Genomic DNA, 56,682 nt, shown 5'->3' on the forward strand with positions numbered 1-56,682 from the left:
TGGGCAGATCTGTTGGCCATCACCGGGCAGTTTTACTGGCCACCAGCGGGCACATTAACTGGCCGCCCGTGGGCAGAAATTAATGGCCATTGACAGCAGTCAGGAAATTCGGGCATTTGATTCTCCTTCATCTTGGCGCGCAACGCGGCCCGCTGGTCCTCAATGATCCTGAGCCATGCAATGTGTTCATCCGGCGTGCCGATCATCATCTTTTCGATGGCAGCTACTTCTTCTTCTGTGAAGCTCACTTCTAGCCCGTCGCGGGTGTGAGGCCATGACTGTAGTTCGCGGAATGCGTCGCTGCGGCTGACGCCAAGGCGTGCGGCTACGTCAGACAGCGTGAAGCTCTTGCTCATTATGTCCCCCATGGGAAATTGTGTTGGTGCAGCGGGTAGAGACCAATCGAATCCCGTTGCTGTGATTATGGCAGGGCGGTTAGGCTGCGACCGCTTGCTGTGACTTCACAATAAATGCACTAGAGATGTTCTTCCCGGCAAGCATAAGAAGCTTGTAGATCTTGGGTTACTACCCAGCCGTATCGAAAATGTGTTGCTTGTGACTTTGACCCGACCGAGGCAAAGAAACGCCCACGCTGGTGGTCGCATCATGACTTACATGGCTACTGGCAATTCTTCAGAATGCCAGCGATAGCGTCGTGCTCGGCCTGCGTGACCCAGAGACTGTATTTCGTCTTGACTGCTGTTTGCCGCTTCACATATTCGCACCGGAACGCTTTGTTCGGAGGAAGCCACGTGGCGGCATCCTTGTCGCCTTTGGCGCTGTTGGTTGGTCCGTCGGCAGCCATGAGGTTCAGCGGGTCGTTTGCGAGCTCCGTGCGCTGATCTGCACTCAGCTGCTGGGCACCTTTCTGCCACGCATCACTAAGCGGAACGATGTGGTCGATCTGGATGTCCGAGCTGGTGTCCTGGCCGCGGACAAAGTTGATGATTGTCCCCGTGTACTTGTCCGCCAGTGCGCCTGTCGCGACGACGCAGTTGTTGGTGCCGGGCTTGAACGTCTCCCCGGTGAGATCGCGAGCGAGAATGTCATTGCGGGTGTCGCAGCCGTTGTGGTCCGTATCGGCCCAGGCGGGTCCGAACTCATCGCGGGTATAGCCAGTCTTCGGCGCTCGGCCCTTGACCGGGATACTCTCAAGCTGGACGAGAGCCTGGGCCGCTTCACGGGCAGAGCTACCGCCCGACGACTGACTCGGAGAGGTACTTGGAGCGGTTCCGATGCCCTCAATGGCATGGGCGGCAGCGCCACAGCCGGCAAGCGGGCCAACCAGCAAGAGGGCGGCAGCGGCTGTCAGGGCTGGGGCAATCGAGCGGATGATTTGAACGGCCCTTCCGTGTCGATGCGAGTTGCTCCACAATAACTTCGGCTAGAGCGTTCAATCGTTAAGAGGACATGTCGTGCCCGCCACACCGGAGAAAGTGTAAGAACCGAACCTAAGAAGCGCGTGGCAGGCCGAATCAGTTCACTGTGGCCAGGCGGACCTTGGAACGGGTCCCTATGAGCCGCTGCTTGGTCAGTGGTTGCTCAGGCGATTGCTTGGACTCCGCACCATCGGGAAGGATCTCACTCAATCTCGCAATTTCCCGGATGTGTTCTGACGTAAAGATGATCTTTCCCTTGCCCCAGCAGACGTGAGGGAACCGTCCGCTGGTCGCGCCGTCACGCAGCCAAGACTCGGTGCAGCGCATCAGCGCCGCTGCCTCGGCTGGCTCAAAAAATTCGATATCCACGGCGTCTCCCAGGAATAGGTGCACGTTTCTCAGTTCATGCACCCGGTAGGACTCGCCAACATGACCGAATTCCGTAGTCGGCGGCGCCGATTCCCTGGAGTTACAGCCGCTGGAACGCTGCCACGGACCGCTCGGTGGCGTCAGCACCCGCCTGCAGCGCCTCAGGCATTAAGTGCCCGTAAACCTGCTCGGTAGTCTTCGTGGAGGCATGCCCCAGCCGGCGCGAGATGGTGAACAGTGGCACGCCGTCCTGGATCAGCCAGGACGCGTGCGTGTGGCGAAGGTCGTGGATCCGTGGGTTCTTGGTCAGGCCGTTTGCCTGGGCGGCGCGAACGGCAGGCACCCAATAGTCGGCCCAGTACAGCTTGTGTACGATCCGGCCCCCCCGTGGGCGTCGTAAACACCAGGTCCTTTGCTGGTCTGCTTGCCACCAGCGGGATCAGCAGCTCCACAAGCGCCGGGTTCAGCCCGATGGTCCGCTTGCCAGCACCGGTCTTGGTCGCGCCCACGTAGAACTGGTTCTGCCCATCCCGCTTCCAAGCCTTGTTGATACGAGCAGTAGGCGGCTTGGAGAGGAGGTCCACGTCCGCCACGGTCAACGCAGTGGCTTCTCCAAAGCGGGTCCCGGTCATAACCAGGAAGTCCGTAAACGCCCTGTAGCGCTCCCCCATCCCCTCCATGATCAGCCTGTACTCGGCATGCGTCAGGAACATGGCCTCGTCTTCAGCCTTCTCAATATTCGGCAGCTGCACCCCACGACAGGGATTGCGGCTAATGTAGCCGAGCATCTCAGCAGTGTTCATCGAAGCCGAAATCAGGCCATGGATGTTATGGATCGTCTTGGGCGCCTTGCCTTTAGCCATCATCGACTTCACCCAGTGCGCGATGACGCGATAGTCGAGCTTGTCCACGGGAACGTGACCGATGACTGGCCTGATGTGGAGTTCCAGCATTGTCTGGTACGTCTTGACCGTTCCGCTAGATGGGCGAACCAGCAGATCGATGTGTTCCTGGATGACTTCGGCCACAGTAGGCGGTCGTTTCTCATTGGTCAGGATGGCGTGCTGAGCAATCTCGAAGGACTGCCCGTTGGCGTCCAACAGCCGCTTTAGAGTTTCCGCCTCGGTAAGAGTGGCTACTGTGAGGCCTTGGGCGCTCTTGGTCTTCTTATCCCGCCAGCGAACCATGTAGGACTTGGAACCGTCCTTTTTGGTGCGGGTACTGATGCTGGCCACACACAAAACGGTACGCTCGTGTACACACTTTGGCGGATTTTGTACACGCACCATCCCTAAACAGGCCCCTGACCTGCGGAAACACTGTGCCCGAGGTGGGACTCGAACCCACACACCTTTCGATACCGCATTTTGAGTGCGGCGCGTCTGCCAATTCCGCCACTCGGGCGCGGAATACGGGAAGCAAGACGGTACGCCCACAGCTGACTGTGAGCAACGCGATCGCTTCACGTACGCGGAATTACTCTACATGCAGATAGGCTGAATTCCAGAATCGCGCCGCCGTCGCCGCAAACGAACCCCTGCAAGCCAAGTACAGCCGCGGTGGCACCTAAGATAGTGATGTCCCGCCGTACCTTTTCAAGGAGATCCCGTGACTGAACAGACGGAGTCCAAGCCCACGTCCCAGCCGGCGCGCCGCGTCATTGTGGCTGAAGATGAAACCCTCATCCGCCTCGACATCATCGAGATCCTGCGCGGTGAAGGCTACGACGTCGTGGGCGAGGCGGACAACGGCGAGAAGGCCGTCCAGCTTGCCGAAGAACTGAAGCCGGACCTGGTCCTCATGGACGTCAAGATGCCCGTCATGGACGGCATTTCGGCCGCCGAAAAGATCGTCAAGGCCCGCATCGCCCCCGTGGTGCTGCTGACCGCCTTCAGCCAGAAGGAACTGGTGGAGCGCGCCCGCGACGCCGGCGCCATGGCCTACGTGGTCAAGCCGTTCACGCCTGCCGATCTCATCCCCGCGCTGGAAATCGCACTTTCACGCCACGAGGAAATCAAGGCCCTTGAGGGCGAAGTTTCGGACCTGCAGGAGCAGTTCGCCACCCGCAAGCTCGTTGAGCGCGCCAAGAGCCTGCTGACCACCAAGATGGGCCTGACGGAGCCGGAAGCGTTCCGCTGGATCCAGAAGACGTCCATGGACCGCCGCCTCAGCATGCGCGAGGTCGCCGAAACCATCATCAACCAGGTCAACTAGCACGCCGGGCCGGGCCGGATCGATTACGACGACGGCCCGGCACCAAAGCAGGAACCGTCACAAAAGACAACGGTCACCGCAGCAAAAAGGACCCCCGCCAAAAGGCAGGGGTCCTTTTCGTTGCCCGAAGACTAGGCCTGGACCTGGTTCTTCTTCTTCTTTTCCGGCCAGGGGCCGAGCTTTTCCTTGTTGCTGGTAACTTCTCCACCGCGGGTCGAGTCGGCGAGGTCGCCCACCTTGTGCACCTTCAGCGAGTTTGTGGAACCGGCCTTTCCGGGAGGGGAACCGGCGGCGATGACCACCAGGTCACCGTCCTCCACCAGGCCCATTTCCTCCAGGCTGCGGTCCACCTGCGCGGTCATGGCGTCGGTGTGGTCCACCATCTGCACCAGCACCGGCTGGATGCCCCAGGTGAGGGCCATCTGGTTCCAGACCTGCTCCACCGGGGTGAATGCGAAGACCGGCTTGATGGGCCGCAGGCGGGACAGACGGCGGGCCGAGTCGCCGGACTGCGTGAACGCACAGATGTACTTGGCGTCCAGCTGGTCGGCGATTTCGACGGCGGCACGCGTGATGGCGCCACCACGGGTCCTGGGCTTGGTCCCCAGCGGGGGGACGCGCTCCAGGCCGTGGACCTCGGTGGACTCGATGATCCGGGCCATGGTCTTCACGGTCTCGATCGGGTACTTGCCCACACTCGTCTCACCGGACAGCATAACGGCGTCGGCACCGTCCAGGACGGCGTTGGCGCAGTCGGACGCCTCTGCACGGGTCGGGCGCGGGTTGTCGATCATGGACTCCAGCACCTGGGTGGCCACGATGACCGGCTTCGCCCAGCGGCGCGCCAGCTCGATGGCGCGCTTCTGCACGATCGGCACTTCCTCCAGCGGAAGCTCCACTCCCAGGTCGCCACGCGCCACCATGATGGCATCGAAGGCGTCGATGATCTCGGGCAGCTGCTCAACGGCCTGCGGCTTCTCGATCTTGGCGATGACCGGCACGCGGCGGCCTTCTTCGTCCATGATCTCGTGCACGCGGGTGATGTCGGACGCGTCGCGAACGAAGGACAGCGCCACCAGATCCACACCGCGGCGCATAGCCCAGCGAAGGTCGTCCTCATCCTTTTCGCTCAGGGCGGGAACATTCACGGCCACGCCGGGAAGGTTGATGCCCTTGTTGTTGGACACCATGCCGCCGACGGTCACCTCGGCGACGACCTTCACGTCGTCTACCTCAATGGCGCGCAAGGCCACCTTGCCGTCGTCGATCAGGAGGGCATCGCCCACCTTGACGTCCTCGGTGAGGCTCTTCAGGGTGGTGGAGCAGATCTCCTGCGTACCGGGGACGTCCTCGGTGGTGATGGTGAAGATGTCACCGACGGCCAGGGCGTGCGGACCATCAACGAAACGGCCCAGCCGGATCTTGGGACCCTGCAGGTCGGCCATGATCGCCACGGCCTTGCCCAGGTCGGAGGCCGCCTTGCGGACGTTCTCGTAGGTGTTGTCATGCACGGTGTAGTCGCCGTGGCTCATGTTCATGCGGGCGACGTCAACGCCGGCTTCCAGCACCGCGAGGGTGTTTTCGTAGCTGGCAATTGCCGGGCCGAACGTAGCCACAATTTTTGCGCGTCTCATATACCTACCCTATTGGTCTCTTGCATTGGTTAAGTTGTCGGCGAGGTGAACCCTCGGTGCATCCCCGGGTCAGCGGCTAGAGGACGGCGATGGCGCGGTCCGTCGGCGCGACGGGCGCGGGAAGGATGGTGCTTCCCATGAGGTACTTGTCCACGGCGGCAGCGGCTGCGCGGCCCTCGGCGATGGCCCACACGATCAGGGACTGTCCACGGCCGGCGTCACCGGCAACGAACACGCCTTCGGTGTTGGTCATGTAGTAACCGTCGCGTGCAACGTTGCCGCGGCCGTCGAACTCTGCGTGGACCTGCTCGGCGATCCCGGCGGGTTCGGCGCCCGTGAAACCAAGGGACAGGAACACCAGGTCCGCGGGGATAATCCGCTCGGTGCCGGCCTTGGGCAGGCGTTTGCCGTCCACGAATTCGGTCTCGGCCACCTTGACGCCGGTCAGCTTGCCGTTTTCGCCAACAAACTCGACGGTGGAGGCGAGGTAGGTGCGTTCGCCGCCTTCCTCGTGGGCGCTGGCCACCTCGAACAGGGTGGGGAACGTCGGCCACGGCTGGTGGCTGGCACGCTCCGACGGCGGCTGCTTGCCGATGGCGAGGGTGGTGACCGATGCAGCGCCGTGCCGGTGGGCGGTGCCCAGGCAGTCGGCACCGGTGTCGCCGCCGCCCAGGATCACCACGTGCTTGCCGTGGGCGTTGATCTGGTTCTCGATGGTCTCGCCGGCAACGGCGCGGTTGGCGGGCACCAGGTAGTCCATGGCGAAGTGGATGCCGTCGAGGTCCCGGCCCGGAATAGGCAGGTCCCGCGGTACGGTGGCACCGGTGGCGATCACGACGGCGTCGTACCGGCGGCGCAGCTGCTCCCAGGTCACGTCCGAGCCAACGGCGACGCCGGTCCGGAAGCGGGTGCCTTCCGCCTTCATCTGCTCGACGCGGCGGTCCACCTGCTCCTTTTCCATCTTGAAGTCGGGGATGCCGTAGCGCAGCAGGCCGCCGATCTTGTCGTCCCGCTCGTAGACGGCAACGGTGTGTCCAACGCGGGTGAGCTGCTGGGCCACGGCCAGTCCTGCGGGGCCGGATCCGACGACGGCAACGGTCTTGCCGGTGAGGCGTGCGGGCGGCAGCGGGCTGACCCAGCCGTTGTCCCAGGCCTCATCGATGATCGAGACTTCCACCTGCTTGATGGTGACGGCGGGCTGGTTGATCCCCAGCACGCAGGACGCCTCGCAGGGTGCCGGGCACAGCCGGCCGGTGAACTCGGGGAAGTTGTTCGTGGCGTGCAGGCGCTCGATCGCTTCCTCGCCCTTGTCCCGCCACATGAGGTCGTTCCACTCGGGAATGAGGTTGCCCAGCGGGCAACCCTGGTGGCAGAACGGGATGCCGCAGTCCATGCAGCGCCCGGCCTGCGCCTTCAGCGTGCCCTTTTCCTGCGCCTCGTAGACTTCCTTCCAGTCCATGATGCGGACGGGAACGGGACGGCGCGGCTGGGTTTCACGCTGGCGTACTTTCAGAAATCCGCGTGGATCAGCCACCGGTCACCTCCAGGATTCGAGACCATACTTCTTCGCCGTCGGGGTCAAGGCCCTCTTCGATGGCGTCGAGACGGGTTTGCAGCACGGCCGCGTAGTCGCGCGGCAGCACCTTGGTGATGCGGGCGGCGGTGTCATCGAAGTTCTCGAGGAGGCGCGCCGCCAGCTGGGAGTCAGTTTCTTCCACGTGCTTGACCAGCAGGCCGTGGACGATGTCGCGGTCCTCGGCGTCCAGCTCGCGGAGCTGGAGTTCGCCGGACTGCAGGGCTTCCTTGTTGACCTTGGCAGTGTCCAGGTCAAGGACGTAGGCGGTGCCGCCGGACATGCCCGCACCGAAGTTGCGCCCGGTGCGGCCGATGATCAGCGTCTGGCCGCCGGTCATGTACTCGCAGCCGTGGTCGCCGATGCCTTCGGCGACGGCGGTGGCACCGGAGTTGCGGACCAGGAAGCGTTCGCCCACCTGGCCCCGCAGGAACATCTCGCCGCTGGTGGCGCCGTAGCCGATCACGTTGCCGGCGATGACATTGGTTTCCGCTTTGAAGACGTTGGTACGGTCCGGGCGGACAATGATCCGGCCGCCGGAGAGGCCCTTGCCCACATAGTCGTTCGAGTCGCCGTACAGCCGCAGGGTGATGCCCGCCGGCAGGAAGGCGCCCAGCGACTGGCCGGCGGTGCCGTTCAGGGTGATGTCGATCGTGTCCGTCGCCAGGACGTCGGTGCCAAAGGTCTTGGTGACGACGTGGCCCAGCATGGTCCCCACTGAACGGTCGGTGTTGATGACGTCCACGGTGATCTTCACCGGGCTGCGGTCGGTCAGCGCTTCGGTGGCCATGGTGATCAGCCGCTGGTCGAAGTGCTTGTCCAGCTCGTGGTTCTGCCCGGTCATGTTCCGCAGCGGCGCGTCGTCGTCGAACTCCAGGCCGTGCAGGATCGGGTCCAGGTCCAGGCCGTCGGCCTTCCAGTGGTCGATCGCCTCCCGGGTGTCCAGGACCTCGGCGTGGCCAATGGCTTCCTCAAGGCTGCGGAAGCCAAGCTCGGCCAGGATCTCCCGGACTTCCTCGGCGAGGAATTCGAAGAAGTTGACCACGAACTCGGGCTTGCCGCTGAAGCGTGCACGCAGCTCGGGGTTCTGGGTGGCGACGCCTACCGGGCAGGTGTCGAGGTGGCAGACGCGCATCATGATGCAGCCTTCCACCACCAGCGGTGCGGTGGCGAAGCCGAACTCCTCACCGCCCAGCAGCGCTGCGATGACAACGTCGCGGCCGGTCTTGAGCTGGCCGTCCACCTGGACCACCACGCGGTCGCGGAGGCCGTTGAGCATCAGGGTCTGCTGCGTCTCTGCGAGGCCAAGCTCCCACGGAACACCGGCGTGCTTGAGCGAGTTCAGCGGCGAGGCGCCGGTGCCGCCGTCGTGTCCGGAGACAAGTACGACGTCGGCCTTCGCCTTGGTCACGCCGGACGCCACGGTGCCGATCCCGACTTCGGAGACAAGCTTCACGTGCACCCGCGCCGAGGGGTTGGCGCGCTTGGCATCGTAGATGAGCTGCGCGAGGTCCTCGATGGAGTAGATGTCGTGGTGCGGCGGCGGGGAAATGAGGCCCACGCCGGGGGTTGAATGCCGCGTGCGGGCCACCCACGGGTAGACCTTCTGCGCCATCAGCTGGCCGCCTTCGCCGGGCTTGGCACCCTGCGCCATCTTGATCTGGATGTCGTCGGCGTTGGTCAGGTACAGGCTGGTCACGCCGAACCGGCCGGACGCGATCTGCTTGACCGCGGAGCGGCGCTTCGGATCCAGGAGGCGGTCCACGTCCTCGCCGCCTTCACCGGTGTTGGATTTGCCGCCCAGCTGGTTCATGGCGATGGCCAGCGTCTCGTGGGCCTCCTGGGAGATGGAGCCGTAGCTCATGGCCCCGGTGGAGAACCGCTTGACGATGCTGGAGACCGGCTCCACTTCCTCAAGGGGCACGGAGGGGCGGTCGTTCTTGAACTTGAGCAGGCCGCGGAGGGTCATCAGGTTGGTGGACTGGTCGTCCACGCCCCTGGTGTAGGCCTTGAAGATGTCGTAGCGGCGTTCGCGGGTGGCGTGCTGCAGCCGGAAGACGGTCTCCGGGTTGAAGAGGTGCGGCTCGCCGTCCCGCCGCCACTGGTACTCGCCGCCGCCCAGCAGGGGCCGGTGCGGCTGCTCGATGCCGCCGTCGGGGTAGGCCATCTGGTGGCGCGCGGAAACCTCGGCTGCGATGACATCCAGCCCCACGCCGCCCAGCTGGGAGTGTGTGCCGGCGAAGAACTCGTCCACCAGTTCCTGTCCGAGGCCCAGGGCCTCGAACGTCTGGGCGCCGGTGTAGGAGGCAACCGTGGAGATGCCCATCTTGGACATGATCTTCAGGACTCCCTTGCCGAGGCCCTTGATCAGGTTGTAGACGCCGTCCTGCGGGGTGACCCCGGTGACGTCGCCTGCGGCAATGAGCTGTTCCACGGATTCCATGGCGAGGTATGGGTTGACTGCGGATGCTCCGTAGCCGATCAGGACGGCAACGTGGTGCGTCTCGCGGACGTCCCCGGCCTCCACCACCAGGGCGGTCTTGGTGCGGTTGGCACTGCGCAGCAGGTGGTGGTGCACGGCGCTGACCAGCAGCAGGGACGGGATGGGCGCCCACTGTGCATTGGAGTCACGGTCGGAGAGCACGATGTACTGCACTCCGCGGTTGATGGCGCCCGAAACCTGCTCGCAGATCTCCGTGAGCCGGGCACGCAGCGCGTTCTCGCCGCCTTCTGGGCGGTAAAGGCCGCGGACCTTCATGGCCACGCGGTTGCCGTCGGCATCCTCGATGTTGGCGATCTTGGCCAGCTGGTCGTTGTTGATCACCGGGAACGGCAGCTGGACCTGCGGCTGGCGCACCTGCTTGGTGTCCAGCAGGTTGCCGTTGGGCCCGATGGCGCACGTCAGGGACGTGACCAGCTCTTCGCGGATGGCATCCAGCGGCGGGTTGGTGACCTGCGCGAAGGACTGCACGAAGTAGTCAAAGAGCAAGCGGGGGCGCTTGGACAGCACGGCCACCGGAGTGTCCGAGCCCATGGCGCCGAGGGGCTCGGCGCCGGTGCGGGCCATGGGGCCCAGCAGGATCTTCAGTTCCTCGGTGGTGTAGCCGAAGGTGCGCTGGCGGATGTTCACGGACGCGGCCGTGTGCACCACGTGCTCGCGCTCGGGCAGCTCGTTGAGGTCGATCAGGTTGTCCTTGACCCACTCGGCCCACGGGTTGGCCGCGGCCACTTCGGCCTTGACTTCTTCGTCATCGATAATGCGGCCGGCCTCGGTGTCCACCAGGAACATCTTGCCCGGGGACACGCGGCCCTTCTTGACCACCTTGGAGGGCTCGACGTCGATCACGCCGACTTCTGAGGCGAAGACGATCAGGCCGTCCTCGGTGATCCAGAAGCGGCCGGGGCGCAGGCCGTTGCGGTCCAGGGTGGCACCAACGAGGTTTCCGTCGGTGAAGGAAACGGCGGCGGGGCCGTCCCATGGTTCCATCAGCAGCGAGTGGTACTCGTAGAAAGCGCGGCGTGCCGGATCCATGGTGGCGTGGTTTTCCCAGGCCTCCGGGATCATCATCATGATCGAGTGCGTGATGGGGCGCCCGGACAGCCAGAGGAGCTCCGCTACCTCGTCGAAGGATGCGGAGTCGGAGGCACCGGGGGTGCAGATGGGGTACAGCTCTTCCGGCGAGTCGCCCAGCAGCGGGTTGGCGAGCTGGGACTGCCGGGCGCGCATCCAGTTCCGGTTGCCCTTGACGGTGTTGATTTCACCGTTGTGGGCAATGGTCCGGAACGGCTGCGCCAGCGGCCACGACGGGAAGGTGTTGGTGGAGAAGCGCGAGTGCACGATCGCAAGCTTGGTCTTGAACCGCTTGTCGGAGAGGTCCGGGTAGAACGGCTCCAGCTGGGCGGTGGTGAGCATGCCCTTGTAGACGATGGTGCGGGAGGACAGCGACGGGAAGTAGACGCCGAACTTGTTCTGGGCGCGCTTGCGGATGCGCCAGGCACGGGAGTCCAGTTCGTTGCGGTCCAGTTCCCCACCATCAGCGGCGGCGAGGAACGGCTGTGAGAAGTAGGGCATGCAGGCACGCGCCATAGCGCCAACGAGGTCGGCGACCACGGGCACTTCGCGCCAACCGAGGACCTTGAGTCCTTCGTCGGCGGCCAGGCCCTCGATTCCGGCTTTGGCAGCAGCGGCCTCGCGCTGCTCGGCAGGAAGGAATGCGGTGCCGGCAACGTACTGGCCGGGAGCCGGCAGCTCAAACTCGGTGACGGCACGGAAGAACTCGTCGGGGATCTGCATGAGGAGGCCGGCACCGTCACCGGTGCCTTCGTCAGCGCCCACGGCGCCGCGATGCTCAAGGTTGCGCAGCGCGGTCAGTGCGGCGTCGACGATGTCATACCCGGGCTCACCGCGCAGGGTGGCGATGATCGCCAGGCCGCAGGCGTCCTTCTCCTGCTCCGGGTTGTACAGCCCGGCAGCCTCCGGCATGGCGGCAAAGCGCTTGAACGGCGACATTGCAGCCTCAGGCTGATCCGGTTCGGACCAGCTGGGAGTGTTAAGAGTTTGGGTCATGGGAGACGTCCTTCCTCCTGATCGTGCGTATGGAAGGGACACCGTTGGCCCCACTCGTCGGCGCCGTTGCAGGGGCACAACAAAGTGTTGATTACTGGAAATTGTAGGTCAGCGCGGCCTGCTGAACTAACGGTTACGCAGGCCCCTGCCCGGGGCACCACCGGACAGCAGCTTCACGCTGTCAAGAGAATGCCCCATGCCACGACGTTGTGGTTTCGGGCCCTTCGAGCGGTGGCTCTGCTGCCCTGCGTGGCCGGCGTCCTACTTGCCGGTGCCGGCCTCCGGCGCGGGTCCGGTGGCTGTGCTGCCGGAGTGTCCGGCAGCCGTTGCATCCGGTCCGGGCTTGGCGCCCGCCGGTGCAGCCTCGGCCTCTTCCGTGGGGTCGGAAGCGTGCCTGGAACCGCTGTGGTTATCAGGGAGATTACCACGCGAACCACTATCTGAGACAACAGTGTCCGGACCACGGACATTTGTGACTGACCCAGGATCCGGGACCCTGGCGGGCTCGGCGTCCGGCTCATGGCTTGGGAGGTAGACGCTGTCCGGTTCCGGGCGTCCTTTGAAGCCCAACAGGATGAACGCGGCCAGGGCGGCCAGGAACACGAAGATACTGGTCCACACGTTCAGCCTGGTGGTGACCCCGAAGAGGCTGATCTGCTCCGCATCGTCGATGCGCAGCAGTTCGATCCAGACGCGGCCGAGGGTGTAGTACATGGCGTACAGCCAGAAGAGGCGGCTGCGGCGGAAGTGGAAGCGCCGGTCCAGGGCGAGCAGTACAAGCACGCCCGCGAGGTTCCACAGCGATTCGTAGAGGAACGTGGGGTGGAACAGGGTGTCCGCAGGCATGCCCGCGGGGAAGTTGGGGTTGTTGGGGTCGATCTGCAGGCCCCAGGGGAGGGTGGTGGGACCGCCGAAGAGTTCCTGGTTGAAGTAGTTGCCCCACCGGCCGATGGCCTGGGCGAGGAGCAAGCCGGGAGCCGCGGCGTCAACAAAGGCGCTCAGCTTGACGCCGCTGCGGCGGCAGCCTATCCAGGCACCGATGGCACCGAGGACGACGGCGCCCCAGATTCCCAGCCCGCCCCGCTGGATCTGCGGGATCAGGGAGAGGTCACCGGTGCCGTCGAAGTTGGGACCGAAGTAGGCGTCCGGTGAGGACACGACGTGGTACAGCCGGCCGCCGATGATGCCGAAGGGGATCGCCCAGATGACGATGTCCCAGACACTGCCTTCAGGGGCGCCGCGTTTGGCCCAGCGGACGGAGGTCAGCCACAGGCCGACGACGATTCCCGCCAGGATGCACAGGGCATAGGCGTGGATCCGCAGGTTGCCCCACGGCAGGGGGATGTCGAACCCGGACCAGCCCGGGCTGGGGATGCTGGCTGGTACCAAAGCGGGTGACAGGGCGGCCGCCTGAAGGAGTGCCTGCATGGCTTACGCCCCGGCTTCCTGCGTGGAGCCGGTTTCCCTGGTGAGCCCGGTGCTGAGGTCCTTGGTGAGGCTGGCGACGGCATCCACGCCGCCGTCGCCCAGCGCCTTGACGAGGGCGGTGCCCACAATGACGCCTTCCGCGTAGGCAGCGATTTCGCGGACCTGCCCGGCGTTGGATACGCCCAGGCCAACGCAGACGCGCTCCGCACCGGCACCGTGCGCTGCGGAGACTACATCCTTGGCGGCAGAGCTCACCGAGGAGCGGGCGCCCGTGACACCCATGATGGAGACGGCGTAGACGAAGCCACGGCTTGCATCCACGGTGCGCTGCATGCGTTCGGGAGTGGAGGACGGTGCCACGAGGAACACCCGGTCCAGGCCGTACTTGTCCGAGGCTTCCATCCACTCGCCGGCCTCATCGGGGATGAGGTCCGGGGTGATGAGCCCGGCTCCCCCGGCCCCGGCCAGCCTGCGCGAGAACTCGTCCACGCCCATGCGGACCACCGGGTTCCAGTAGGTCATGACCAGGACGGCTGCATCGGTCTGGCTGGTGATGCCGGCAACAACGTCGAAAACCTGGCTGACATGGAAGCCCTTGGCCAGCGCCTCGGTGGTGGCGGCCTGGATGACCTGCCCGTCCATCACAGGGTCCGAATAAGGAATGCCGATTTCGATCAGGTCCGCGCCGTTCCGGGCAGCCGCGATGCCGGCCGCAATGGAATCCTCGACGCTGGGGTACCCGGCGGGCAGGTAGGCGATGAGGGCGGCGCGCCCCTGGGACCGGGCCCGGTCGATCGCCGCTGCCGCCTTGCTGGCCGTCTCTGCGTGGCCGGCCATCTCTGCGCTGCTCACAGCTGCTCCCCCTCTTTGCCGATCTCGGATTCGGCGGAATTCTTGTCCAACAGGTCAAACCATTCGGCTGCGGTGGCCACATCCTTGTCGCCGCGCCCGGAAAGGTTCACGATGATGATCTTTTCGCCGGCCGAGGCCGCGTCCTCAGCGGCGAACCGCTGCCCCACCTTGATGGCTCCGGCCAGGGCGTGGGAGGACTCGATCGCCGGGATGATGCCCTCGGTGCGGCACAGGAGGCGGAACGCGTCCATGGCCTCGCTGTCCGTGATGGGCTCGTAGCTGACCCGTCCGATGTCGGACAGGTAGGAGTGCTCGGGGCCCACCCCGGGGTAGTCCAGGCCGGCGGAGATGGAGTGCGACTCGATGGTCTGCCCGTCGTCGTCCTGCATCAGGTAGGAGCGCGCGCCGTGAAGGACGCCCGGCTTGCCCAGCGTGATGGTGGCAGCGTGCCGGCCGGTCTCCACCCCATCGCCGCCGGCTTCGAAGCCGAAAAGCTTGACGGAAGGGTCGTCCAGGAACCCGTGGAAGATGCCGATGGCGTTGGAGCCTCCGCCGATGCAGGCGCAGACGGCGTCCGGCAGGCGGCCTTCCTGTTCCAGGATCTGGGCGCGGGCTTCTTCACCGATGACCTCATGGAAGTACCGGACCATGGCGGGGAACGGGTGGGCGCCGGCGGCGGTGCCCAGCAGATAGTGGGTAGTGGAAACATTGGCCACCCAGTCACGGAGGGCGTCATTGATGGCGTCCTTGAGGGTCTGCGATCCGCTGGTGACGGGGATGACCTTGGCGCCCAGCAGTTCCATCCGGGCGACATTCAGAGCCTGGCGGCGGCAGTCCTCCGCGCCCATGTACACCACGCATTCCAGGCCCATGAGGGCGGCAGCGGTGGCGCTGGCGACGCCGTGCTGGCCGGCGCCGGTCTCGGCAATGATGCGGGTCTTGCCCATGCGCTTGGCAAGCAGCGCCTGGCCCAGGACGTTGTTGATCTTGTGCGACCCGGTGTGGTTCAGGTCCTCACGCTTCAGGAATATCCGTGCTCCCCCGGCATGCTGGGAGAACCGCTTGGCCTCGGTCAGCAGCGACGGGCGGCCCGAGTAGTTCTTGTTCAGGTCCGCGATCTGCGCCCGGAACCCGGGATCGTCCTTGGCCTTGTTGAATGTTTCTTCAAGTTCGTCCAGGGCGGCAATGAGCGACTCAGGCATCCATCGGCCGCCGTAGTTGCCGAAGTACGGCCCCGGGGCGTGGCGGAGGGATCCGCCCTGCAGGAATGCTTCCGCGGTGTTGTTGTCAGCGTTTCCTGAGGGTGCTTGAGCCATCAGTCCTGTCCTGTTCGAAGTTGGCGGTCAAAAAGTGCTGTTCCGGCACAGGGCCGGAACGGTAGGCGTGCCCTGCGGGGCCAGCGTGCCGCTGCCCCTGCCGGAAGCCGGATGGTGCGGTGGTGTCAGCTGCGCGCAGCGATCGCGGCGGCGCCGGCGGCCGTGAACTCAGCGATGCGCTCCCGTGGCGTGGCGTGGCTTACCAGGGCCTCGCCCACCAGTATGGCGTTGGCGCCGCTTGCGGCGTAATGCGTGACGTCGTCGGCGTCGCGGACGCCCGACTCGGCTACTACGACCGCCTCGGCCGGGATCAGTCCCGCCAGCGAGGCAAAGACGGAACGGTCGACGTCGAGCGTCTTGAGGTTGCGGACGTTGACGCCGATGATCCGGGCGTTGGCCGCGACAGCCCGTTCGATCTCGTCCTCGGTGTGCGTCTCCACCAGCACGTTCATGCCGAGTTCCCGGCTGAGCGCGCTGAAGTCGGAAAGCTGCGTGTCCGACAGTGCGGCCACGATGAGCAGGATGAGGTCGGCGCCGTGGGCACGGGCTTCCCAGATCTGGTACTCATCGAGCGTGAAGTCCTTGCGCAGCAGCGGGACGTCCACGGCGGCGCGCACGGCGTCGAGGTCCGCCAGGGACCCGCTGAACCGGCGCTGTTCTGTGAGGACGCTGATGACGGAAGCACCGCCGTCGGCGTACTGCCTGGCGAGCGAGGCAGGATCGCCGATGCTGGCGAGATCGCCCTTGGAGGGGCTGCGGCGCTTGATTTCGGCGATGACCTTCAGCTGTTCCCGGGTTGGCGAGGTGCCGCCGAGGGCCGCCCAGGCGTCACGGGCAGGTGCCGCGGCCTGGGCCAGGTCCTTCAGCTCAGCCAGCGAAACGAGCCGCTTCCTGGCCTCCATATCCTCCCTGACACCGGCGTTGATGTCGTCGAGAACAGTCGCCATCAGTGGCCGGAGTTCTTCAGCTTGCTGCCTTCGACTCCGTAGCCTGCCTTGCGCATGACATAACCGAGGATCAGGCCGATGACCATCACCACGGCACCGCCGATGAAGATGGGGGTGCTGGCGATGACGAAGGCGATGGCTGCGATGAGTGCGCCTACGAGCATGACAATGACGCAGGTCCAGGCGGCCGGGCTGTTGCCGTGGCCCAGTTCCTGGCTGTGGTCAATGGCGCCGGGGGCAACCGTGCGGGTGCCTGACTTGGAAACGGACGCAGGTGCTTTGCTCATGGAAAATCTCCTCAGGATGGATACTGCTTACATTCTGCCATTTTTTGGCTGCCACCCGCGTACCGCCGGACCCGGCGCCCGTAGCGGCGCTGGTGGCCGTTGGCCCTACGTGGGGTCCTCACCGCGGGAAAGCCGGTCCCAGCTGTCGATCTCGTCCATGGGGCCGGAGGCTGCAGCGGTCCCCGCCACCGCGGGTGCGTCGTATTTGGTGCGCGTCTTCCAGTAGCGGGACGCCGGCAGGAGCAGCAGTGCGGCCAGGGCCAGGAGGCAGCCTGCGACGACGGCGAGGACCGGGAAGGCGGTGACCTCGATGTGCGCCTGGCTGCCGGAGACGCCGGTGGCGCCTGCGATGGTTCCCTGGGCGGCTGCGAGGGGATCGGCCAGGACGGCTGCCGCGGCCGTGACCACACCGGCTGAAGCAACGATGATGATGGCCGTGATGACCCAGCGGGCGATTTTGCCCGCGATGGCCGCGGCAAGGCCGCCGGCCAGGGCCACGAGGGCCAGTGCCGTTACCGTGGTGGCGGCTTTGCTTCCCTGCACCGGGATGCCGCTTTGAGCTGCTGCCTGGCCCATCTGGTTGGGGTCCAGGGTGGCGGTCAGCCAGGTCTGGGTGGTGGTTCCGAACGCGGCAAGCGCCAGGAGGGTGATCAGCAGCACCAGGTTGGACTTGCGTGCCCACACCGGTGTGGAACCCTTGGCCGGACGGCCCGCTTTGGCTGCCTTACCGGCCTTCCCCGCCGTCTTCGGGCGGCCTGCGGCTGCTTCCGGGCCCGACATCAGGACTCCGTCCCGCCGGGGAGGGATTCCGCGGAGATGTTGTGCAATGATCCGGCAGTGTGGACGGCGCGCAGCGGGGCGGCCGCTTTGTTCACGGTCTCCAGGGCCTCGGTGGGATTCACGGAGTCGGCCACGATGCCGCCGCCGGCCTGGACGTACGCGCGCCCCTCGCGAATCAGGGCGGAGCGGATGGCGATTGCCATGTCCATGTCTCCGGCGAAATCGAGGTAGCCCACCACGCCGCCGTAGATGCCGCGGCGGTGCGGTTCCAGCTCATCGAGGAGCCGCAGGGCGCGCGGCTTGGGCGCGCCGGAAAGGGTGCCGGCCGGGAATGTGGCCTTCAGGACGTCATACGCCTTCGCCTGTGGTGCCAGTTGGCCCACCACCGTGGACACCAGGTGCATGATGTGGCTGAAACGCTCCACCTCCATGAACTGGGTGACGTCCACGGTGCCTGCCACGCAGACTTTGGAGAGGTCGTTGCGTGACAGGTCCACCAGCATCAGGTGCTCTGCGCGTTCCTTCTGGTCCGCCAGGAGTTCCTCGGCGAGGGCCTTGTCGGCTTCCACCGTCTTTCCACGGGGGCGGGAGCCGGCGATGGGGTGCGTGATGACTTCCTGCCCCGTGACCGTCACCAGCGCTTCCGGCGAGGACCCGACAATTGAGTACTCCCGGCCCTCGGCGTCTGCGAGGCTGAAGATGTACATGTAGGGGCTGGGGTTGGTGTTGCGCAGGACACGATAGACGTCCAGCGGGGAGGCCTTGCACTCCATTTCGAACCGGCGCGAGATAACCACCTGGAAGACTTCGCCATCCACGATGGCTTCCTTGCCGCGGTCGAGGGCGGCCAGGTACTCCGCCTCGTCCCAGCGTTCCTGCACGCTCGATGCGAAGTCCAGGGCGGCAGGTGCCAGCACGGAGACCGGCTGCACCACGGGGGCGCTGATCCTGGCCAGGAGTTCCTTCACGCGGGTCACGGCATCGTGCCAGGCCTCATCAACCCGCTCCGAGCTGTTGTCGAAGTTGATGGCGTTGGCGATCAGCAGGACGGTGCCGTCCACGTTGTCATGCACGGCCATGTCGGTGACCAGGTTCAGGGCCATTTCCGGCAGCTGGAGATCGTCCTCGGGAGGGCTGACCAGCCGCTCCCAGTGCCGGACGGTTTCCCAGCCCAGGAAGCCCACCAGGCCGGAGGTGAAGGGAGGCAGCCCGTCGAACCGGTCGGTGCGCAGGGCGTCGATGGTGTCGCGGATGGCGTCCACGGGGCTGCCGCTGACCGGCACGCCGGCGGGCGGTTCACCCAGCCAGTGCGCATCGCCGTCCTTGGTGGTCAGGGTGGCGCGGGACCTGGCGCCGATGAAGGAGTAGCGGGACCAGGCGCCGCCCACCGCGGCTGATTCCATGAGGAACGTGCCTGGCTGGCCCTGGGCCAGCTTCCGGTACAGGCCGATGGGGGTTTCGGCGTCGGCCAGGACCTTGAGCCTGACGGGAATGACGCGGCTGTGGCCGGCGAGTTCCCGGAATTCCTCGAGGCTTGGGCTGATGGTTCCGAGGTCCTGCATGGCTATGCTTGTCCGCCTGTTCTTCGGAAGGCCCGGCAATGCCGGCGCCTTGGGTGTGCTTGCTGGGTGGCCCCGGCCTGGCATGGGCCGCCGGGGCAGCGGGCTCGGCTTAGCCTGCCTGGCCTGCCACCACGTCCAGGCCCCTGCCGTCGAAGCAGGTCCGGGTGCCTGTGTGGCAGGCGGCACCCACCTGGTCGACGCGCACCAGCAGTGCGTCGCCGTCGCAGTCCATGGCCACCGATTTGACCCACTGGACGTGCCCCGAGGTGTCGCCCTTGCGCCAGTACTCCTGGCGGGAGCGGGAGTAGAAGGTGACCCGGCCGGTGGTCATGGTGCGGTGGAGGGCCTCGTCATCCATCCACCCGAGCATCAGGACTTCGTTGGTGTCATACTGCTGCACCACCGCGGCCACCAGGCCTGCGGCGTCGCGCTTGAGGGCCGCCGCCAGCTTCTCGGGAAGGGGGCTGGCCGGCACGGATGCCGCCGGGGACGGCACCGCGGAATCAAGGGACGACGACGGCACGGACTGCGCGGGTGCGGACACCGTGGATCCTGCGGTGTGGACGGGGGTTGGCTGCTCAGACATCGGGTCAAGTCTAGTGCCTCTGTGGGGCCTGTCTCCTGTTGTGAACAACGGCACGCCACCGGCCCCTCCGATGCTGCCCAACTCGACAGCTCTCGTGCTAGTTTCACAAGTGATGCATTTCGTCGAACCGTCCCGAGAAGTCCTGGCCGAAACCCTGCTTGCGGCCGGCCCTGATGCGCCCACGCTGTGCAAGGGCTGGCGCACCAGGGACCTTGCCGCGCATCTGTACCTGCGCGAGCGGAAAGCCGCCGTCGGGCTCGGCCTGATCATCAAGCGCCTGGCCAAGGCATCGGACCAGGCCACCGCGAAGCTGGCGGCCAAACTCACCAGCAACGAGGACTACGCCCGGCTGGTGAACACCTTCCGCGCCGGGCCGCCGGCGCTCTCGCCGATGAGCATCAAAGCCCTGGACGAAAGCGCCAATCTGATCGAGTACTTCGTGCACACCGAGGACGTCCGCCGCGCCGTGGACAGATGGGCCCCCAGGGCCCTGGACGAGGCCTACTCCGATGCGCTCTGGGACGAACTGGTCAAGCGCGCCGCCATCCTGTACCGCGGCGTTGACCTGGGCATCGTCCTCGTCCGCCCGTCCGGCCCGCGGCACGTGGCCAAGCGCGCCCCTGTTTCGGTGGCGATCGTCGGCGAGCCGGGCGAACTGCTGATGCACGCCCATGGCCGCACCCGCCATGCCCTGGTCACCTTCGAAGGCCAACCCGACGCCGTCGCACTCCTCCAGTCAGCCGAAGTAGGGCTTTAGTCCCCACCCGCCCCCTAACCTCGCAAGCTCGGCCAGGGAACCCGGCGGGCGTGGGCCCAGCAGGTCAGTTGAGGGTCAGCGGACTTCGAAGCCGGCCTCGCGGATGGCGTCCTTGACCTGGTGCATCATGTTGTCCGGTCCCCAGTGGAAGATGGACGCGGCGAGGACGGCGTCCGCACCTGCAGCGACGGCCGGCGGGAAGTGGGAGGGCTCCCCCGCACCGCCGGAGGCGATGATGGGAACCCTGACGGCCGCCCGGACCAGTTTAATGAGTTCGAGGTCGAAGCCGTCCTTGGTGCCGTCGGCGTCGATGGAGTTGAGCAGGATCTCCCCCACCCCGCGGTCAGCCGCTTCCCTGGCCCATTCGATGGCGTCGATGCCCGTGCCGGTGCGGCCGCCGTGGGTGGTCACTTCAAACCCCGACGGCGTGGGCTGGGATCCAGGGCGGGTACGGCGGGCGTCCAGGGACAGCACGAGGACCTGGGATCCGAAGTGCCTGGTGATCTCGTCGATCACGCCAGGCCGTGCCACGGCGGCGGTGTTGATGGAGGCCTTGTCGGCGCCGTAGCGCAGGAGCTTGTCCACCTCGGCCACGCCACGGACACCGCCGCCGACTGTGAGCGGGATGAAGACTTCCTCGGCGGTTCGGCGGACCACGTCGAACGTGGTCTCGCGGTTACCCGACGACGCGGTGACGTCCAGGAACGTCAGTTCGTCGGCGCCGGCGTTGTCGTACCGGTGGGCGAGTTCCACGGGGTCTCCGGCATCCCGGAGACCCTCGAAGTTGACGCCCTTCACGACGCGTCCGGCGTCGACGTCGAGGCAGGGAATGACGCGTACTGCTACTGCCATGGGAACTCCTGGAATCCGGTGCTGCTGGGGTGGGGTACGGGCGTCAGATGCGGCAGGCGTGGATGCTGCTGACCAGGATGGCGCGGGCGCCGAGGTCGTACAGTTCGTCCATGATCCGGTTGGTTTCCTTCTTGGGCACCATGGAGCGCACTGCCACCCAGTCCGAGTCGCGCAGCGGGGAAACCGTGGGTGATTCCAGTCCCGGGGTCAGGCTGGCTGCTTTTTCCACCAGCTCCTTGCGGATGTCGTAGTCCATCAGGACGTACTGGCGGGCCACGAGGACGCCCTGGAGGCGGCGGATGAGGACGTCGATTTCCTTGGCCGTGCCGTTGGCGGCGCCGCCTTTGCCGGTCCGCCGGATCAGGACGGCCTCGGACTTCAGGATGGGGTCGCCGAAAATTTCCATGCCGGCGGCCTTGAGGGTGTTGCCGGTTTCGACGACGTCGGCGATGGCGTCGGCAACGCCGAGGCGGACCGACGATTCCACCGCGCCGTCGAGCCGGACCACCTTGGCGTTGATGCCGCGTTCGGCGAGGTAGTTGCGGAGCAGGCCGTCGTAGCTGGTGGCGAGGCGCTTGCCCTCAAGCTCTGCGGCAGAGCTGAAGTCGCCCACCGGCCCGGCAAAGCGGAAGGTGGAGGCGGCGAATCCCAGCGGAAGCAGCTCTTCGGCTTCGACCTCGGCGTCCAGCAGCAGGTCGCGGCCGGTGATGCCGACGTCGAGTGTTCCCTGGCCCACGTACACCGCGATGTCGCGGGGGCGGAGGAAAAAGAACTCGATGTCGTTGTCGGGGTCCACCATGACCAGCTCGCGGCTGTCGCGCCGCTGGCGGTATCCGGCTTCGGAGAGCATGGCGGAGGCGGCTTCGGACAGGGAGCCCTTGTTGGGGACGGCTACTCGCAGCATGGGGATTTTCTTTCTGGGTGGAAGGTCTTTGTTTTCAGGCAGTGCAGGCCACGGCGGGACCGGCGACAGTGCGCCGGACCGGTGGCTACAGATGCTTGTAAACGTCTTCCAGGGTCAGGCCTTTGGCGAGCATCAGAACCTGCAGGTGGTACAGCAGTTGGGAGATTTCCTCTGCCGCGGCTTCATCGGATTCATATTCGGCAGCCATCCATACTTCGGCTGCTTCCTCAACGACTTTCTTCCCGATGCCGTGAACACCGGACTCCAATTCAGCGACGGTGCGGGAGCCTTCCGGGCGGGTGGCTGCCTTCTCGGTGAGCTCAGCGAACAGCGTCTCGAAATTCTTCACGCCCTCCAGCCTACTTGCTGCGGCCGCACGGGCGCTTCCCGGGCCGTTGCATGACAGGCGCGATGTGAGCGAATACACACCGCGCCCGCCACTGATCCGCTGCTAGCTGCGGTACTGCTTGAGGACGACGGCGGTGGCCAGCGCCGCCGTCACTGCCTCGTGGCCTTTGTCTTCCTTGGAGCCGGGCAGGCCGGCGCGGTCGAGGCCCTGCTGTTCGTTGTCGCAGGTGAGGACGCCGAAGCCCACCGGCACTCCGGTGGACACGCTGACGTCGGTGAGTCCCGACGTCGCCGCCTGGCAGACGTAGTCAAAGTGCGGGGTACCACCGCGGATCACGACGCCGAGGGCAACCACGGCGTCAAAGTGCGGTGCCAGCCGCGCAGCGGCAACGGGCAGCTCAAAGCTGCCGGGAACCCGCAGCACCGTGGGCTCGGCGATGCCGGCGTCCTTGGCTGCCCGGAGCGCGCCGTCCAGGAGGCCGTCCATGATCTGCGTGTGCCAGCTGGCTGCGACGATCGCCAGCTTCAGCTGCGAAGTCTCCGCCGGGCTGAGGGTGCTGAGGTCGATGTCGGGTGCGCCGTGTCCGCTCATGTGTTCTTGTGTTCCGTTCGTCTTTTGGAAGTTCAGTCTTGTTCGTGGTCGTAAGAAGCGTCCGGGGCCGTGACCGGCACCGGAGCATTATGGGTGTCCAGCAGCAGCCGGTGTTCCATGCGGTCCTTCTTGGTGCGCAGGTACCGGATGTTCTGCTCGCGGGATGGCACCTCGGTGGGGACCATTTCCACGACCTTCACCCCTGCCTTGGCCAGCCTGTTCTGCTTGTCCGGGTTGTTGCTCAGCAGCCGCACCTCGTGCAGGCCCATCTCGGCAAGGATCTGGGCTGCGGCCTTGTAGCACCGGGCGTCGACGGGCAGGCCCAGCTGCTCATTGGCTTCCACCGTGTCGAAGCCCGCCTCCTGCAGCGCGTAGGCCTTGATCTTGTTGGCCAGGCCGATCCCGCGGCCTTCCTGCCCGCGCAGGTAGAGGAGGGTGCCGCCGTTGTCCCGGATCATTTCCAAGGCGAAGGCGAGCTGTTCGCCGCAATCGCACCGGTAGGAGCCGAAGACATCGCCGGTCAGGCACTCGGAGTGCAACCGGACCAGGGGTGCCTTTCCGTCACTGGGCGCGCTGGGGGAACTGACGGCCAGATGCTCAACGCCGGTCACCAGGTCCGTCCATGCCTGCGCCACGAAATCGCCGAAGGCGGTGGGCAGCTGCACAATCGGCCCTCCGCTGACGGGATGGGGCGCCGCACCGGACACCGCGTGGGGCGTCCGGTGACCGTCCTGGTGGCTGTCGTCGCTGGCTGCCGCTGCCGTCATCGCTTCTCCTTCTCTTCGCCCGGGGCCACCCGGGCACTTTCCTGCGGAACTCCCCCGGCCCCGGCTTCAAGATACGCCACCAAGTCCTCGATGGAGATCAGGGGGCACCCATGTTCAGCTGCGAACGAACGGAGTCCGTCCAGGCGCATCATTTCCCCGTCGTCGTACACCACTTCGGCGATCACCCCGACAGGCTCCAGCCCGGCAAGGCGGCACAGGTCCACCGCGGCCTCAGTGTGGCCCTGGCGTTCCCGCACACCTCCGTCAACTGCCCGGAGCGGGAAAATATGCCCCGGTCGGGTTACCGAAGCGGGACCGGCGTGCGGGTCCGCCAGGATGCGGGCGGTCAGGGCGCGGTCGGTGGCGGAGATTCCCGTGCTGACACCGGTGGCGGCGTCGCAGGAGACCGTGTAGGCGGTGCCTTTGGCGTCCTGGTTCACGGCGGTCATGGGCGGCAGGGCCAGGGCGTCGGCGCGCTCTCCTGTCAGCGGCACGCAGATCACTCCCGAGCTGTACCGGATGGTCCAGCCCATCAGGGCCGGTGTGGCGTGCTGGGCGGCAAAAATAATGTCGCCTTCGTTTTCGCGGTCCTCGTTGTCCACCACCAGCACGGGCCGGCCGGCCGCCATGGCACGCACGGCGTCCCCAATGGAATCCAGCCCCCTTGCCGGCACCGCCGCGGGGTGGGCGGCGACAGGTTCCGTCACGGCGCCAGGGGCAACGCCGGCGTCCACGCGCACTGCGGCGTTCACCGTGCACCTCCCGCGCTTGCTGCGTCAGCGGCAACGGCTGCGGCACCTGCCGGGACACCGTCGCCACGGAAGGCAAGCAGGCGTTCGGTGTACTTGGCCAGGACGTCGACTTCGAGGTTCACCCGGCTGCCGCTGGTTTTGGTGCCCAGGCCGGTCTCGGCAAGGGTGGTGGGAATCAGGCCTACTTCAAACCAGGGTTCCTGCTCCCCCGCCGGGCTGACTGCCGTGACCGTCAGGGAGACACCGTCGATGGCGATGGACCCCTTCTCCGCGATGTAGCGCGCCAGGTTGGCAGGGACGCCGAAGCGCAGCCGCTCCCAGTTTCCCTGGGCTTCACGTTCCAGCAGGACTCCCACGCCGTCCACGTGGCCCTGCACCACGTGCCCGTCAAGGCGTCCGCCTGCGGGAACACAGCGCTCCAGGTTGACCCGGTCCCCGGCAGCGAGTTCGCCGATGGTGCTGCGGACCAGGGTCTCGCCCATCACGTCCACGCTGAAGTCCTTGCCGTCGATCGCGGTCGCCGTGAGGCACACCCCGTTGACGGCGATGGAGCCGCCCAGTGCCAGGCCCTCGGTGGAGCCGGGTGCGTGCAGCCTGAGGGTGGCGCTGGTGTCCCCGTCCCGCTCAACGGACAGCACCTGCCCCTGCTCGGCAATAATTCCGGTGAACATCAGTAGCCTCCCTGGGCTTGTTCCGCGCTGTCGCGGGTTGGTGGTTGGTCAAGTGCAACTTTCCGTTGCGGTCTCAGATGAAGCCGCAGGTCCCGTCCCAGCGTCCGCACCGCGCCGCCGTCGGACGCGTCCCATTCCCATTGCTGGGCGTCGGGAAGGCTCGTGATGCCGAGTCCGTTCAAGGACGGGGTGCCGGATCCCAGGAGGGTGGGCGCCAGGTACACGATGAGCTCGTCAACCAGGCCCGCAGACAGGAAGGAACTGAGGATGCTTGAACCGCCTTCCACCATGACGTGCCGGGTGCCGGCTCCATACAGCAGGGACAGGGCCTCGTGCGGGTCGCGGGTGGGGAGGTGGACGGCCAGCCCGTCGTCGCCGTGGATGGCGGCATCGTCGGGGATCGCGCGCAGCCCCATCACGGCACGCACGGGCTGCCGAGGGGCGGGGTTGCCGTGCGGATCCCGTGCCGTCAGGCGGGGGTTGTCCACCAGCACTGTCTGCGTGCCCACCAGGATGGCGTCGATGCGGCTGCGGATCCCGTGGTTGTCCGCGAGCGACTCCGGGCTGGAGATCCACTGGCTGGTGCCGTCTTCCGCGGCGATCCGGCCGTCCAGGGTCTGCGCGATGTGGAGGGTGACGAACGGACGCTTGGCGGCAACTGCTTCGAACCACTGGCGGTTCAGGTCCAGCGCCTCCTCTGCACCCAGGCCGCTGCGGACGCGGATACCGGCAGCGCGCAGGGTCGCGGCACCGCCGGCGGCAGGATCGTGGGGATCGTCCACCGCGTACACCACATCAGTGATTCCGGCGGCAATGATCGCTTCCGTGCAGGGGCCGGTACGGCCCACATGGTTGCAGGGTTCCAGTGTGACCACCATGGTGCAGCCGGTGAGGTCCAGGCCTGCGGCAGCGGCCTGCGTTATTGCGTCAGCCTCGGCGTGTGCCGTGCCGGCGCCGCGGTGATAGCCGGTGACCAGGTGCCGGCCCTCAGGACTGACGACGACGGCACCCACCAGGGGGTTCGCGCCGCGCGGGCCGTGCAGGGCAGCCTGGAGGGCCTGTTCCATGGCACGGGTTTCATCAGGAGTGAAGGCAGTGACCACCCCGGCGGCGGGCTGCAGTTCCACGGCGCCCGTCATGCGGTTGCCGATGCGGAGCGTGTACCTGCCCTGGAGGCGGCAGGAGTTTCGGCGTCAAAGAGCCATCGCTGGGGGTTCATTCGTGTGTCGTTCCTTCCCTGTTGAACCGCGATGGCTCCGGGGATACGACAGCAGAACGTTGCGCGGCCCAATGGCTGCGCAGATACAGCTGTACGTGCTTCTCTCATCCAGACTTTAACTGTCGGTACCGGAATTCCACCGGTTCAACCGTCCGCCGGAATCCCCATGAAGAGGACACCGGCTCGCGGGTCGCGGACTGTCACCGCCGGTTCGGACTTACACCGACCCCGGAGCACGTATGTGTGTTTTGTTATTGTGCCATAACCCGCACGAGGTCCCGGTTATTCCGTCGCCGCACGTAACGTCCGGCTGCCCTCCTTGCGCAGCAGGTCGATGGCCGCTGCCGGATCGTCAGCACCGTAAACAGCAGAGCCCGCCACAAAGACGTTGGCACCGGCCTCGGCGGCGCGGGTAATGGTTTCTTCGGTGATGCCGCCGTCCACCTGGATGGCCACACCCAGCCCGGAGCCGTCCACGGCAGCCCGCGCGCGGCGGATTTTGGGCAGGGTGATGTCCAGGAACGCCTGGCCGCCGAAGCCCGGTTCCACGGTCATGATGAGCAGCATGTCCAGCTCAGGCAACATGTCCAGGTAGGGCTCCACCGGAGTTGCGGGGCGGAGGGCCATCCCGGCTTTTGAACCCCTGCTGCGCAGTTCCCTGGCGAGCTTGATGGGTGCAATCGACGCTTCGGCATGGAAGGTGACCGAGGCCAGGCCGGCATCGGCGAACCCGGGCGCCCACCGGTCAGCATCGGCGATCATGAGGTGGGCGTCGAGCGGAACAGGGCTGACTGCCTGGATCCGCTGCACCACGGGCAGCCCAATGGTCAGGTTGGGGACGAAGTGGTTGTCCATGACATCCACGTGCACGGCGTCGGCGTTGCTGATCCGCTGCAGTTCTGCTTCAAGGTTGACGAAGTCGGCGGAGAGGATGCTCGGGTTGATGCAGCATTGCGTCACGGATGTGCCTTTCGCTGAAGGTGCGGGTGTCTTACGGACGAAGCGCATTCCTGCGCTGGACCGCTTTGGTCAGGACTTCTTTTTGATGAGCGCCAGGAACATGGCATCCGTGTGGTGGATGTGGGGCCAGAGCTGTGCCGTCGACTCATGGCCGGCGCCGAGGCTTCCCGTCAGGCTGACCGCGTCCAGGGCGGCCCCGGCGTCGATGAGTTCCAGGTCGTCCCGCTTGCGCAGGACGTCGGCTACAACGGCGGTGGTTTCTGCCGGATGGGGCGAGCAGGTCACGTAGGCCACTACTCCCCCGGGCCGCACTGCCGCGACGGCGGAGCCCAAAAGTTCGCGCTGCAGAGGCCCAAGATCCGCAATATCCTTGGGCGAGCGCCGCCACCGGGACTCCGGCCTGCGCCTGAGTGCTCCGAGGCCCGTGCAGGGAACGTCGGCCAGCACGCGGTCGAACCGTTCCGGCTGCTCGGCGCCCACGTCCCGGCCGTCACCGGTCCGGACCTGCCAACTGCCCCCGGGGACAGCGGACAGGGCCTGGCTGACGAGCTTGGCGCGGTGCGGAGCAGGCTCATTGGCGAGGAGCGTTGCACCCCTCTGATGCGCCAGGGCGCCGAGGAGCGCTGCTTTCCCGCCGGGGCCGGCACAGAGATCAAGCCACGCCTCCCCCGCACCGGATGATGCCTCGGCGTCAGCACCGGTCCGCTCTGGTCCCGGGCCCACATCCACGGCGGCCAGCGCCCTTGCCACCAGCTGGGAACCAACGTCCTGCACCCGGGTGGTGCCGGCGCGCACGGATGCCAGCCGGCCAAGATCGCCGCCGCTGGAGAGTGCGGATCCTTCCACCAGTTCCCCTGGAGTGGCGCCGTTGTCCAGTGCCTCGGCCAGGCTGCCAAGGCCGGGCAGGGCCACCAGGTTGACCACCGGGGCCGCATTGTCTGCCTCCAGCAGGCTGTCGATCTCTGCTGCCGGGCGCCCGTGCGCCACCAGCGACTGCCGCATGGCGCGAACGATCCATTCAGGGTGGGCATACCGGAGCGAGGCAACCTTCGTCGCGTCGGTTTCACCCTCCACCAGCAGGTCCAGCCATTCCTCAAGGGTCCGGGCGGCCACTTTGCGGAGGACGGCGTTGATCAGGGCGGAGGGGCCGGCACCGATGACGGCCCGCGCCAGCCCTACCGTCTGGTCCAGTGCCGCGTGCGCCGGAACCCGCATGGCCAGCAACTGGTGCGCGCCAATACGCAGGGCGTCGAGAACGGCAGGGTCCAGCTGGGCCAGGGGCCGGTCCACGCAGCGCGCCAGGATGGCGTCGTAGGTGCCCTGCCCGCGCAGGGCTCCATAGCTCAGCTCGGTGGCGAAGCCGGCATCCCGCTTGTCCAGGCGGTGATGCCGGATCCGTGCGGGCAGCACCAGGTTGGCATAGGCGTCCTCCTCTGCCACCGCCCGCAGCACTTCGAAAGCCACCAGGCGGGCGGGATCGGCACGCCGGGTCCGCTGCGACGGCGCCTGCTCCGTGAAATTCTGCTGCGGGCCCCGGTTGCGCTCCCGTCCCTTGGCGTTGCGCCTGCTGGCATCCCTTGGTCCGCCATTGCCGCGGCCGCCGCCCGCCTGTCCGCCGTGGCCGCTTTTCCCGGCGCTGCCGCGTCCCCCGGCACTGCCCCGTCCGCCTGCGTTGCCGCCGGACCCGCTCATTCGAACACCACACTCTCCAGAGAATTCATACCGCGTGCCCAGTCGGCTGCAGCCACCATCTTTTTCCCGGCGGGCTGGACCCGGGTGAGTTCCACCGCGTGCGATCCCGTCCCCACCAGCACGCTTTTCCCCTGCAACTGCACGGCGCCCGGGGCAAGTTCGGAAACGTCCGGCCGGAGCAGGACAGGCTCGAGCTTCAACCGCTGTCCGTCCAGCAGCGTCCAGGCGCCGGGTTCCGGGGTAACACCACGGGCCTGCCTGCCGATGGCAAGCGCAGGGTGGGACCAGTTGAGGTGACCGTCCTCCAAGGTCAGTTTCGGTGCGAGCGATACCTCGCCGGACTGCGGCTGCGGCGACGCTTTCCCGGCCTGGATCGCCGACAACGTCTGAGCCAGCAGGACCGCACCGCTGTGGGAGAGCCGCTCCAGCAGGTCGCCCGCCGTGTCCTGGGGTTTAATCGCTTCCGTCAGGGTGCCAAAGACCGGACCGGTGTCGAGTCCCTTCTCGAGCCGGAAGGTGACGGCACCGGTGACGTCGTCGCCGGCCATGAGGGATCGCTGGACCGGAGCCGCGCCCCGCCAGGCGGGCAGCAAAGAGAAATGCAGGTTGACCCAGCCGTGCCGCGGTATGTCCAGGGCAGCAGGAGGCACCAGTCCGCCGTAGGCCACGATGGCCGCCACGTCCGGATGTACAGCGGAAATTTTGGCGACCGCCTCAGCATCGACGCGCGCGGCGTGGATAACCTCAATGTCCAGTTCCGCAGCGCGCCGGGCAACCGGTGATGGCGTCAGCACCCGTTTCCGGCCTACGGGGGCATCAGGACGGGTCAGGACTGCGACGACGTCGAATCCTGCGTCGACGAGGGCATCCAGGGACGGGACAGCGACGGCGGGAGTCCCCGCGAAAAGGACCCTCACCCGGCTGCGCCGAAGCTGGAGCCGGGAGCACTGCCTCCACCAACGCTGGCGCCGCCGAAACTCGACCCCACGCTCTTGGCACGCTTGGCGGTGGTGCGTTCGGTGACAGCGTCGTAGTTGGCGTTGCGGATGGACCGCAGCGCCGCCTTCCGGTCCTCACCCTCCAGGCGGTCGGTGTAGAGAATGCCGTCCAGGTGGTCGTTCTCATGCTGGAAGCAGCGGGCCAGCATCCCTTCCCCCTCGATGGAGACCGGGTTGCCGTGCATGTCCACCCCGGTGACCTTCGTGGCGCGGAAGCGGCGGACCGGGAAACCGAGGCCCGGAATGGAGAGGCAGCCTTCCACGTGGTCCGGCTGGTAGTCCCCGCTGTTCTCCAGGACAGGGTTGATGATGTGCCCTTCCACACCGTCGATGCGGTAGGTAAAGACGCGCTTGCTGACCCCGACCTGGGGCGCGGCAAGGCCGGCGCCGTCCACATCCTCCATGGTTTCGGTCATGTCGGCGACCAGTTTGGCAAGCTCGGGTCCGAATTCCGTCACGGGATCGGCAACTGTGCGCAGCACAGGATCCCCGATGATGCGGATATTCAGAATAGCCATGCGCTGTTTGTCCTCACGGTTGGCGGCAAAGGGAACCTATCCAGTTTAGGTGCAGTCACCCCGGCTGGACCGACCTAGGCGGTGCGGGCCTGTGCCAGCGGCGGAGGGGCGATGGGCAGCAGGGCCGTGCCGGCACTGACGGTGTCCGCGGACAGCTCCCAGACGCGGCGCAGGGCGCAGAACTTCCACCAGTGGTGCTTAAGGACCTCGGGGTTGGCGCGGACGGGCCGGACCTCCGTCTCGCCGATGGCAACGGCCAGCAGGACCGGATTTTCCCCGTACTTCCACGGTTCCCACGTTCCGGCCTCGGGGTCCACCAGGCTTTCTTCGGCCTTCATGCCGGCCACCAGTTGCATGACCACCTTGTCATCCAGGGGCTTTACCAGCCCGTCCCGGGTGGTGCCCTTGGTCTTGTAGTCGATCAGGCAGATGCGCCCGTTGATCCGTGCCACGAGGTCAAGGGTCCCCGCATAGCCCACGGAGTTGTTCCAGACAGTTATTTCCGGGGCGATGGGCTCAACCCTGAAGAGCTCCCACCATTCGTCGAAACGAACGGCGAAGGCTTCCTCTCCGTTGGCGCCCAGCGCTTCCCGGGCTTCCTTCATGGCGTGGGGGCGCCCCAGTGCACGCAACGCCACCTGCTCGCAGTAGTAGTGCACCCGGTCCCCGCGCCGGGCGGCGTCGTCCCGGTAGGTTTCGGCAGCCTTGGCCGCACGGTTGATGGCCTGTTTGATCTTGGCGGGGCTGCCCAGGCAGTCCGACAGCAGGGGGTCGTTGGCCAGGCTGCTTGCCCCCATGTAGCCGAACCAGCCATCGAGGCCGTGCGGCTGCTGGCTGATGACCGTGGTGATGGAGGGTACGGAGAACTGCTCAGACGTTGACCGTGCGTACATCCGGCCGTATTCGGTGGCGTGGGCGAGAAGCGGATCAGTCATGGAAAGACTCTTTCACAGGGGGCCGACAAAAGCTCCGGAGGCAGGAGCTGCACACAAAAAAGGTCCGTTTCCGCTGCTGATGAGCGGAAACGGACCTCTGCGGTGGGCGATACTGGGTTCGAACCAGTGACCTCTTCGGTGTGAACGAAGCGCGCTACCACTGCGCCAATCGCCCCGATGCATTTGAATGCTAGCCCACCTCTGCCCCAATTCAAAAATTGGACATTCCGCAGCCGACAGCGCTCCCTGGAAGCAGGCCGCCGGACGCGGAGCCACCCGCACCCTGCCCCTTTAAGCCCCCTCGCCGCCGTCGCAAATTACACGTCTGTAACTTGGCAGAACCCGCGTGAATGCTGGGAAGCAGGCGGGTTGACGGTTCCCCGGGCCGGGCCGATTTGGAGATTCCCGGAACCTCCTATATTGTTTTTACTCGTTGGAACGCGAGGAAATGCCGGAAACGGCAAGGAATCAACCCTCCAAAATGCGGACGTAGCTCAGCTGGTAGAGCACCACCTTGCCAAGGTGGATGTCGCGAGTTCGAATCTCGTCGTCCGCTCGCAGGACACTGTCACAGCAAACATTCTTCGGAATTGACGCTAACACGGTGGGTTGGCCGAGAGGCGAGGCAGCGGCCTGCAAAGCCGTATACACGGGTTCGAATCCCGTACCCACCTCGGTGAAAACCATGGTTTCCGGATCTTTCGGATTCAATGGGCGATTGGCGCAGCGGTAGCGCGCTTCCCTGACACGGAAGAGGTCACTGGTTCGATCCCAGTATCGCCCACTGGCAAGGCAACTTGCCCGCAGTACCCCGGGTTAACCTGGACAACCTGCACGCGGACGTAGCTCAGCTGGTAGAGCACCACCTTGCCAAGGTGGATGTCGCGAGTTCGAATCTCGTCGTCCGCTCTCTTTTATCCCACTTACCGGTCTTCCGGTTCCGGGCGATTGGCGCAGCGGTAGCGCGCTTCCCTGACACGGAAGAGGTCACTGGTTCGATCCCAGTATCGCCCACACGAACAGCAGCTCTCCGGAGCTGCTTTTTTGTTGCCCCGGCATCCGCTCCCGGCGAACGGATTTCCCTTGGCACGCCTGCAGCCCCCCGATAGGATCGAATGCGCGAGGAGCGACCTGGCTCCGCGACAGAAGGGAGGTGCCCGTGGGTTTGATTGACGATCTAAAGGGCAAAGCTCAGGGTCTCATCCACGGCAACGAGCAGGCCATCAAGGACGGCATCACCAAGGCCGGCGATTTCGTCGACACCAGGACCGGCGGCAAGTACGCGGGCCACGTCGACAAGATCCAGGATGGCGCTTCCAAGCTCATTGACAGAAACGGAACCCCGGGCCAGGCACCTGCCGCCGGACCGGTTCCCCCGGCAGCTCCTGGAAATCCGGTTCCGCCGGTGGACAGGGCTCCGTAGAGGATTTGGCCAGGGCCTTGCCCCAGCACGTCAACGGGGCGCGGGTCCCGCCGGGAGGCGGCGCCCGCGCCTTTGGCGTTTAAAGGGCCGGGCACAATACACGACGGCGGCCGTCCCAATTCCCGCTTCCTGCAGGCACCCCGATAACCTGCCGGTATGCCCAAGTCCCCCGCACCGCCACAGACAGACAAGGCCGGAGCGCCCCGGACCGATTCACGGCCGGTCATTGCCGGAATCGTCACCGCGCTGGTGGGCTTCACCTCCTCATTCGCAGTAGTGCTGGCAGGGCTCCGGGCGGTTGGTGCCGATGCCGGCCAGGCCGCGTCCGGCCTGCTGGCGCTGACCCTCGCCGTCGGACTCGGCGTCCTGCTGCTCGCATGGCGCTCCAAAGTTCCGGTTACTTTGGCCTGGTCCACCCCCGGCGCGGCACTGCTTGCGGCGTCTGGAATGCCCGACGGCGGGTGGCCCGCCGCCGTCGGTGCCTTCCTTGCAGCGGGGCTGCTGCTGGCCCTGGCCGGCCTGGTGCCGGCGCTCGGCCGGCTGATGGCCCGCATTCCGTCGTCGCTGGCCCAGGCGATGCTTGCCGGGGTACTGCTGCAGCTGTGCCTGGCCCCGTTCAAGGCCCTGGGTACGGTCCCCTTGTTCGTGGGGCCGGTCATTCTTTGCTGGCTGGTGATGATGAAGTTCGCTCCGCGGTGGGCTGTCCCCGGGGCCTTGCTGGTGGCTTTGGCCGTCATCGGAACGTCGCTCGCATCGGCGGGCACAAATCTTGAGCCCGCAGCCCTGGTGCCCGCCCTCGCCTGGACCACACCCGCGTTCACCCTGCAGGCCGTGGCGGGAATCGCCATTCCACTGTTCGTGGTGACCATGGCGTCGCAAAATGTTCCGGGTGTAGCCGTCCTCCGGTCCTTTGGATACGAAACTCCGTGGCGGCCGGCCATGCTGGTCACCGGGGCAGGAACGGTCCTGGGGGCACCTTTCGGCGGCCACGCCATCAACCTTGCGGCACTCAGCGCGGCCCTGGCCGCAGGGGAGGAAGCCGGTGCGGACAGGGGCAGGCGGTGGGTGGCCGGCTTTACCTCCGGCCTGGCCTACCTGGTGCTCGCCGCCTTCTCCACGGCCCTGGTGTCGGTGGTCAGCCAGGCCCCGGCAGGAATGCTTCAGGCCGTGGCCGGGCTGGCTCTGTTGGGAACCCTCGCCACGGCGGTCTCGGCCGCCCTGGCAGACCCGGAAGACCGCATCGCACCCGCCGTCACCTTCCTGATGGCGGCTTCGGGCCTCGCTTTCGCCGGCATCGGCTCGGCGTTCTGGGCGCTCCTCGCCGGGCTGGCAGTGCGGTTTGTGCTGAAGCCGCGGGCAGCGTGACGCGGCGGGATACCGCTACGACGGTTCGTGGTTCTGGCCCTCACGGGCCAGGGCGGTGAGGCGGGAAACGGCACGGAAGTACTTCTTCATGTAACCGCCGGCCATCATTTCCTCGGTGAACAGTTTGTCGAACGGGACACCGCTGGCCAGGATGGGGACGTCCTTGTCGTAAAGCCGGTCCGCCAGGACCACAAAGCGGAGTGCCACAGCCTGTTCCTTGATGGTTTCCACATTGCGCCACACCACGCCGTCGATGCCGTCGATCAGCTGCCGGTACCGGCTGGGGTGCACGCCGGCCAGGTGGTGGATCAGCGTGGAGAACTCGTCCTGGGCCACGGTCTTGCCATCGAACTCGGCCTTCATGTGGGCACTGAGTTCACTGTTCTTCAGCGGCTGGGGGGCGGCGGGGAGGCCGCGGTGACGATAGTCCTCGCCGTCGATGCGGATGACGTCGAACTGGTCCGCCAGGACCTGGATCTCGCGCTGGAAATCAACGGCGGCAAACCGGCCCTCCCCGAGCGAGCCCGGAAGCGTATTGGAGGTGGCGGCGAGCTTGACCCCGGCGTCCGAGAGCTCGCGCATGAGACGGGACATCAGGACCGTATCGCCGGGATCGTCCAGTTCGAATTCGTCAATGCAGACCAGCTTGTAGGTGCTCAGCGCCTCCACGGTCTTCCGGAAGGAGAGGGCACCCACCAGGTTGGTGTACTCCACGAAGGTACCGAAGGCCTTCGGGCCCGGGGAGGCGTGCCAGAGGGACGCCAGCAGGTGGGTCTTGCCTACGCCGAAGCCGCCGTCCAGGTAGATCCCGGCCCGGGATTCGTCTTTCTTCCCAAACAGCTTCTTGAAGAGGCCGCCCCCGTTACCCGACCCCACGCCGTCGGCAAATCCCTCAAGGGCACGCACGGCCGACGCCTGGCTGGGCTGCTTGGGGTCCGGGCGGTAGCTCGAAAAGGAAACCTCCCCGAACCGGGGCGACGGATAAAAGCCTTTGAGGAGTTCGTCCACCGAAACTGCCGGAGTGCGGGCGGCAAGCTGTTCGATCTGTACCAAGGTGGTCCGTTCTGCTCGTGGTTGGTCCCCAGAAAGAATACCGGCAACGGGCTGCCTCCCCCTGCCCGGCGCCCGCCTTCCGCCGCTGTGCGTGACCAAGGCAACATTTCGTCCTATTAACGGAATACGGACAACGCGACGGGCGCTGGCTAGGGTGGGAACAGGTTCCAATGCCGGTTCCACGGTTTCCCGTGCTCTGAATGAAAGGCCAAACCATGCCCTACCCGGTTGAACAGAATGAGAAGTTCGCAGCCTACGCCCACCCCGAGCGGCTCGTTTCCACCGAGTGGCTCGCGGCTGCCATCGAGAACGGCGCGGTGGCAAACGGCGAGCTGGTCGTTGTGGAGTCCGACGAGGACGTGCTGCTGTACGAGACGGGCCACATTCCCGGTGCCGTCAAGATTGACTGGCACACGGACCTGAACGATGAGGTGTCCCGGGACTACGTTGACGGCGCGGCCTTCGCGAAGCTGGCGGAGTCGAAGGGCATTTCCCGTGACAGCACCGTGGTCATCTACGGTGACAAGTCCAACTGGTGGGCGGCGTACGCCCTGTGGGTTTTCACCCTGTTCGGTCACGAGGACGTCCGGCTGCTGGACGGCGGCCGGGACAAGTGGATTGCCGAAGGCCGTGAACTGACGAAGGACAAGCCCGCCCCCGCCGCCGGCACCTACCCGGTGGTGGAGCGCGACGACGCCCCCATCCGTGCGTTCAAGGATGACGTCCTTGCCCACCTGGGCAAGCCGCTCATAGACGTCCGCTCCCCCGAGGAATACACGGGCCAGCGCACCCACATGCCGGCCTACCCGGAAGAGGGCGCCCTGCGCGGCGGCCACATCCCCACCGCCGCCTCCATCCCGTGGGCCCGCGCCGCTGCCGAGGACGGAACCTTCCGCAGCAGGGAGGAGCTGGAGGCGATCTACCTGGGCGAGGCCGGGTTGACCGAAGGTGACGACGTGGTGGCCTACTGCCGCATCGGCGAGCGTTCCAGCCACACCTGGTTTGCGCTCAAGTACCTCCTGGGCTTCGAATCCGTGCGCAACTACGACGGATCCTGGACCGAATGGGGCAACGCCGTGCGGGTCCCCATCGTCAAGGGCGCCGAGCGGGGTTCTGTCCCCGTCGCCGTCGGAGCCTGACGCAGGCCTTCCCCGCGTAGACTTGGAACGATGACTACTCAAGCTTTGCCCTCCGCCCTGGCGGCCATCGTGGACGATTTCCAGGCCCTGTCCGAGCCCGAGAGGCTGCAGCTGCTGCTGGAGTTCTCCGAGGGGCTGCCGGAACTTCCGGACCGGCTCAAGGACCATCCCGAGCTCCTTGAGCAGGTGGTGGAGTGCCAGTCGCCGCTGTTCCTCACCATCGAGACAGGGAACAACGACGACGGCGCCGTCCACCTGTTCTTCAAGGCGCCCGCCGAGGCACCCACCACGCGCGGGTTTGCAGGGGTGCTGCACGAGGGCCTGGACGGCTTGACCGCGGACGAAATCCTGGCTGTGCCGGACGACATGCCGGAACTGCTGGGACTCACCCGGGCCATTACCCCCTTGCGCATGCGCGGCATGACCGCCATGCTGGGCCGCATCAAGCGCAAGGTCGCCGCGTCCCGCAGCCAGGCCTGATTTCGCCTCCATGGCACGCAAAAACAGCTCCCAGGGAACCCCGGCCACAGCGGTCCTCACCGCGGCCGGGGTTCCCTTTGTGCTTCATCCCTACACCCATGATCCGTCCGCTGCGAGCTACGGCGCCGAGGCTGCTGAAGCCCTGGGCATCGATCCGTCCCGCGTCTTCAAGACGCTGATGGTGGAGGTTGAGGGCAGGCTCGCGGTCGGCATCGTTCCGGTGAGCGGCACGCTGGACCTGAAGGCCATGGCCGCTGCGCTTGGAGCCAAAAAGGCTGCGATGGCCGATCCCGCCGCGGCCCAGCGGCGCACCGGCTACGTACTCGGCGGCATTTCCCCTCTCGGCCAGCGCCAGCCGTCCCCCACCGTGCTGGATGCCAGTGCCCTGGAACTTGGCACGCTGTTGGTGTCGGGCGGCAGGCGGGGCCTGGACATTGAACTCGCCCCGGCTGACCTGGTCCGGCTGACGGACGCCGTCGCGGCGCCCATCAGCTCACTGACGGCCGGGTAGACCTCCGCCGTTCGCAGATTTTTCACGGCTATTGGGACGGCCGGTGAAATTGTCCATGGTCCGGTTGACTCCGAGGACGTCCATGAGCCGGTCAAAGGCGTTAACCGGAAGGATCCGGAGGACCGGCAGCACGTTCACGAGCGGCGGCAGGACCAGCTTTCGTCGGCCGGCCTCGATGGCATCGAGGACCTTGGTTGCCACGTCCTCTTCCTGGAGGATCGGGAGGAGCATGGGCCAGCGGGTCTGGACACCGTCGAACATCCCGGTGTCGATGTAATACGGGCAGACCACCAGGGTGTTGACACCTAGTTTGGCGGCACGGACCTCGGCGCGGAGCGACTCGTTGAAGCCGAATGCGGCGAATTTGCTGGCGGAGTAGTCGGTCTGCCGGGCGACCCCCACCAGCGCGGCGGCGCTGGCAACGGTGACCACGGTTCCGTGGCGCCGGCTTGCCATCCCCGCGAGGAAGGCACGCGTTACCCAGTACAGGGCCATGACGTTGACCTTCATGGTCCGTTCGATGGCCTCTTCCGTGGCATCAAGGAGCGGTTGCCCGCTGACCACCCCGGCGTTGTTGATGAGGACATCCACGGGCCCGGCCGCGGCGGCGGCAGCGGCCACCGCTTCCCTGTCGGTGACGTCCACGGCATGGGCCTCGGCTGACCCTCCGGCCGCCCTGATCTCGCCGCAGACCGCTGCGCCGGCTTCAGCATTCACATCCCAGATCACCACGCGGCTTCCGCGCCGGGCCGCCCCCAGCGCCATGCGCCGGCCCAGCCCGCTTCCACCGCCCGTGACCAACAGCGTTGCACCGGAAAGACGGGTTCCTCTGGCCATATCAGTTCTCCTGGAGTTCGTGCGGCAGGGGCAAGTGCGTTTACCGGCCCCGGGGAAAACGGCCCATCAGGGTGATGGCGCCCTTCATGATTCGTGAATAGGTGCGGTTGGACATTCCTGGGGCAGGCGCCACCCGGAGCAGCCTCTGCACGGCAATGGTCTGCGGCTCGGTGTACTTCAGGATGCCTTCCCGGCCGTGGCGCCGGCCGGCGCCGGAGTCCTTCATTCCGCCGATGGGCGCGTCATGGGATGCCCAGGTGGCGGCGTAGCCTTCGTTGACGTTGACGGTGCCGGTACGGAGCCTGCGCGCAACAGCCTCCCCGCGCCGGGCGGACCAGACGCTGGCGTTCAGCCCGAAGTCCGAGTCGTTGGCCAGGGCGACGGCTTCGTCGTCGTCCGCTGCCCGGTACACGGCAACCACCGGCCCGAACGTCTCCTCCCGGGCAAGCAGCATGTCCGCCGTAACTCCGGCCAGCACGGTTGGTTCGTAAAACAATGGCCCCAGGTCCGGCCGCCGCCGTCCGCCGGCCAGCAGCTGCGCCCCCTTGGCCAGGGCATCCTGGACGTGGCGTTCCACCCGATCCACCTGGGCGGCACTGATCAGGGAACCCATGCCGATGTCCCAGTCCGGGCCCGGACCCATCCGGATCCGCTTGACCTCCGCAGTAAAGGCCGTCAGGAAGCTCTCGTAAACGTCGGCGTGCACGTAGATCCGTTCGATGCTGACGCACAGCTGGCCGGAGTTGGAAAAGCAGGCGTGCACCGCGCCGCTGGCCGCCTTGCCCACCTGGGCGTCAGCCAGCACCAGCATGGGGTTCTTGCCGCCGAGTTCGGCGGAGAACCCGATCAGCCGTTCGCCACACTGACGGGCCACGGTTTTGCCGGTCTGGGAGGACCCCGTAAACATCAGGAAGTCGACGCGCTCAATCAGGGCCGGACCGATCGCAGTGCCGGGGCCGGTGACGACCTGGAACAGGTCGGTGGGAAGGCCTGCCTGCCGGAGCAGCTTGAGCATCAGCAGGGCCGTAAAGGGCGTCTGCGAATCCGGTTTCAGGACGATGCTGTTTCCCGCTAACAGCGCGGGAATCGCGTCGGAAACCGCGAGGGTCAGGGGATAGTTCCAGGGGCTGATGACGCCCACCACTCCCCTGGGCCCCCGGTACTCGGTGGCACGGGTGAGCACGGGGGCAGCACCCTTTCGGCGGCGTGGCCGCAGATATCGTCCTGCATTCCGCTCGTAGTAGTCGGCCGTCAGCACAACGTCGGCGAACTCCTCGAAGGCGCTGAGCCGGGATTTGCCGCTCTCCGCCTGGACCAGGTCCAGAATGTCCTGTTCCCGGTCCAGCAGCAGTCCGCGGAAGCGGCGAATCACGGCCCCGCGTTCAGCGACGGGCAGACCTGCCCAGTGCCGCTGAGCCGCGCGGGCGCCGGCTGTGGCAGAGTCCACGTCGTCGGTGGTGCATACAGGCACTTCGCCTACCAGCGAGCCGTCGAAGGGAGCGTTGGACGCCTGGGTTGGCCGCCCTGCTGCCGCGGCCACCAGTTCCGGAAGGCCCGCTGCCACGTCGCGGCCCCGGTCGGTTACGGTCACTCCAGCATGCCGTGGTGCCATGTCATGCCCCCGCAGGAGTTTGCCGGGCCGGGCCGCCCGGCACTAGCCCGGCGCCCGGGTTGAGGCGCGGGGCAAGCTGCTGCCGGAGCCAGGCCTTCACGAGACGCTCCCAGCGTTCGGGATCCACGTTCCACTCCTTGGTGTGCCGCGCGTGGTTGAAGGTTTCGAACGTCACCATGTCCGGGTTGCGTTCGGCGAGCAGCGCGGAGGGCCCGTACGGCACGTACTCGTCGTCAACACTGTGGATGATGAGTGTGGGCGTCCGCAGCTCCACAGCCCGGGACACCCAGTCCATGACTTTGAGGTCAACCGGGGCAGAGAGGCCGGTGAGCCGGCGTCCCAGCGGGTGGCCCAGCATCAGCTGCCCGTACCGGCCTACAAGCGACGGGATCCGGTTCAGCTGCGCGTGGTGCGCCAGCACCGTGACCCAGTCGATGACCGGGGCGTCGAGCACCATCGCCCGGATGAGATGGCGGTGGCGGGAGAGGTCCGCCGTCTGCAGGCAGATGGCGCCCCCCATGGACCAGCCAAAGAGGACAATCTCTTCGGCTCCGTGGGCCACCGCGTACTCGATGGCGGCTTCAATGTCCTGCCACTCCGTTGACCCCAGGCCGTACCGCCCATCGTCGGCCGAGGGCGCCAGTCCGTCGTTCCGGTAGGACACCAGGAGGCTGGTCAGGCCCAGTTCCAGGGCCGGCCCCACCGCGCGGAGCGCCTCCTGCCTGGTAGCCCCGCGCCCGTGCACCATGATGGCCCATGTCCGCGCGGCGCCTTTTGCCCGGACCAGCCAGGCGGGCGCTTCGCCGCGCTCCACGGGGATCATCACGTCCTCCACAGGAAGTCCGACGGCGGCCGGGTCAGGATACGTGGCCCCGCTCCACCATCCCCAGCGTGCCGTAGAGAGGTCGCCGCTGTAGACCGCCTCAACTTCGCGCAGGACTGTCCGTTCGGCAGGCGAGTAGGAAATAATGCGCCCGATCCGCGCGTGCCCTTTGCCGCCGTCGAAAAAGAATCCGTAAACGCCCTCCACGGTGGTGTCCTCATTGGCGGCAAAGATCACCTGCTGCTTCTGCCCATCGCGGATGACGGCCAGCACTTCCTTGTCAGCCGCCCGCTGCCGGGCCGGAGTGATGACGCGCCGCGCAAAATAGACGGCGAGCGCCGAGGAACCCATTCCCAACAGGCTCGCCACCGAACCGCCCGCGATCGCCCCGCCAACGGCCCACTTTGCCCCGGGCGACATCACGCCTGAATCCCTGGTGGGTGCAGTCATTGCGGGGCGCGCTCGCCGGAAAGGTGCCATGGCACTATTCTTACCGGCCGGGCCGCCGATGCCCGCATTCCGGGCCGGTTCCGGCACGTCGCCGCACCGTCCCCGCCGGTGTCCCGGGCGTACCGTGGAAGCAGCTCCGGGCGCTAGGCTAAGGCCATGAGTGATCCCATCGTCATCCTGACCGAAGAACCCCTGGGCGCGGACGACCGCGTGAACATTGAACGGCTGGTGGATGGGACGGACAGCCGCCTGCTGGTCCTGGTGCCGGCAAACACCGAGCGGCACCTGCTGGTGGATTTCCTGGAGAACCTGTCCATGCTGGACGTTGCCAAGGCGTTCCGCGAGCTGGCCGACCGCAACCCGGACGCCGCCGCTGAGCGCGCCCACGCGGACGAAACCCTTGCCGCATCACTCGCTGCACTGGCGGGACTGGGCTCCGGCGTCACAGGACAGGTAGTGGAGGGCAAGGCGGTGGACAGCCTTGTGGCGAAGGTCAGGGAAACGGGAGCCGGCCAGGCCGTGGTCATCACCCGGCCGCACGCCGTGTCGGACACCTTCCACACCGACTGGGCCAACAAGGCACAGGACCAGCTTGGGGTCCCCGTTCTCCACCTGTATGCCGGCTCGGGATTTATCGGCGACTCCTGAGCGTTGGGAATGCTATGAGCATCTTTGGAAACAGCATCTTCGGTAACAAGGCAACGGGCATGGTTGGCGGCGGCCAGGAAGACACCGCAGCGGCAAACGCACTCCAAAAAACCGATGCGCAGTGGCGTGAGGAACTGACCCCGGAGGAGTACCACGTCCTTCGGCAGGCCGGAACTGAACGGCCCTACACGGGTGAATACTGGGACACGCATACCGAGGGGGTGTACCAGTGCCGGGCCTGCGGCGCCGAACTGTTCACCAGCAACGAGAAGTTCGACTCGCACTGCGGCTGGCCGTCATTTTGGGCCCCCTTGACTGAGGGCAAGGTGCGCTACATCCATGACCGGACCCTCGGCATGGACCGGATCGAAGTGCGGTGCGCCTCCTGCGACTCACACTTGGGCCATGTTTTTGAGGGCGAGGGCTACGGCACTCCCACGGACCAGCGCTACTGCATCAACTCCGTCTCCCTTCGGCTGGTCGCCAAGGGCGACGCCGGTGATGGGCAGTCCCGGGACTAAGCCGCCGAAGGACCTGCCAGCACAGGGCCGGGGCCGCATGCCCCGGCCATGCTGATGCCACAGCAAGGGCTGGTCTCGAGAGCCCGGGAAAAACCTCGAGCCTAATCTTTTCTTATGGATTGCCCCTTTTGGCATAAGACCTGCTGGTTGCTTGTTACGCTCCCCAGAGAGGCAAGCAACCAGAAAGGCAGCCGACGATGACAGAGACCCTGACCACCGCCGTAACCGGGATTTCCGCGCAGAACGAAGACTGGCTCCGGCTCAAGGCGGCAGCAACCGCCCTGCAGGTCCTGCAGGTCCAGGACGGTTCCGTCCCCGACGCCGACCACCACGCGGAGGCAGCCGGGCACGTGAAGTCAATCGTTGCCGCGGTCCAGGCCCTGGCCCCCGCCTTTCCGCACGACCGCGAATACCTTGGCGCCGCCTGCGCAGACTTCGAAGCATGGGCCGCCGGCGGCTTCGCCGTCCCCGACTTCCTGTCCTCCCTGCTGGCATTCCAGCCGCAGGAGCAGCGCCGTGACGGCCTGCAGCACCTGGTGGTCTTCCCCATGTACACCCAGAACGGCAGCAGCAACCGGTTGGTGGAGGCCGTCCTGGTCGAGGTGATCTGGCCGGAGTTCATTGCGGGGCTGGAGGCCGGCGAGTACTCCAACAAGCTGTTCGTCCCCATCCGCTTTATCGATTTCACCCCGGGCTACGACACGAACTCCGCGGTCCTCTTCCCCGAGACCGTAGCGGTCAGCCGTACCCCCACCTTCACCTGGGGCGCCATTTTCGCCGACAGGGAGGCCGCCCGGTTCCGCCGCGTCCTGAAGGCTGCCGCTGACATCACCTCGCTGGAGCTCCCTGAGGGCGCTGCGGAACTGCTCGCGGACCAGGACCTGACCGAGGCCACCTTCGTGATGTGGGACCTGATCCATGACCGGACCCACATGCGCGGCGACCTGCCGTTCGATCCGTTCATGATCAAGCAGCGCATGCCCTACTTCCTGTACTCGCTGGAAGAACTGCGCTGCGACCTGACGGCGTTCCGCGAGTCAGTCCGGATTGAAAAGGATGACGACGCCGACCCCGAAACCCGGCGCCACGCGAAGCTGGTGCAGTACGCCATCCTGTTCGACCGCATCTTCCGCTTTGCCATCACCGGCACCCGGGTGCGCAACTACGACGGCCTGGGCGGCCAGCTCCTCTTCGCCTGGCTTCACCAGCAGCACGTGCTGCACTGGACGGATACGCGGCTTACCATCGACTGGGATGAGGTGGCGGACGCAGTCATCGCACTGGGGGCCAGCATTGATGATTTGTACTGGCGTTCCATCGACCGGCCCAAGACCGCGCACTGGCTGGCGGCCTACCAGCTGGTCTCGGCAACCGTCACCCCCAACCCGGCCTCCGTGTGGGCCAAGGGCCCGGACGCGCTGCCGCTTTCGGGAACGCCCCGGGGCCTCACGGACCAGGTACTGGACGACGAATTCCCGCTGTCCATGTTCTACGAGGCATTGGAGAAGAAGATGCGCCCCGTCATTGAATCAACTGCCGGAATCACCGGCCGCACCGCACTGTGACCGGTTCCGAAGGCGGCGGCGGACACGGGCCCGGCCCCCTCACCATCCTGGTGACGGGCGGCAGCGGCGCGTCCGGGATCGCCGCCGCCCGGGCACTGTCCGCGGCGGGCCACCGCGTGGCCACGGTGGGCTCTGATCCCTCGAGGATCAGGCAGGCGGCAGAAAAAGCGGGCGACGGCGTCACCCCCTTCACGTGCGACCTTGCGGTTCTGGAACAGGTCAGGCGGTTGCGCGACGACGTCACCGCCGCCTTCGGTACCGTGGACGGGGTGATCCACCTGGTGGGCGGCTGGCGTGGGGCCAAGGGAATCACCGACCAGACCGACGACGACTGGGACTTCCTGGAGCGGGGGGCGGTCACCACGCTGCGGAATGTTTCGCGGGTCTTCTTCGATGACATTGCCGCCTCCGCCACCGGCAGGTTCGCCATGGTTTCCTCAACGTCCCTTGCGAAACCCACCGCGGCGGTGGCCAGCTATGTCGCCGCAAAAGCGGCAGCCGAGGCGTGGACCCTGGCCGTGGCGGACGGCTTCCGGCGGGCTGCCGAAGCCGGGACCGGCCAGGCAGCCGCCAGCATCCTGGTGGTTAAGGCACTGGTGGACGACGACCTGCGCCGGGCCCATCCCGAACGAAAGTTCCCGGGAGCGACGGATGTCGCTGACCTGGCTGCCGCCGTCGTCCGGCTTTTCGGCACTCCGTCCACAGAACTCAACGGCGCCCGGCTCCTCCTGGCGGGCTGAAGCCGCCAGGACTGTACCTACACTGAAAGCGTGAGCAATCCCATGACGACAACAGCAGAAACCGGCGCGGCGCTGCGGCTCCACGACCCCAACGTCCGAGGCTTCGCCTCCGACAACTACTCCGGCGTCCACCCGGAGGTCCTGGCGGCGCTCGCTGCGGCCAACGGGGGGCACCAGGTCTCTTATGGCGAGGACGACTACACCGCGCGCCTGCAGGAACTGATGGTTGAACACTTTGGCCCCGGCATCGAATGCTTCCCGGTATTCAACGGCACCGGCGCCAATGTCCTGTCACTGCAGTCACTGCTCCCCCGCTGGGGTGCGGTGGTGTGCGCCTCCACCGCGCACATCAACATGGACGAGAACGGCGCCCCGGAGCGCATCGGCGGCCTCAAGCTCCTGCACGTCCCCACGCCGGACGGCAAACTGACCCCCGAGCTGATCGACCGTGAAGCCTGGGGCTGGGGAGACGAGCATCGCGCCCAGCCGCTCGCCGTCTCCATCACCCAGACCACGGAACTGGGCACCTGCTACACCCCGGACGAGGTGCGCGCCATTGCCACGCACGCGCATGCCAAGGGAATGAAGCTGCACATGGACGGTGCCCGGCTGGCCAATGCGGCCGCCCACCTGGGCGTGCCGCTGCGCGCCTTCACCCGGGATGCCGGGGTGGACATCCTGTCCTTTGGGGGTACCAAGAACGGACTGCTCTTCGGCGAAGTGGTGGTGGCCCTGAACCCGGAGGCAGCTCACGGCCTGGTCTACCTGCGCAAGATGGACATGCAGCTGGCCTCCAAGATGCGCTTCATGTCCGCCCAGTTCGTCGCCCTGCTGGAAGGCGACCTCTGGCTGCGCTCGGCTTCGCATGCCAACGCCATGGCCACCCGGCTGCGCGCCGCCGTGGACACCATCGAGGACGTCCGGCCCACGCAAAAGACCGAGTCCAACGGCGTCTTCGCCATCCTGCCACCCGGCGTGGCCGACAGGCTGCGCAGTTCCTTCCGGTTCTACGACTGGGACGAGGCCGCAGGGGAAGTCCGGTGGATGTGTTCCTTTGACACCACGGAGGAGGATGTCGATTCCTTTGCTGCCGCAATCCGCCATGAACTGCGGGATTACCAGGACGGCCAGGCCCGCTGACGGGCGACCGACGGCGAGCCTTCCGGCCCCGCCCCGCCCCGGCCCGTAATCTGCCAAGGTGAACGCACTTGACCAGGTTCCCCAGGATTTTCTCCACGCCTTGGGAACCCTCAGGAAAGCCCGCTGCCGCAAGGAACTGCGCCTCGCAGAGATCCCTGCCCCCGCTCGGCTGGCACCCTTCGCCGTCGCGCTGGGCGCCGAAGTTATGGCACCCGGCTCCGGCACCCCTTCCACACCCGTCCACGGACCGGCGGCATTGGCTTTCGCAGCCGCGTCCGGAACCTCTGCCGCCACCCCGGACGACGACGAAACGGAGCTGGCAACGGGCCGTTTCATCCTGCTGCATGACCCTGACGGCTCAGCGGTCTGGGACGGGGAATTCCGGATCGTCACCTACATCCGGGCCGAACTGGAACCGGAAATGGGCAACGACCAGATGCTGGGAACAGTGGCCTGGACCTGGCTGGTGGAGGCGTTGGAAAACCACCATGCGGACTACCGGGCAGCAGGCGGCACGGCCACCCGCGTCCTCTCCGAAAGCTTCGGCACCCTGGCCGAAAGGCCGGGGTCGATCGACATCGAACTCCGCGCTTCCTGGACCCCCGCCTCCTCCGATGTCCAGGCCCACCTCGAAGCGTGGTCCGACATGGTGTGCACGTTCGCCGGCCTCCCGCCGCTACCCGACGGCGTGACCGCGCTCCCGCCCCGGCGCAGACAGCAGAATGGTTATGGAACTGGCCGGTAAACTGGGGGCATCATGACCCCAAACATTCCGGAAAACACCACAGCCGGCGTCCCGGCTGCTGCTGCCGCACCCCACATCACGGTGGAGGGCTTTGACAGCCCCATCCCCGAAATCATTGACCTGGACTCCCCCAGGGACGGTGTTCCGCTGGTCATCGAGACCCAGTCCGGCCTGGAGCGGTGCGCCGCCGCCATCGCCGCGGGCACCGGGCCCGCCGGCGTGGACGCGGAGCGCGCCTCCGGATTCCGCTACGGGCAACGCGCGTTCCTGGTCCAGATCAGGCGCGAAGGAGCCGGGACCTGGCTGATAGATCCGGAACCGTTCGGGAACCTGGGCATCATCAACGACGCCCTCCGCGGCGTCGAATGGATCCTGCACGCCGCCACCCAGGACCTGCCGTGCCTCTCCGAACTTGGCATGTGGCCGGACAAGCTCTTCGACACGGAGCTCGCCGCACGCCTGGCCGGACTCCCCCGGGTGGGGCTCGCCGCCGTCATCGAACAGCTGCTGGGATTCGGGCTGGCCAAGGAACACTCTGCCGCCGACTGGTCCACCCGTCCCCTGCCGGAGCCTTGGCTGCGCTACGCCGCGCTGGACGTCGAAGTCCTCACCGAGCTGCGCGAGGAACTGATCGAGCTGCTGCAGGCCGATGGCAAGCTTGAGTACGCCGAACAGGAATTCGCCGCCATCCTGGAAGCGGGCGTCGCTCCCCCGCGGGTTGACCCATGGCGCAAGACCTCCGGCCTGCACCAGATCAGGGACCGCCGGCAGCTCGCCGCGGTCCGCGAGCTGTGGCTGGAACGCGATTCGCTGGCGCAAAAACGGGACGTGGCGCCGGGCAGGCTGCTTCCCGACTCCGCCCTGGTAGCGGCCGCGAAGGCTATGCCCTCCACGGTCCCGCAGCTGCTCACCACCAAGGGATTCCACGGCCGTGCCGCCCAGCGCGAAGCCCCGCGCTGGCTGCGCTGCATATCGGCGGCCCGCGCCCTTGACGACCTGCCGCCGCTGCACCTGGCCACCAATGCCCCGCCGCCGCCGCGGGTCTGGGCAGACCGCGACCCTGAAGCGGCCGCGCGCCTCGGCACCGCCCGGCCACTGCTGCAGGCAAAGGCCGAGGAACTGAACCTTCCACTGGAAAACCTCCTGACACCCGACTACCTCCGCCGCGTTGCCTGGCGGCCACCGGCAGAGGTCACCGAAGAGTCCGTCTCCGCCGAGCTGCGGGCATTTGGCGCCCGGCAGTGGCAGGTGGAGCTCACGGCCCCCCTGATTACGGCCGCGTTCCTGAACCCGCAGCCGCTGCCACGCAAGGAGTCCAAGGCCTCCGCAGGCGCGGGGAGCCAGTAAGCGTCTCCGGCCAGCCCTTGCGGGCTAAGTTACTCACGAGTAACATCGGTGTGACCCACGTCAGGTTGCTGCCGCCTTCCGGCATGCACCCGGCGCGCTACGTCTCGATGAGGAGTAACACGTGAGCCAGCACGGAAACGGCGCATCCCCGCGCACTGTCCGCGACGTCGTCTTTGTGGACGGCATCCGCACACCCTTCGGCAGGGCCGGCGAGAAAGGAATCTACGCCGGAACCCGCGCCGACGACCTGATCGTGAAGTGCATCCGCGGCCTGCTGCGCCGCAACCCGTCCCTGCCGGCGGAGCGCATTGACGAAGTGGCCATTGCCGCCACCACCCAGACCGGTGACCAGGGCCTTACCCTTGGCCGCACCGCCGCGCTGCTGGCGGGCCTTCCGCGCACGGTCCCGGGCTTTGCCATTGACCGCATGTGCGCCGGTGCCATGACCGCCGTCACCACCACCGCAGGCGGCATCGGCTTCGGCGCCTACGACGTGGTGATTGCCGGCGGCGTGGAACACATGGGCCACCATCCCATGGGCTCCGGTGCTGACCCCAACCCGCGGTTCATGTCCGAGCGGCTGGTGGACCCTGCCGCCCTGAACATGGGAAACACGGCCGAAAACCTGCACGACCGTTTCCCCGCCATCACCAAGCAGCGCACGGACGCCTACGCCGTTGCTTCGCAGGACAAGCTTGCCGCGGCCTACCGTGACGGGAAAGTCCAGCCCGACCTGGTCCCGGTTGCGGCCCGGAAGCCCGGGGAAGGCTGGACCGTCCACAGCAAGGACGAACCTCCCCGTCCCGGCACCACCCTGGATGACCTCGCCGGACTGCGCACGCCGTTCCGCGCCCACGGCCGGGTCACGGCCGGGAACGCAGCGGGACTCAACGACGGCGCCACTGCCGCGGTCCTGGCGTCCTCAGACACCGCCGCCGAGCTGGGACTGCCCGTGAAGATGCGTTTGGTCAGCTACGCCTACGCGGGCGTGGAGCCGGAGGTCATGGGCATCGGCCCGGTGCCCGCCACCGAGAAGGCACTGCGGAACGCGGGACTGACGATCGACGACATCGGCCTGTTCGAGATCAATGAGGCGTTTGCCGTCCAGGTCCTGAGCTTCCTTGACCATTACGGCATTGCCGACGACGACCCCCGTGTCAACCGCTACGGCGGCGCCATCGCCGTGGGACACCCCCTCGCGTCCTCCGGTGTCCGGCTGATGATCCAGCTGGCGCGCCAGTTCGAAGAGGACCCGTCCGTGCGCTACGGCATCACCACCATGTGCGTGGGCCTGGGCATGGGCGGCACCGTGATCTGGGAAAACCCGCACCACCCCGACTACAGCGGCACCCCCTCGCAGGACACAACCACCGCTGCCGTTTCCGAAGGAGCCCTGGCATGAGCGCCGCAGATTTCCGCAAGTTGGCGGACCTTTTCCCCAACGAAAACGTCACCCACTCCTACGTCCAGGACATCGTCCTGCCGGCAACCGCAGGGAAACCAAGCCCGGGCACCTTCGCCCTGGTCACCCTGGACAACGACCTGGACCACACCAAGCCCACCACCCTCGGCCCCAACACCCTGGTGGAACTCGGCACCGTGCTGGAGGGCCTGCGGGAGCGCGCAGCCCGCGGCGAAATCGTGGGCGTCGGCGTGACCGGCAAACCCCACTACCTGGTGGCCGGGGCCGACCTTTCCGCCGTGAAATCGCTGGAAAAGCGCGAGCACGGGCTGTGGATGGCCCAACTGGGACACGACGTTTATGCCACCCTGGCAAACCTGGGCGTCCCCAGCTTCGCCTTCATCAACGGCGCTGCCCTGGGCGGTGGACTGGAGATCGCCCTCCAGTCCACCTACCGCACAGTGTCCACCGGAGCAGGCGCCCTGGCGCTGCCCGAGGCTTTCCTGGGCCTGGTGCCCGGCTGGGGCGGCGTATACATCCTCCCCCGCCTGGTGGGACCGGAAAATGCCGTCAAGGTCATGATCGAGAACCCGCTCAGCAACAACCGCGCCCTCTCCGGCAGCCAGGCATTCGGCCTTGGCATCGCGGACGCCCTCTTCGAGCCGGCCGACTTCCTGGAGCAGTCGCTGGCCTGGGCTGCAGGCGTCATCTCCGGCGAGGTGGTCCCGGAGCGCGCCAACGCCGTCGACCCCTCCTCCCCGGACAGCGAAGCCCGCTGGACCGCCGCGGTGGAAGCCGGCCGCAAATTCGTCGAAGCCAAGACCTCCAATGCCTCCCCCGCGCCCGCGAAGGTCCTGGACCTCCTGGAGGCCAACCGCAGCATGACAGCAGCGGAATCCGCGGCGCTGGAATGCGAAACCCTGGCTGACCTCATGCAGACGGACGAGTTCCGCTCCACGGTCTACGCTTTCCTCGACCTGGTGCAGAAGCGCGGCAAACGGCCCGCCGGGGCCCCCGACCGGAAGCTGGCCCGCCCCGTCACGAAAGTGGGTGTGGTGGGCGCCGGCCTGATGGCCGGCCAGCTTGCCCTGCTGTTCGCCCGCCAGTTGAAGGTGCCGGTGGTCCTGACCGACATCGACCAGGCGCGGGTGGACAAGGGCGTGGCCTACGTCCATGGCGAAGTGGACAAGCTGCTGGCGAAGAAGCGCGTCAGCCAGGACGCTGCCAACCGCACCAAGGCGCTGGTGACGGGGTCCGTGTCCAAGGATGCCTTCGCCGACGCCGACTTCGTGATCGAGGCGGTCTTCGAGGAACTGCACATCAAGAAGCAGGTGTTCGCCGAACTGGAGGGCATCGTGGCGCCGGAGTGCATTCTTGCCACCAACACGTCCTCCCTCTCGGTGACGGAAATGGCTGCGGACCTCAAGCACCCCGGGCGTCTGGTGGGCTTCCACTTCTTCAACCCGGTGGCTGTCATGCCGCTGCTGGAGATCGTCCGTGCCCCGCGGACCGACGATGCGGTGCTCGCCACCGCCTTCGAGCTGGCCAAGGCACTGAAGAAGACCGGCGTGCTGGTCAAGGATGCCGCCGCGTTCGTGGTCAACCGCATCCTGCTGCGGCTCATGGGCGAAGTCACGGCGGCCTTCGACGAAGGCACCCCGGCAGAGGTGGCCGATAACGCGCTGCGGCCCATGGGCCTGCCCATGACGCCCTTCACGCTGCTGGCCATGGTGGGCCTGCCCGTGGCGCAGCATGTCCAGGAGTCGCTGCACGCCGCCTTCGGCGACCGCTTCCCCGTCTCCACCAACCTGAAGAAGCTCATCGACAACAACGTCAAGGCGCTCTGGGAGGCAGCCCCGGACGGCTCCCGGGCCATCCCGGAGTCGACGCTGGAGCTGATGTCCTTTGGCTCCAGCCCCTCCACGGGAGAGCAGGTGCTGCTCCGCGTTCAGGATGCCCTGGCTGAAGAAATCGGCCTGATGCTTGACGAGGGCGTGGTGGCCGGCCCGGAGGACATCGACCTCTGCATGATCCTCGGGGCCGGCTGGCCCATGTTCCTGGGCGGCATCACCCCCTACCTGGACCGGGTGGGCGCCTCGGAGCGGGTAAACGGCAGACGGTTCCTGGCAGCGGGTATCGCTGCCCCCGCCAAGGGGTAGCCGGTCAGGCCGGCAGCAGCCGGCCGCCGTCGAGCGCCACGATGTGGTGCGCCGCCGAGCGTGCGTAGCCCAAGTCATGGGTGACCAGCACGACGGCGGCGCCCTCCGCCGCTGCCGACCCTACGGCTGCGTCGAGCAGGGCCAGCCCGTCGCCGTCCAGCGCCACCGTCGGCTCATCGAGGGCCAGGACGGCCGGCTTCCGGGCCAGGACGGTGGCCAGCGCCAGGAGGCGCTGGGCCGAGGCCGGCAATTCCGCTGGATGCTCTTCAGCCATGTCAGCCAGGCCCACTGCCTGGAGTGCTGCGGCCCCCCGGTCCTCTGCCGTTGCCCGGCCAACCAGGTGTTCCAAGCCGAACCCGACTTCCCGGCGCACTGTCCGCTCGAACAACTGGTCGCGCGGCTGCTGGAACAGCAGGCCCACCAACGCAGCGGCCCGCCCCACCGGGGTCCCTTCAATGTCCGTGCCGCAGACCGCCACCGTGCCCGAGGTGGGGCGCAGCAGCCCATTGAAGTGGCGCAGGAGCGTGGACTTGCCGGCGCCGTTGGGCCCGGTGATGGCCACGATTTCCCCGGGGTGCACGGCCAGGGAGATGTCCTGCAGCACCAGCGGCCCCCGGTCGCGTTTCCCGGGCGGCCGCCGTTTCGGCCGTGTTCTTCCACTTGCCGGCGTTTGGGGGTATGTAAAGGACACGTTGCGAAGCTGCAGCGCCGGTGCCGCGGGCTGGTGCGGTGAGGGCCGGCGCATGCGCGGCGACACCCCCTCCTGCACTTCGGCGCCGCCTTGCCCGCCGGCGCGCCGGACCGCGGCCGGCAGCACTCCTGACGTGGGTCCCATTGCCCCCGGCCGCCCGCTGGCCAGGATGGTCCCGCCTGACAGCACCACCCAGGTGCCGGCTTCCTCAAGCAACGGTTCAACCGTCTGGCTGAGGATTACGACGGCGGTGCCGTGCTTGAGGAGGCTACGGACCACGGCGGCCAGGTCATCCACGCCTGCCGCGTCCAGGGAGGCAAAAGGCTCGTCCATGACCAGCACCGGAGGTCCGGCAATGATGGCGCAGCCAATGGCGAGCCGCCGCAACTGGCCGCCCGAAAGCAGCGCAGGGTCGTGGCCCAGCTGGCCCGTAAGTCCCAGCAGCCGGGCCGTATGTTCCACCGCAGCCTTCATCGCTGCCGGTTCCGTGCCGGCATTTTCCAGGCCAAATGCCAGTTCTTCGGCCACCGTGGCACGGACCGTGGAGAGAACGGCAGCCGGGTCCTGCGGGACGAAACCAACCTGCCTGCCCCACTGGGCCGGGTTGATCCGCGGGTCCTGCGGGCCGCCGTCGAACTCCAGCCGGGTGCCGGACAGCTCCAGGAACCCTGCCAGCGTGCCGTAGGCGCCCGGGGGCAGCCAGCCGGCAAGCAGACGGCCCAGGGTGGACTTGCCGCTCCCGGAGCCGCCCAGGACAGCTGTGAGCGAACCTGGCGCAAAGGAAACAGCGATGTCGCGCAGTGCCGGGACGCGCCCGTCGTGGAAGGAGAAGTCCCGGATACCGGCAGCCAACACCGGCCGGAGTGAGGGGCCCCTGTTGCCGGTACGGGCTGCGTTCTCCGGACCGCCCGCGGTGATGCTCTCAGGCACCCGATGCCGCCTGCACCACGCGGAGGACCACTGCTGCCAGTGCCGCCAGTACCAGGATGGCCCGTACCGTGCGCTGGGCAATGGAATCGGGCACCTCCCGGTAGCTGGTCCGCGGCCCGGGGCTGCTCAGTCCACGCGCCTCCAGGGCGGCGGCCCTGGTCCCCGCATCCTCGATCAGGGCCAGGACCAGGGGTATGGCCTGCAGCCGGAAGGCGGCAATCCTGGATACCAGGCTCCGGGAGATGACCAGGCCGCGGGCTTCCTGCGCCTGCCGGATCCGCCGCGCCCGCAGCCCGATGGCCGGCAGCAGGGTCAGGGTAGACGCCAGCACGAAGGCGAACCGGCCCTGCACTCCGCGGGCCGACATCGCCGCTACGAGGTCCGGGACGCTGACGCTGAACGAAAACAGCAGCAGGGCCACCACCACGGCCGCCAGCTGCAGGATGCGTTGGCCGGCGAAGTCCAGACCCTCTGCCGTGATGCGGGCAGGGCCCCACGCCGCCAGGACGGTCCTTCCCTCGGGGAAAAACAAGCCGTGCAGCGCCAGGAGTGACAGGCCAAGCGGGACCATGACTGCCGCGGCGGCCGGCACGACGCGGCGGGCGTTGCCGCCCGCCACCGACAGGCCAAGGCAGGCGGCAATGACGGCAACTGACAGCGGCCAGCTTGCTGCCGCCGTCGTAATGACCGCAGTGCTTCCGGCGGCGGCCAGCCGGGTCAGCGGATTGAGCCGCTCCCGCCTGGCCGGCGCCGGGGCGCCTCCTGCCGCGGATACTGTCACGGTGTCAGCGTCAGCCGTTCCGCGCGGACCCGTGGGTTGAACCCGGTGCCGGGCCGGAGGCGCTGCCGCTGGCCGGCTCGTTCAGCCCGGTTTTCGTGGCCGCACTGTCACCGGCGAGGACCCGGTGGCGCCGGATGAAGGGGAACTGCTGCCGTACGCGCCGGGGCAGCGCGTAGACCAGGAGGGCCACGATGGTGAACACAATGGCCTTGTCCATGGGGTCGGAGATCAGTGCCTGCTTGGTGATGGCGGCCAGGAGGGTGTCGCCCATGGCGCGGAAGGCGCTGACGATCGCGCCGGTGGCGACGCCGGAAGTACCGCCGAAGACAAAAGCAGCCACGGGCGCGGACACCACGCCGGCAATGATTCCGGTGACGAAGCCGGCGACCGGCGCCAGGTAAAACCGGCGGAAGAGGCCGTACCGTGCTGCCAGCCCGGCCAGGCAGCCGATGAGCGCAGCGCTGGCGGCAAACGGAAGCACGGTGGGGTTGAAGAAGGACCAGACAATGCTGCCCAGGGCGCCGGTTGCGGCGCCGGCGGCCGGGCCGGCCAGGACCGCGATCAGCACGGTGCCGATGGCGTCGAGGTAGAACGGCACCAGCGTGCTGCCAACGAACTGGCCGAGCACGATGTTGAGGACCAGGGCCACCGGGATCAGCACCAGGGTGGAAGCGGGCAGGGTGGGCAGGACGGCGACGATCAGCAGCACTGCGCCGGCGAGGAAGCCGGTAAGGGCAATCAGGGCAGAGGCGCTGCCCGGGCCGCCAGTGATGTCTGCAGGCTGGTTGAGGACCAGGTAGACGTAGGTGGCTGCGATGGCCAGCGCGCCGAGGATTTCCAGCAGCCGGCGGCGGGCCGCCGGGCGTTCCTGGGCCGGGAGCGTCAGGGAGGACGATGACATGGGGAATGTTCCTTTGGGTGCGGGCAGTTGCCCGGCAGTACCGGGCTGGGTGTCGCTGCCTATGTCACCTCGGCAGCAGCCGGCGGCAACTGCGCCGGGCCGGTCCGCAGCCCATTCTACCGGCGATTTCCCCGCCGGGGGCCTTTCATCCCACGCGCCGGGCAAGGTTCCCGACAGCGGATACCAGCTCCCGGAACGCCTGCTGCGGATTGTTGCCGGACACGATCCTGGCATTCGGCGCGGCGCCCCACAGGCCCCGGAAGTCCGCCACGGTGGTCCCCACCAGGAGCGGCGAATCCGTTTCGACGTCGACGGTGGCAGGGCGGTCGGTGTACTCCACAGTGCCGGCGGCTACTCCGGCAGCGAAAAAGTCGTGGACGTGAGCGATATACCCCTGGTCGTAGAGGCGGTGGAACTCGAAGTAGAACCGCAGCGCGTCGGAAAGGTGCCTGATGAGGGTGTTGTCGGAGGTACTGCGACGGCCTTCCGGGTCTTCAGGGAGTACCAGTTCCGGGACGGCGGCGCCCGCCGCTTCGGCGAGGGCTTTGATGTGGGCCGGGTGCAGCTCCACGCTCTCGGTGGTGTCCAGGGAGCAGACGATGGGCAGTTTCTCCAGCGGCAGGCCCCGGTACGCGGCGTAGACCTCCTTCGCGGCGTGGGGATCCACGTGGGTGTTCCACTCGGCCGTGGGGGTGGTGTTGCCCTGGTGGTAGAAAGCGCCGCCCATGATCACCACCTTGGCCAGGAGGCGGGGAAGTTCCGGTTCCTTCCGCAGTGCCAGGGCGAAGTTGGTCAGCGGGGCCGTGATGAGCGCCGTGAGCTCCCCCGGCCTGGCCCTGGCGTGATCGATCCAAAGATCCACCGCGTTCCGGGGACTAAGCCGGCCGGACGGTTCAGGCAGCACGGCGTACCCGATGCCCTGGGGTCCGTGCGTCTCCGGCGTGGTCAGCAGCGGAATGGACAGTGGCTTTCGCGCACCGATGGCCACCTGCACGCCAGGCCGACCGCACAGTTCCAGCAGCGCCAGGGTGTTGCGTGCAACCTGGTCGGCATCGACGTTCCCCGGCGTCGCCGTGACGGCCACGAACTCGGTGTCCGGAAGGGCGGCAAGGTAGGCCAGGGCCAGTGCGTCGTCGATGCCGGTATCGACATCCAGCAGGTAGGCGGGCACGGCTGCCTAGAAGAGTGCCACCTTGGGCACCGCGGGGAAGATGTCATCCAGGGCGGCGAGGTCTTCCGGGGTGGGGGTCCAGCTTGCAGCTTCGGCATTCTGCCGGACCTGTTCCGGCCTGGTGGCGCCCGCGATGACGCTGGCCACTGCAGGTTGGGCGGCCAGCCAGGAAAAGGCAACCTCGATCTCGGTCAGGCCGCGTTCCTTTGCGAAGGCGCTGTACTTTCCCAGCTGGTCCCAGTCGGCCTCGTCCACCATGGCGGTGCGGGTGTGGCTGAGGCGTGACCCCTCGGGTGCGTGGCCCGGCGAGTACTTGCCGGTGAGCAGCCCGTTGGCAAGCGGGAAGTACGGCAGCACGCCCAGGCCAAACTCCTCGGCGGCCGGGGTCACTTCGAGCTCGGCGCGCCGGTCCAGGAGGTTGTAGTGGTTCTGCGAGGAAATGAACCGGGACGTGCCCAGTTCGCGGGCCACGTATTCCGCCTGTGCGATCTGCCAGCCGGACCGGTTGGAGTGCCCGACGTACCGGACCTTGCCGCTGCGCACAAGGGTGTCCAGGGCTGCCAGGGTCTCGTCGATGGGCGTCAGCGGGTCAGGGGTGTGGAACTGGTAGAGGTCAATCCAGTCGGTGCCGAGCCGCCGCAGCGAGGCCTCAACCGTCTGCATGATGTACCGCCGGGAGCCGCGGGCGCCGAAGTCAGGACCATTGGCGCCCTTGGCGTCCATCCCGAACTTGGTGGCCAGGACCACGTCCCCACGCCGCCCGCCAAGGGCCTTCCCGAGCATGGTCTC

53 protein-coding genes, 7 tRNA genes, 1 pseudogene and 1 riboswitch (1 of these 62 only partly in view) are annotated in these 56,682 nt (G+C 66.9%); of the genes and pseudogenes, 21 read left to right on the forward strand and 40 right to left on the reverse strand.

Annotation, left to right across the window (positions count from 1 at the left end):
• Positions 1–32 precede the first annotated feature (32 nt).
• The 6 genes and pseudogenes from AB0313_RS17445 to AB0313_RS17470 form a co-directional block, all read right to left on the reverse strand.
• Positions 33–356: a hypothetical protein gene (locus AB0313_RS17445; RefSeq protein ID WP_366307106.1), complete on the reverse strand. Its 324-nt coding sequence runs from the start codon at positions 354–356 to the stop codon at positions 33–35.
• A gap of 263 nt (positions 357–619) precedes the next feature.
• Positions 620–1,375, reverse strand: a complete 756-nt coding sequence (locus tag AB0313_RS17450; RefSeq protein WP_366307108.1) for an HNH endonuclease family protein — start codon at positions 1,373–1,375, stop codon at positions 620–622.
• Positions 1,376–1,475: 100 nt separating this feature from the next.
• Positions 1,476–1,748, reverse strand: a complete 273-nt coding sequence (locus tag AB0313_RS17455) for a hypothetical protein (RefSeq protein WP_366307110.1) — start codon at positions 1,746–1,748, stop codon at positions 1,476–1,478.
• A 100-nt stretch (positions 1,749–1,848) separates the two neighbouring features.
• Positions 1,849–2,091, reverse strand: a complete 243-nt coding sequence (locus tag AB0313_RS17460; RefSeq protein WP_366307112.1) for a tyrosine-type recombinase/integrase — start codon at positions 2,089–2,091, stop codon at positions 1,849–1,851.
• A 49-nt stretch (positions 2,092–2,140) separates the two neighbouring features.
• Positions 2,141–3,037 (reverse strand): annotated as a pseudogene (locus tag AB0313_RS17465) (site-specific integrase); the annotation flags it as partial.
• A 33-nt stretch (positions 3,038–3,070) separates the two neighbouring features.
• Positions 3,071–3,152: transfer RNA gene (locus AB0313_RS17470), tRNA-Leu, on the reverse strand.
• Between the two features lie 204 nt (positions 3,153–3,356).
• Here AB0313_RS17470 and AB0313_RS17475 point away from each other — a divergent pair.
• Complete coding sequence (locus AB0313_RS17475; protein ID WP_141940978.1) at positions 3,357–3,962, forward strand: response regulator; 606 nt, start codon at positions 3,357–3,359, stop codon at positions 3,960–3,962.
• A 131-nt stretch (positions 3,963–4,093) separates the two neighbouring features.
• Here the strand turns inward: AB0313_RS17475 and pyk are convergent, their stop codons facing one another.
• The 11 genes from pyk to hisI form a co-directional block, all read right to left on the reverse strand.
• Positions 4,094–5,596, reverse strand: coding sequence for a pyruvate kinase (pyk, locus tag AB0313_RS17480; RefSeq protein WP_307308939.1), 1,503 nt, complete (start codon positions 5,594–5,596; stop codon positions 4,094–4,096).
• A 76-nt stretch (positions 5,597–5,672) separates the two neighbouring features.
• Complete coding sequence (locus AB0313_RS17485) at positions 5,673–7,130, reverse strand: glutamate synthase subunit beta (RefSeq protein WP_141940976.1); 1,458 nt, start codon at positions 7,128–7,130, stop codon at positions 5,673–5,675.
• On the reverse strand, positions 7,123–11,736 hold the full coding sequence (gene gltB / locus AB0313_RS17490) for a glutamate synthase large subunit (RefSeq protein ID WP_366307115.1): 4,614 nt from the start codon (positions 11,734–11,736) through the stop codon (positions 7,123–7,125). Before gltB ends, AB0313_RS17485 begins: the two co-directional genes overlap by 8 nt.
• A gap of 261 nt (positions 11,737–11,997) precedes the next feature.
• Positions 11,998–13,164 carry a prolipoprotein diacylglyceryl transferase gene (gene lgt, locus AB0313_RS17495; protein ID WP_366307117.1) on the reverse strand — a complete coding sequence of 389 codons (1,167 nt, stop codon included), beginning with the start codon at positions 13,162–13,164 and terminating at the stop codon, positions 11,998–12,000.
• A 3-nt stretch (positions 13,165–13,167) separates the two neighbouring features.
• Positions 13,168–14,001, reverse strand: a complete 834-nt coding sequence (trpA, locus tag AB0313_RS17500) for a tryptophan synthase subunit alpha (RefSeq protein WP_141946268.1) — start codon at positions 13,999–14,001, stop codon at positions 13,168–13,170.
• Between the two features lie 11 nt (positions 14,002–14,012).
• Positions 14,013–15,332: a tryptophan synthase subunit beta gene (gene trpB / locus AB0313_RS17505; RefSeq protein WP_141940973.1), complete on the reverse strand. Its 1,320-nt coding sequence runs from the start codon at positions 15,330–15,332 to the stop codon at positions 14,013–14,015.
• A gap of 125 nt (positions 15,333–15,457) precedes the next feature.
• Complete coding sequence (gene trpC / locus AB0313_RS17510; protein ID WP_141940972.1) at positions 15,458–16,279, reverse strand: indole-3-glycerol phosphate synthase TrpC; 822 nt, start codon at positions 16,277–16,279, stop codon at positions 15,458–15,460.
• On the reverse strand, positions 16,279–16,566 hold the full coding sequence (locus AB0313_RS17515) for an HGxxPAAW family protein (RefSeq protein ID WP_056333411.1): 288 nt from the start codon (positions 16,564–16,566) through the stop codon (positions 16,279–16,281). Before AB0313_RS17515 ends, trpC begins: the two co-directional genes overlap by 1 nt.
• Before the next feature lie 105 nt (positions 16,567–16,671).
• Positions 16,672–17,346, reverse strand: coding sequence for a Trp biosynthesis-associated membrane protein (locus AB0313_RS17520; RefSeq protein ID WP_366307120.1), 675 nt, complete (start codon positions 17,344–17,346; stop codon positions 16,672–16,674).
• On the reverse strand, positions 17,346–18,908 hold the full coding sequence (locus AB0313_RS17525; protein ID WP_366307122.1) for an anthranilate synthase component I: 1,563 nt from the start codon (positions 18,906–18,908) through the stop codon (positions 17,346–17,348). Before AB0313_RS17525 ends, AB0313_RS17520 begins: the two co-directional genes overlap by 1 nt.
• A gap of 109 nt (positions 18,909–19,017) precedes the next feature.
• Positions 19,018–19,494 carry a phosphoribosyl-AMP cyclohydrolase gene (gene hisI / locus AB0313_RS17530; protein WP_307308958.1) on the reverse strand — a complete coding sequence of 159 codons (477 nt, stop codon included), beginning with the start codon at positions 19,492–19,494 and terminating at the stop codon, positions 19,018–19,020.
• 112 nt (positions 19,495–19,606) lie between these two features.
• On the opposite strand from hisI, the gene AB0313_RS17535 reads away from it, so the two are divergent.
• Positions 19,607–20,251, forward strand: a complete 645-nt coding sequence (locus AB0313_RS17535) for a TIGR03085 family metal-binding protein (protein WP_366307124.1) — start codon at positions 19,607–19,609, stop codon at positions 20,249–20,251.
• A gap of 75 nt (positions 20,252–20,326) precedes the next feature.
• On the opposite strand, the gene hisF is transcribed toward AB0313_RS17535, so the two are convergent.
• From hisF to AB0313_RS17605, 14 genes are all read right to left on the reverse strand, one after another.
• On the reverse strand, positions 20,327–21,103 hold the full coding sequence (hisF, locus tag AB0313_RS17540) for an imidazole glycerol phosphate synthase subunit HisF (protein WP_366307126.1): 777 nt from the start codon (positions 21,101–21,103) through the stop codon (positions 20,327–20,329).
• Positions 21,104–21,146: 43 nt separating this feature from the next.
• Positions 21,147–22,007, reverse strand: coding sequence for an ATP phosphoribosyltransferase (hisG, locus tag AB0313_RS17545; protein WP_307308963.1), 861 nt, complete (start codon positions 22,005–22,007; stop codon positions 21,147–21,149).
• Between the two features lie 85 nt (positions 22,008–22,092).
• Positions 22,093–22,356, reverse strand: coding sequence for a phosphoribosyl-ATP diphosphatase (locus AB0313_RS17550; protein WP_366307128.1), 264 nt, complete (start codon positions 22,354–22,356; stop codon positions 22,093–22,095).
• Positions 22,357–22,458: 102 nt separating this feature from the next.
• A complete protein-coding gene (gene ribH / locus AB0313_RS17555; protein ID WP_307308967.1) occupies positions 22,459–22,947 on the reverse strand; it encodes a 6,7-dimethyl-8-ribityllumazine synthase in 489 nt (162 codons plus the stop codon).
• Positions 22,948–22,979: 32 nt separating this feature from the next.
• A complete protein-coding gene (gene ribA, locus AB0313_RS17560; RefSeq protein WP_141940965.1) occupies positions 22,980–23,714 on the reverse strand; it encodes a GTP cyclohydrolase II in 735 nt (244 codons plus the stop codon).
• A complete protein-coding gene (gene ribB, locus AB0313_RS17565; RefSeq protein WP_366307162.1) occupies positions 23,711–24,421 on the reverse strand; it encodes a 3,4-dihydroxy-2-butanone-4-phosphate synthase in 711 nt (236 codons plus the stop codon). Before ribB ends, ribA begins: the two co-directional genes overlap by 4 nt.
• A gap of 41 nt (positions 24,422–24,462) precedes the next feature.
• Positions 24,463–25,137 carry a riboflavin synthase gene (locus tag AB0313_RS17570; protein WP_141940963.1) on the reverse strand — a complete coding sequence of 225 codons (675 nt, stop codon included), beginning with the start codon at positions 25,135–25,137 and terminating at the stop codon, positions 24,463–24,465.
• Positions 25,137–26,276: a bifunctional diaminohydroxyphosphoribosylaminopyrimidine deaminase/5-amino-6-(5-phosphoribosylamino)uracil reductase RibD gene (gene ribD / locus AB0313_RS17575; protein WP_141940962.1), complete on the reverse strand. Its 1,140-nt coding sequence runs from the start codon at positions 26,274–26,276 to the stop codon at positions 25,137–25,139. The genes AB0313_RS17570 and ribD overlap by 1 nt, the downstream gene beginning before the upstream one ends.
• A 171-nt stretch (positions 26,277–26,447) precedes the next feature.
• Positions 26,448–26,597: riboswitch (FMN riboswitch) on the reverse strand.
• 41 nt (positions 26,598–26,638) lie between these two features.
• On the reverse strand, positions 26,639–27,316 hold the full coding sequence (gene rpe / locus AB0313_RS17580; protein WP_141940961.1) for a ribulose-phosphate 3-epimerase: 678 nt from the start codon (positions 27,314–27,316) through the stop codon (positions 26,639–26,641).
• 69 nt (positions 27,317–27,385) lie between these two features.
• On the reverse strand, positions 27,386–29,008 hold the full coding sequence (locus AB0313_RS17585) for a transcription antitermination factor NusB (protein ID WP_141940960.1): 1,623 nt from the start codon (positions 29,006–29,008) through the stop codon (positions 27,386–27,388).
• Positions 29,005–29,925 carry a methionyl-tRNA formyltransferase gene (gene fmt, locus AB0313_RS17590; RefSeq protein ID WP_366307132.1) on the reverse strand — a complete coding sequence of 307 codons (921 nt, stop codon included), beginning with the start codon at positions 29,923–29,925 and terminating at the stop codon, positions 29,005–29,007. The genes AB0313_RS17585 and fmt overlap by 4 nt, the downstream gene beginning before the upstream one ends.
• Positions 29,922–30,524: a peptide deformylase gene (gene def / locus AB0313_RS17595; protein WP_141940958.1), complete on the reverse strand. Its 603-nt coding sequence runs from the start codon at positions 30,522–30,524 to the stop codon at positions 29,922–29,924. The genes fmt and def overlap by 4 nt, the downstream gene beginning before the upstream one ends.
• A gap of 74 nt (positions 30,525–30,598) precedes the next feature.
• Complete coding sequence (locus AB0313_RS17600) at positions 30,599–31,459, reverse strand: cytochrome (protein WP_331322198.1); 861 nt, start codon at positions 31,457–31,459, stop codon at positions 30,599–30,601.
• A 103-nt stretch (positions 31,460–31,562) separates the two neighbouring features.
• Positions 31,563–31,634 (reverse strand) — tRNA-Val (locus AB0313_RS17605).
• A gap of 308 nt (positions 31,635–31,942) precedes the next feature.
• Between AB0313_RS17605 and AB0313_RS17610 the strand changes: the two genes are divergently transcribed.
• The 7 genes from AB0313_RS17610 to AB0313_RS17640 all read left to right on the forward strand — a co-directional run bounded on the left by AB0313_RS17610 (position 31,943) and on the right by AB0313_RS17640 (position 34,247).
• A tRNA-Gly gene (locus AB0313_RS17610) sits at positions 31,943–32,015 on the forward strand.
• A gap of 47 nt (positions 32,016–32,062) precedes the next feature.
• A tRNA-Cys gene (locus AB0313_RS17615) sits at positions 32,063–32,133 on the forward strand.
• Positions 32,134–32,171: 38 nt separating this feature from the next.
• Positions 32,172–32,243, forward strand: a tRNA-Val gene (locus AB0313_RS17620).
• Between the two features lie 52 nt (positions 32,244–32,295).
• Positions 32,296–32,368 (forward strand) — tRNA-Gly (locus AB0313_RS17625).
• A 33-nt stretch (positions 32,369–32,401) separates the two neighbouring features.
• Positions 32,402–32,473: transfer RNA gene (locus AB0313_RS17630), tRNA-Val, on the forward strand.
• Positions 32,474–32,618: 145 nt separating this feature from the next.
• A complete protein-coding gene (locus tag AB0313_RS17635; protein WP_141940956.1) occupies positions 32,619–32,882 on the forward strand; it encodes an antitoxin in 264 nt (87 codons plus the stop codon).
• A gap of 156 nt (positions 32,883–33,038) precedes the next feature.
• Entirely contained in the window at positions 33,039–34,247 is a 1,209-nt protein-coding gene (locus AB0313_RS17640) for a benzoate/H(+) symporter BenE family transporter (protein WP_366307135.1), read from the forward strand.
• 15 nt (positions 34,248–34,262) lie between these two features.
• On the opposite strand, the gene zapE is transcribed toward AB0313_RS17640, so the two are convergent.
• A complete protein-coding gene (gene zapE, locus AB0313_RS17645) occupies positions 34,263–35,300 on the reverse strand; it encodes a cell division protein ZapE (RefSeq protein WP_307308996.1) in 1,038 nt (345 codons plus the stop codon).
• Positions 35,301–35,515: 215 nt separating this feature from the next.
• On the opposite strand from zapE, the gene AB0313_RS17650 reads away from it, so the two are divergent.
• Genes AB0313_RS17650 through ybaK form a run of 3 tightly spaced genes read left to right on the forward strand, consistent with a single transcriptional unit; the run spans position 35,516 to position 37,430 of the window.
• Positions 35,516–36,439 carry a sulfurtransferase gene (locus AB0313_RS17650; RefSeq protein ID WP_141940953.1) on the forward strand — a complete coding sequence of 308 codons (924 nt, stop codon included), beginning with the start codon at positions 35,516–35,518 and terminating at the stop codon, positions 36,437–36,439.
• A gap of 30 nt (positions 36,440–36,469) precedes the next feature.
• Positions 36,470–36,919, forward strand: a complete 450-nt coding sequence (locus AB0313_RS17655; RefSeq protein ID WP_141940952.1) for a SufE family protein — start codon at positions 36,470–36,472, stop codon at positions 36,917–36,919.
• Between the two features lie 10 nt (positions 36,920–36,929).
• On the forward strand, positions 36,930–37,430 hold the full coding sequence (gene ybaK / locus AB0313_RS17660) for a Cys-tRNA(Pro) deacylase (protein ID WP_141940951.1): 501 nt from the start codon (positions 36,930–36,932) through the stop codon (positions 37,428–37,430).
• On the opposite strand, the gene AB0313_RS17665 is transcribed toward ybaK, so the two are convergent.
• Genes AB0313_RS17665 through AB0313_RS17675 form a run of 3 tightly spaced genes read right to left on the reverse strand, consistent with a single transcriptional unit; the run spans position 37,413 to position 41,152 of the window.
• Positions 37,413–38,267, reverse strand: a complete 855-nt coding sequence (locus tag AB0313_RS17665) for an SDR family oxidoreductase (RefSeq protein ID WP_141940950.1) — start codon at positions 38,265–38,267, stop codon at positions 37,413–37,415. The genes ybaK and AB0313_RS17665 overlap by 18 nt on opposite strands.
• Positions 38,268–38,307: 40 nt before the next feature.
• Positions 38,308–39,858, reverse strand: a complete 1,551-nt coding sequence (locus tag AB0313_RS17670; protein WP_366307138.1) for a succinic semialdehyde dehydrogenase — start codon at positions 39,856–39,858, stop codon at positions 38,308–38,310.
• A gap of 22 nt (positions 39,859–39,880) precedes the next feature.
• The gene (locus AB0313_RS17675) at positions 39,881–41,152 is read right to left on the reverse strand and encodes an alpha/beta fold hydrolase (RefSeq protein ID WP_366307164.1); all 1,272 of its coding nucleotides are present in this window, start codon (positions 41,150–41,152) and stop codon (positions 39,881–39,883) included.
• Between the two features lie 156 nt (positions 41,153–41,308).
• On the opposite strand from AB0313_RS17675, the gene AB0313_RS17680 reads away from it, so the two are divergent.
• The 9 genes from AB0313_RS17680 (at position 41,309) to AB0313_RS17720 (ending at position 51,419) form a co-directional block, all read left to right on the forward strand.
• Positions 41,309–41,800: a hypothetical protein gene (locus AB0313_RS17680; RefSeq protein ID WP_141940948.1), complete on the forward strand. Its 492-nt coding sequence runs from the start codon at positions 41,309–41,311 to the stop codon at positions 41,798–41,800.
• A 59-nt stretch (positions 41,801–41,859) separates the two neighbouring features.
• A complete protein-coding gene (msrB, locus tag AB0313_RS17685; RefSeq protein WP_366307166.1) occupies positions 41,860–42,321 on the forward strand; it encodes a peptide-methionine (R)-S-oxide reductase MsrB in 462 nt (153 codons plus the stop codon).
• A 197-nt stretch (positions 42,322–42,518) separates the two neighbouring features.
• Complete coding sequence (locus tag AB0313_RS17690) at positions 42,519–43,886, forward strand: DUF6421 family protein (RefSeq protein WP_366307140.1); 1,368 nt, start codon at positions 42,519–42,521, stop codon at positions 43,884–43,886.
• Entirely contained in the window at positions 43,883–44,626 is a 744-nt protein-coding gene (locus AB0313_RS17695; protein WP_366307142.1) for an SDR family NAD(P)-dependent oxidoreductase, read from the forward strand. Before AB0313_RS17690 ends, AB0313_RS17695 begins: the two co-directional genes overlap by 4 nt.
• A gap of 42 nt (positions 44,627–44,668) precedes the next feature.
• On the forward strand, positions 44,669–45,766 hold the full coding sequence (locus tag AB0313_RS17700; protein WP_366307144.1) for a low specificity L-threonine aldolase: 1,098 nt from the start codon (positions 44,669–44,671) through the stop codon (positions 45,764–45,766).
• A 58-nt stretch (positions 45,767–45,824) separates the two neighbouring features.
• Complete coding sequence (locus AB0313_RS17705) at positions 45,825–46,511, forward strand: DUF3000 domain-containing protein (protein WP_366307146.1); 687 nt, start codon at positions 45,825–45,827, stop codon at positions 46,509–46,511.
• A gap of 12 nt (positions 46,512–46,523) precedes the next feature.
• Complete coding sequence (locus AB0313_RS17710; RefSeq protein WP_141940943.1) at positions 46,524–47,858, forward strand: HRDC domain-containing protein; 1,335 nt, start codon at positions 46,524–46,526, stop codon at positions 47,856–47,858.
• 121 nt (positions 47,859–47,979) lie between these two features.
• Positions 47,980–49,260 (forward strand): acetyl-CoA C-acyltransferase, encoded by a 1,281-nt coding sequence (locus AB0313_RS17715; protein WP_307309014.1) that lies wholly within the window; start codon positions 47,980–47,982, stop codon positions 49,258–49,260.
• Entirely contained in the window at positions 49,257–51,419 is a 2,163-nt protein-coding gene (locus AB0313_RS17720) for a 3-hydroxyacyl-CoA dehydrogenase NAD-binding domain-containing protein (protein WP_366307148.1), read from the forward strand. Before AB0313_RS17715 ends, AB0313_RS17720 begins: the two co-directional genes overlap by 4 nt.
• Positions 51,420–51,423: 4 nt before the next feature.
• On the opposite strand, the gene AB0313_RS17725 is transcribed toward AB0313_RS17720, so the two are convergent.
• From AB0313_RS17725 to AB0313_RS17745, 5 genes are all read right to left on the reverse strand, one after another.
• Positions 51,424–53,040, reverse strand: a complete 1,617-nt coding sequence (locus tag AB0313_RS17725; protein ID WP_366307150.1) for an ATP-binding cassette domain-containing protein — start codon at positions 53,038–53,040, stop codon at positions 51,424–51,426.
• On the reverse strand, positions 53,033–53,821 hold the full coding sequence (locus AB0313_RS17730; RefSeq protein ID WP_366307152.1) for an energy-coupling factor transporter transmembrane component T: 789 nt from the start codon (positions 53,819–53,821) through the stop codon (positions 53,033–53,035). Before AB0313_RS17730 ends, AB0313_RS17725 begins: the two co-directional genes overlap by 8 nt.
• A 10-nt stretch (positions 53,822–53,831) precedes the next feature.
• The gene (locus AB0313_RS17735; protein WP_366307154.1) at positions 53,832–54,722 is read right to left on the reverse strand and encodes an ECF transporter S component; all 891 of its coding nucleotides are present in this window, start codon (positions 54,720–54,722) and stop codon (positions 53,832–53,834) included.
• Positions 54,723–54,867: 145 nt separating this feature from the next.
• Entirely contained in the window at positions 54,868–55,893 is a 1,026-nt protein-coding gene (locus AB0313_RS17740) for a nucleoside hydrolase (protein ID WP_366307156.1), read from the reverse strand.
• A gap of 6 nt (positions 55,894–55,899) precedes the next feature.
• On the reverse strand, positions 55,900–56,682 hold the 3' portion of the coding sequence (locus tag AB0313_RS17745; RefSeq protein ID WP_366307158.1) for an aldo/keto reductase. 195 nt of this gene lie beyond the right edge of the window; only the last 783 of its 978 coding nucleotides appear in the window; its start codon lies off the right edge, out of view; it ends in the stop codon at positions 55,900–55,902.

It is taken from the genome of Pseudarthrobacter sp. NPDC080039, from assembly GCF_040702335.1.
Taxonomy (GTDB): domain Bacteria; phylum Actinomycetota; class Actinomycetes; order Actinomycetales; family Micrococcaceae; genus Arthrobacter; species Arthrobacter enclensis_A.

Coding starts and splice junctions, on each gene's coding strand:
- AB0313_RS17445 (WP_366307106.1), bottom strand. CDS start 356: ATGAGCAAGAGCTTCACGCTGTCTGACGTAGCCGCACGCCTTGGCGTC.
- pyk (WP_307308939.1), bottom strand. CDS start 5,596: ATGAGACGCGCAAAAATTGTGGCTACGTTCGGCCCGGCAATTGCCAGC.
- gltB (WP_366307115.1), bottom strand. CDS start 11,736: ATGACCCAAACTCTTAACACTCCCAGCTGGTCCGAACCGGATCAGCCT.
- lgt (WP_366307117.1), bottom strand. CDS start 13,164: ATGCAGGCACTCCTTCAGGCGGCCGCCCTGTCACCCGCTTTGGTACCA.
- trpA (WP_141946268.1), bottom strand. CDS start 14,001: ATGGCCGGCCACGCAGAGACGGCCAGCAAGGCGGCAGCGGCGATCGAC.
- trpB (WP_141940973.1), bottom strand. CDS start 15,332: ATGGCTCAAGCACCCTCAGGAAACGCTGACAACAACACCGCGGAAGCA.
- trpC (WP_141940972.1), bottom strand. CDS start 16,279: ATGGCGACTGTTCTCGACGACATCAACGCCGGTGTCAGGGAGGATATG.
- AB0313_RS17515 (WP_056333411.1), bottom strand. CDS start 16,566: ATGAGCAAAGCACCTGCGTCCGTTTCCAAGTCAGGCACCCGCACGGTT.
- AB0313_RS17520 (WP_366307120.1), bottom strand. CDS start 17,346: ATGTCGGGCCCGGAAGCAGCCGCAGGCCGCCCGAAGACGGCGGGGAAG.
- AB0313_RS17525 (WP_366307122.1), bottom strand. CDS start 18,908: ATGCAGGACCTCGGAACCATCAGCCCAAGCCTCGAGGAATTCCGGGAA.
- hisI (WP_307308958.1), bottom strand. CDS start 19,494: ATGTCTGAGCAGCCAACCCCCGTCCACACCGCAGGATCCACGGTGTCC.
- AB0313_RS17535 (WP_366307124.1), top strand. CDS start 19,607: ATGCATTTCGTCGAACCGTCCCGAGAAGTCCTGGCCGAAACCCTGCTT.
- hisF (WP_366307126.1), bottom strand. CDS start 21,103: ATGGCAGTAGCAGTACGCGTCATTCCCTGCCTCGACGTCGACGCCGGA.
- hisG (WP_307308963.1), bottom strand. CDS start 22,007: ATGCTGCGAGTAGCCGTCCCCAACAAGGGCTCCCTGTCCGAAGCCGCC.
- ribH (WP_307308967.1), bottom strand. CDS start 22,947: ATGAGCGGACACGGCGCACCCGACATCGACCTCAGCACCCTCAGCCCG.
- ribA (WP_141940965.1), bottom strand. CDS start 23,714: ATGACGGCAGCGGCAGCCAGCGACGACAGCCACCAGGACGGTCACCGG.
- AB0313_RS17570 (WP_141940963.1), bottom strand. CDS start 25,137: ATGTTCACCGGAATTATTGCCGAGCAGGGGCAGGTGCTGTCCGTTGAG.
- ribD (WP_141940962.1), bottom strand. CDS start 26,276: ATGACGGGCGCCGTGGAACTGCAGCCCGCCGCCGGGGTGGTCACTGCC.
- AB0313_RS17585 (WP_141940960.1), bottom strand. CDS start 29,008: ATGAGCGGGTCCGGCGGCAACGCAGGCGGACGGGGCAGTGCCGGGGGA.
- def (WP_141940958.1), bottom strand. CDS start 30,524: ATGGCTATTCTGAATATCCGCATCATCGGGGATCCTGTGCTGCGCACA.
- AB0313_RS17600 (WP_331322198.1), bottom strand. CDS start 31,459: ATGACTGATCCGCTTCTCGCCCACGCCACCGAATACGGCCGGATGTAC.
- AB0313_RS17640 (WP_366307135.1), top strand. CDS start 33,039: ATGCCCAAGTCCCCCGCACCGCCACAGACAGACAAGGCCGGAGCGCCC.
- AB0313_RS17650 (WP_141940953.1), top strand. CDS start 35,516: ATGCCCTACCCGGTTGAACAGAATGAGAAGTTCGCAGCCTACGCCCAC.
- AB0313_RS17655 (WP_141940952.1), top strand. CDS start 36,470: ATGACTACTCAAGCTTTGCCCTCCGCCCTGGCGGCCATCGTGGACGAT.
- ybaK (WP_141940951.1), top strand. CDS start 36,930: ATGGCACGCAAAAACAGCTCCCAGGGAACCCCGGCCACAGCGGTCCTC.
- AB0313_RS17665 (WP_141940950.1), bottom strand. CDS start 38,267: ATGGCCAGAGGAACCCGTCTTTCCGGTGCAACGCTGTTGGTCACGGGC.
- AB0313_RS17675 (WP_366307164.1), bottom strand. CDS start 41,152: ATGACTGCACCCACCAGGGATTCAGGCGTGATGTCGCCCGGGGCAAAG.
- AB0313_RS17680 (WP_141940948.1), top strand. CDS start 41,309: ATGAGTGATCCCATCGTCATCCTGACCGAAGAACCCCTGGGCGCGGAC.
- msrB (WP_366307166.1), top strand. CDS start 41,860: ATGGTTGGCGGCGGCCAGGAAGACACCGCAGCGGCAAACGCACTCCAA.
- AB0313_RS17690 (WP_366307140.1), top strand. CDS start 42,519: ATGACAGAGACCCTGACCACCGCCGTAACCGGGATTTCCGCGCAGAAC.
- AB0313_RS17700 (WP_366307144.1), top strand. CDS start 44,669: ATGACGACAACAGCAGAAACCGGCGCGGCGCTGCGGCTCCACGACCCC.
- AB0313_RS17710 (WP_141940943.1), top strand. CDS start 46,524: ATGACCCCAAACATTCCGGAAAACACCACAGCCGGCGTCCCGGCTGCT.
- AB0313_RS17720 (WP_366307148.1), top strand. CDS start 49,257: ATGAGCGCCGCAGATTTCCGCAAGTTGGCGGACCTTTTCCCCAACGAA.
- AB0313_RS17735 (WP_366307154.1), bottom strand. CDS start 54,722: ATGTCATCGTCCTCCCTGACGCTCCCGGCCCAGGAACGCCCGGCGGCC.